General features: G+C 68.2%; 50 protein-coding genes and 4 tRNA genes (2 of these 54 running past the window's edge). 26 read left to right on the top strand and 28 right to left on the bottom strand.

Going from position 1 to position 55,240, the window contains the following annotated elements:
• Window positions 1-101: the 3' portion of a hypothetical protein gene (locus ACN5KJ_RS10595; protein ID WP_206565353.1), read on the top strand. 64 nt of this gene lie to the left of the window's left edge; the window shows 101 of its 165 coding nt (coding positions 65-165); its start codon lies beyond the left edge, outside the window; its stop codon occupies window positions 99-101.
• Between the two features lie 235 nt (window positions 102-336).
• Window positions 337-2,748: an endopeptidase La gene (gene lon, locus ACN5KJ_RS10600; protein WP_418593857.1), complete on the top strand. Its 2,412-nt coding sequence runs from the start codon at window positions 337-339 to the stop codon at window positions 2,746-2,748.
• 93 nt (window positions 2,749-2,841) lie between these two features.
• Here lon and ACN5KJ_RS10605 read toward each other — a convergent pair whose 3' ends face one another.
• The gene (locus tag ACN5KJ_RS10605) at window positions 2,842-3,030 is read right to left on the bottom strand and encodes a hypothetical protein (RefSeq protein WP_418593859.1); all 189 of its coding nucleotides are present in this window, start codon (window positions 3,028-3,030) and stop codon (window positions 2,842-2,844) included.
• A 173-nt stretch (window positions 3,031-3,203) separates the two neighbouring features.
• On the opposite strand from ACN5KJ_RS10605, the gene ACN5KJ_RS10610 reads away from it, so the two are divergent.
• The 3 genes from ACN5KJ_RS10610 to ACN5KJ_RS10620 all read left to right on the top strand — a co-directional run bounded on the left by ACN5KJ_RS10610 (window position 3,204) and on the right by ACN5KJ_RS10620 (window position 4,301).
• On the top strand, window positions 3,204-3,800 hold the full coding sequence (locus ACN5KJ_RS10610; protein ID WP_347165005.1) for an HU family DNA-binding protein: 597 nt from the start codon (window positions 3,204-3,206) through the stop codon (window positions 3,798-3,800).
• A 19-nt stretch (window positions 3,801-3,819) separates the two neighbouring features.
• A tRNA-Val gene (locus tag ACN5KJ_RS10615) sits at window positions 3,820-3,894 on the top strand.
• A 331-nt stretch (window positions 3,895-4,225) separates the two neighbouring features.
• Window positions 4,226-4,301 (top strand) — tRNA-Val (locus tag ACN5KJ_RS10620).
• 204 nt (window positions 4,302-4,505) lie between these two features.
• Here the strand turns inward: ACN5KJ_RS10620 and ACN5KJ_RS10625 are convergent.
• The 3 genes from ACN5KJ_RS10625 to ACN5KJ_RS10635 form a co-directional block, all read right to left on the bottom strand.
• Window positions 4,506-5,693, bottom strand: a complete 1,188-nt coding sequence (locus ACN5KJ_RS10625) for a tetratricopeptide repeat protein (RefSeq protein WP_418593861.1) — start codon at window positions 5,691-5,693, stop codon at window positions 4,506-4,508.
• A 363-nt stretch (window positions 5,694-6,056) separates the two neighbouring features.
• Window positions 6,057-9,155, bottom strand: a complete 3,099-nt coding sequence (locus ACN5KJ_RS10630) for an efflux RND transporter permease subunit (RefSeq protein ID WP_418593862.1) — start codon at window positions 9,153-9,155, stop codon at window positions 6,057-6,059.
• A 16-nt stretch (window positions 9,156-9,171) separates the two neighbouring features.
• A complete protein-coding gene (locus ACN5KJ_RS10635; RefSeq protein WP_418593864.1) occupies window positions 9,172-10,341 on the bottom strand; it encodes an efflux RND transporter periplasmic adaptor subunit in 1,170 nt (389 codons plus the stop codon).
• Between the two features lie 571 nt (window positions 10,342-10,912).
• Here ACN5KJ_RS10635 and ACN5KJ_RS10640 point away from each other — a divergent pair.
• The gene (locus ACN5KJ_RS10640; protein ID WP_418593865.1) at window positions 10,913-12,199 is read left to right on the top strand and encodes a PQQ-dependent sugar dehydrogenase; all 1,287 of its coding nucleotides are present in this window, start codon (window positions 10,913-10,915) and stop codon (window positions 12,197-12,199) included.
• A gap of 148 nt (window positions 12,200-12,347) precedes the next feature.
• On the opposite strand, the gene ACN5KJ_RS10645 is transcribed toward ACN5KJ_RS10640, so the two are convergent.
• Window positions 12,348-13,283, bottom strand: a complete 936-nt coding sequence (locus ACN5KJ_RS10645) for an AEC family transporter (protein WP_418593867.1) — start codon at window positions 13,281-13,283, stop codon at window positions 12,348-12,350.
• Window positions 13,284-13,806: 523 nt separating this feature from the next.
• On the opposite strand from ACN5KJ_RS10645, the gene ACN5KJ_RS10650 reads away from it, so the two are divergent.
• The gene (locus tag ACN5KJ_RS10650) at window positions 13,807-15,216 is read left to right on the top strand and encodes an L-serine ammonia-lyase (protein WP_418593868.1); all 1,410 of its coding nucleotides are present in this window, start codon (window positions 13,807-13,809) and stop codon (window positions 15,214-15,216) included.
• Between the two features lie 484 nt (window positions 15,217-15,700).
• Here ACN5KJ_RS10650 and ACN5KJ_RS10655 read toward each other — a convergent pair whose 3' ends face one another.
• The 5 genes from ACN5KJ_RS10655 to ACN5KJ_RS10675 all read right to left on the bottom strand — a co-directional run bounded on the left by ACN5KJ_RS10655 (window position 15,701) and on the right by ACN5KJ_RS10675 (window position 20,190).
• Window positions 15,701-16,882: a vWA domain-containing protein gene (locus tag ACN5KJ_RS10655; protein ID WP_418593869.1), complete on the bottom strand. Its 1,182-nt coding sequence runs from the start codon at window positions 16,880-16,882 to the stop codon at window positions 15,701-15,703.
• Between the two features lie 97 nt (window positions 16,883-16,979).
• Window positions 16,980-17,147, bottom strand: coding sequence for a hypothetical protein (locus ACN5KJ_RS10660; RefSeq protein WP_023850075.1), 168 nt, complete (start codon window positions 17,145-17,147; stop codon window positions 16,980-16,982).
• Complete coding sequence (locus ACN5KJ_RS10665; RefSeq protein ID WP_418593871.1) at window positions 17,144-18,535, bottom strand: DUF2927 domain-containing protein; 1,392 nt, start codon at window positions 18,533-18,535, stop codon at window positions 17,144-17,146. Before ACN5KJ_RS10665 ends, ACN5KJ_RS10660 begins: the two co-directional genes overlap by 4 nt.
• Entirely contained in the window at window positions 18,535-18,924 is a 390-nt protein-coding gene (locus tag ACN5KJ_RS10670; RefSeq protein ID WP_418593932.1) for an N-acetyltransferase family protein, read from the bottom strand. Before ACN5KJ_RS10670 ends, ACN5KJ_RS10665 begins: the two co-directional genes overlap by 1 nt.
• Window positions 18,925-19,287: 363 nt before the next feature.
• Entirely contained in the window at window positions 19,288-20,190 is a 903-nt protein-coding gene (locus ACN5KJ_RS10675; RefSeq protein ID WP_418593873.1) for an AEC family transporter, read from the bottom strand.
• 247 nt (window positions 20,191-20,437) lie between these two features.
• Here ACN5KJ_RS10675 and ACN5KJ_RS10680 point away from each other — a divergent pair, with 247 nt between their 5' ends.
• The gene (locus ACN5KJ_RS10680; protein WP_347164995.1) at window positions 20,438-21,031 is read left to right on the top strand and encodes a hypothetical protein; all 594 of its coding nucleotides are present in this window, start codon (window positions 20,438-20,440) and stop codon (window positions 21,029-21,031) included.
• Window positions 21,032-21,159: 128 nt separating this feature from the next.
• Here ACN5KJ_RS10680 and ACN5KJ_RS10685 read toward each other — a convergent pair whose 3' ends face one another.
• A complete protein-coding gene (locus ACN5KJ_RS10685; RefSeq protein WP_023850080.1) occupies window positions 21,160-21,999 on the bottom strand; it encodes an AAA family ATPase in 840 nt (279 codons plus the stop codon).
• A 168-nt stretch (window positions 22,000-22,167) separates the two neighbouring features.
• Here ACN5KJ_RS10685 and dksA point away from each other — a divergent pair, with 168 nt between their 5' ends.
• The 4 genes from dksA (at window position 22,168) to ACN5KJ_RS10705 (ending at window position 25,994) form a co-directional block, all read left to right on the top strand.
• Window positions 22,168-22,590: an RNA polymerase-binding protein DksA gene (gene dksA / locus ACN5KJ_RS10690; protein WP_418593874.1), complete on the top strand. Its 423-nt coding sequence runs from the start codon at window positions 22,168-22,170 to the stop codon at window positions 22,588-22,590.
• A 116-nt stretch (window positions 22,591-22,706) separates the two neighbouring features.
• Window positions 22,707-23,888, top strand: a complete 1,182-nt coding sequence (locus ACN5KJ_RS10695; protein WP_418593875.1) for an FAD-dependent monooxygenase — start codon at window positions 22,707-22,709, stop codon at window positions 23,886-23,888.
• Window positions 23,889-24,033: 145 nt separating this feature from the next.
• Window positions 24,034-25,005, top strand: coding sequence for an XdhC family protein (locus ACN5KJ_RS10700; protein ID WP_418593876.1), 972 nt, complete (start codon window positions 24,034-24,036; stop codon window positions 25,003-25,005).
• A complete protein-coding gene (locus tag ACN5KJ_RS10705) occupies window positions 25,002-25,994 on the top strand; it encodes a molybdopterin-binding protein (protein ID WP_347164991.1) in 993 nt (330 codons plus the stop codon). The genes ACN5KJ_RS10700 and ACN5KJ_RS10705 overlap by 4 nt, the downstream gene beginning before the upstream one ends.
• Window positions 25,995-26,403: 409 nt before the next feature.
• On the opposite strand, the gene infC is transcribed toward ACN5KJ_RS10705, so the two are convergent.
• On the bottom strand, window positions 26,404-26,949 hold the full coding sequence (gene infC / locus ACN5KJ_RS10710) for a translation initiation factor IF-3 (RefSeq protein WP_347167902.1): 546 nt from the start codon (window positions 26,947-26,949) through the stop codon (window positions 26,404-26,406).
• A gap of 197 nt (window positions 26,950-27,146) precedes the next feature.
• On the opposite strand from infC, the gene ACN5KJ_RS10715 reads away from it, so the two are divergent.
• Window positions 27,147-28,115 (top strand): hypothetical protein, encoded by a 969-nt coding sequence (locus ACN5KJ_RS10715; protein WP_418593878.1) that lies wholly within the window; start codon window positions 27,147-27,149, stop codon window positions 28,113-28,115.
• A 100-nt stretch (window positions 28,116-28,215) separates the two neighbouring features.
• Here ACN5KJ_RS10715 and ACN5KJ_RS10720 read toward each other — a convergent pair whose 3' ends face one another.
• The 6 genes from ACN5KJ_RS10720 to cysG form a co-directional block, all read right to left on the bottom strand.
• Window positions 28,216-29,076 (bottom strand): ferredoxin--NADP reductase, encoded by an 861-nt coding sequence (locus ACN5KJ_RS10720; protein WP_347164989.1) that lies wholly within the window; start codon window positions 29,074-29,076, stop codon window positions 28,216-28,218.
• Between the two features lie 152 nt (window positions 29,077-29,228).
• Entirely contained in the window at window positions 29,229-29,594 is a 366-nt protein-coding gene (locus tag ACN5KJ_RS10725) for a DUF934 domain-containing protein (RefSeq protein ID WP_418593880.1), read from the bottom strand.
• A gap of 149 nt (window positions 29,595-29,743) precedes the next feature.
• Window positions 29,744-30,526 (bottom strand): phosphoadenylyl-sulfate reductase, encoded by a 783-nt coding sequence (locus ACN5KJ_RS10730; RefSeq protein WP_418593882.1) that lies wholly within the window; start codon window positions 30,524-30,526, stop codon window positions 29,744-29,746.
• Window positions 30,527-30,533: 7 nt separating this feature from the next.
• A complete protein-coding gene (locus ACN5KJ_RS10735; protein ID WP_418593884.1) occupies window positions 30,534-32,201 on the bottom strand; it encodes a nitrite/sulfite reductase in 1,668 nt (555 codons plus the stop codon).
• 70 nt (window positions 32,202-32,271) lie between these two features.
• A complete protein-coding gene (locus ACN5KJ_RS10740) occupies window positions 32,272-32,571 on the bottom strand; it encodes a DUF2849 domain-containing protein (RefSeq protein ID WP_347164986.1) in 300 nt (99 codons plus the stop codon).
• Complete coding sequence (gene cysG / locus ACN5KJ_RS10745; protein ID WP_418593886.1) at window positions 32,571-33,959, bottom strand: siroheme synthase CysG; 1,389 nt, start codon at window positions 33,957-33,959, stop codon at window positions 32,571-32,573. The genes ACN5KJ_RS10740 and cysG overlap by 1 nt, the downstream gene beginning before the upstream one ends.
• A 145-nt stretch (window positions 33,960-34,104) precedes the next feature.
• Between cysG and ACN5KJ_RS10750 the strand changes: the two genes are divergently transcribed.
• Complete coding sequence (locus ACN5KJ_RS10750) at window positions 34,105-34,560, top strand: Lrp/AsnC family transcriptional regulator (RefSeq protein WP_347164984.1); 456 nt, start codon at window positions 34,105-34,107, stop codon at window positions 34,558-34,560.
• A 97-nt stretch (window positions 34,561-34,657) separates the two neighbouring features.
• Here the strand turns inward: ACN5KJ_RS10750 and ACN5KJ_RS10755 are convergent, their stop codons facing one another.
• On the bottom strand, window positions 34,658-35,833 hold the full coding sequence (locus ACN5KJ_RS10755) for a cytochrome P450 (protein ID WP_418593888.1): 1,176 nt from the start codon (window positions 35,831-35,833) through the stop codon (window positions 34,658-34,660).
• A 56-nt stretch (window positions 35,834-35,889) separates the two neighbouring features.
• Between ACN5KJ_RS10755 and ACN5KJ_RS10760 the strand changes: the two genes are divergently transcribed.
• The 5 genes from ACN5KJ_RS10760 to ACN5KJ_RS10780 all read left to right on the top strand — a co-directional run bounded on the left by ACN5KJ_RS10760 (window position 35,890) and on the right by ACN5KJ_RS10780 (window position 43,059).
• Window positions 35,890-37,620: a sensor histidine kinase gene (locus ACN5KJ_RS10760; protein ID WP_418593890.1), complete on the top strand. Its 1,731-nt coding sequence runs from the start codon at window positions 35,890-35,892 to the stop codon at window positions 37,618-37,620.
• Between the two features lie 115 nt (window positions 37,621-37,735).
• A complete protein-coding gene (locus ACN5KJ_RS10765; RefSeq protein WP_418593892.1) occupies window positions 37,736-38,965 on the top strand; it encodes a sigma-54-dependent transcriptional regulator in 1,230 nt (409 codons plus the stop codon).
• Between the two features lie 598 nt (window positions 38,966-39,563).
• A complete protein-coding gene (locus ACN5KJ_RS10770) occupies window positions 39,564-40,568 on the top strand; it encodes a DctP family TRAP transporter solute-binding subunit (protein WP_418593893.1) in 1,005 nt (334 codons plus the stop codon).
• A gap of 205 nt (window positions 40,569-40,773) precedes the next feature.
• Entirely contained in the window at window positions 40,774-41,463 is a 690-nt protein-coding gene (locus ACN5KJ_RS10775; RefSeq protein ID WP_347164978.1) for a TRAP transporter small permease, read from the top strand.
• 3 nt (window positions 41,464-41,466) lie between these two features.
• Window positions 41,467-43,059, top strand: coding sequence for a TRAP transporter large permease (locus tag ACN5KJ_RS10780; RefSeq protein ID WP_418593895.1), 1,593 nt, complete (start codon window positions 41,467-41,469; stop codon window positions 43,057-43,059).
• Window positions 43,060-43,146: 87 nt separating this feature from the next.
• Here the strand turns inward: ACN5KJ_RS10780 and ACN5KJ_RS10785 are convergent, their stop codons facing one another.
• Both ACN5KJ_RS10785 and tpiA read right to left on the bottom strand, forming a co-directional pair.
• On the bottom strand, window positions 43,147-43,428 hold the full coding sequence (locus ACN5KJ_RS10785; RefSeq protein WP_347164976.1) for a hypothetical protein: 282 nt from the start codon (window positions 43,426-43,428) through the stop codon (window positions 43,147-43,149).
• 270 nt (window positions 43,429-43,698) lie between these two features.
• The gene (gene tpiA, locus ACN5KJ_RS10790) at window positions 43,699-44,442 is read right to left on the bottom strand and encodes a triose-phosphate isomerase (protein WP_418593897.1); all 744 of its coding nucleotides are present in this window, start codon (window positions 44,440-44,442) and stop codon (window positions 43,699-43,701) included.
• Window positions 44,443-44,622: 180 nt separating this feature from the next.
• Between tpiA and ACN5KJ_RS10795 the strand changes: the two genes are divergently transcribed.
• Window positions 44,623-45,243: a glutathione S-transferase family protein gene (locus ACN5KJ_RS10795; protein WP_418593899.1), complete on the top strand. Its 621-nt coding sequence runs from the start codon at window positions 44,623-44,625 to the stop codon at window positions 45,241-45,243.
• 194 nt (window positions 45,244-45,437) lie between these two features.
• Here the strand turns inward: ACN5KJ_RS10795 and ACN5KJ_RS10800 are convergent, their stop codons facing one another.
• The 6 genes from ACN5KJ_RS10800 to ACN5KJ_RS10825 all read right to left on the bottom strand — a co-directional run bounded on the left by ACN5KJ_RS10800 (window position 45,438) and on the right by ACN5KJ_RS10825 (window position 49,893).
• Window positions 45,438-45,764: a TfoX/Sxy family protein gene (locus tag ACN5KJ_RS10800; RefSeq protein WP_418593900.1), complete on the bottom strand. Its 327-nt coding sequence runs from the start codon at window positions 45,762-45,764 to the stop codon at window positions 45,438-45,440.
• Window positions 45,765-45,767: 3 nt separating this feature from the next.
• The gene (locus tag ACN5KJ_RS10805) at window positions 45,768-46,145 is read right to left on the bottom strand and encodes a HesB/IscA family protein (protein WP_418593902.1); all 378 of its coding nucleotides are present in this window, start codon (window positions 46,143-46,145) and stop codon (window positions 45,768-45,770) included.
• Window positions 46,146-46,256: 111 nt separating this feature from the next.
• On the bottom strand, window positions 46,257-46,619 hold the full coding sequence (locus tag ACN5KJ_RS10810) for an SUF system Fe-S cluster assembly protein (protein ID WP_418593903.1): 363 nt from the start codon (window positions 46,617-46,619) through the stop codon (window positions 46,257-46,259).
• 69 nt (window positions 46,620-46,688) lie between these two features.
• Window positions 46,689-48,104, bottom strand: a complete 1,416-nt coding sequence (gene rimK / locus ACN5KJ_RS10815; protein ID WP_418593905.1) for a 30S ribosomal protein S6--L-glutamate ligase — start codon at window positions 48,102-48,104, stop codon at window positions 46,689-46,691.
• A 93-nt stretch (window positions 48,105-48,197) separates the two neighbouring features.
• On the bottom strand, window positions 48,198-49,004 hold the full coding sequence (locus ACN5KJ_RS10820; protein WP_418593906.1) for a LytTR family DNA-binding domain-containing protein: 807 nt from the start codon (window positions 49,002-49,004) through the stop codon (window positions 48,198-48,200).
• Window positions 49,005-49,128: 124 nt separating this feature from the next.
• Complete coding sequence (locus ACN5KJ_RS10825) at window positions 49,129-49,893, bottom strand: polysaccharide deacetylase family protein (protein WP_418593908.1); 765 nt, start codon at window positions 49,891-49,893, stop codon at window positions 49,129-49,131.
• Between the two features lie 244 nt (window positions 49,894-50,137).
• On the opposite strand from ACN5KJ_RS10825, the gene ACN5KJ_RS10830 reads away from it, so the two are divergent.
• Together ACN5KJ_RS10830 and ACN5KJ_RS10835 are read left to right on the top strand one after the other, a co-directional pair.
• Window positions 50,138-50,214, top strand: a tRNA-Asp gene (locus ACN5KJ_RS10830).
• A gap of 32 nt (window positions 50,215-50,246) precedes the next feature.
• Window positions 50,247-50,323 (top strand) — tRNA-Asp (locus ACN5KJ_RS10835).
• Window positions 50,324-50,535: 212 nt separating this feature from the next.
• Here the strand turns inward: ACN5KJ_RS10835 and ACN5KJ_RS10840 are convergent.
• On the bottom strand, window positions 50,536-51,105 hold the full coding sequence (locus ACN5KJ_RS10840) for a YcbK family protein (protein WP_347164969.1): 570 nt from the start codon (window positions 51,103-51,105) through the stop codon (window positions 50,536-50,538).
• Window positions 51,106-51,423: 318 nt separating this feature from the next.
• Here ACN5KJ_RS10840 and ACN5KJ_RS10845 point away from each other — a divergent pair, with 318 nt between their 5' ends.
• The 4 genes in view from ACN5KJ_RS10845 to ACN5KJ_RS10860 are tightly spaced (at most 36 nt apart) and all read left to right on the top strand, a layout consistent with a single transcriptional unit that may run on beyond the window.
• The gene (locus ACN5KJ_RS10845) at window positions 51,424-53,052 is read left to right on the top strand and encodes a L,D-transpeptidase family protein (RefSeq protein WP_418593910.1); all 1,629 of its coding nucleotides are present in this window, start codon (window positions 51,424-51,426) and stop codon (window positions 53,050-53,052) included.
• Between the two features lie 30 nt (window positions 53,053-53,082).
• Entirely contained in the window at window positions 53,083-54,174 is a 1,092-nt protein-coding gene (gene lpxD, locus ACN5KJ_RS10850; RefSeq protein WP_418593911.1) for a UDP-3-O-(3-hydroxymyristoyl)glucosamine N-acyltransferase, read from the top strand.
• Window positions 54,175-54,210: 36 nt separating this feature from the next.
• Window positions 54,211-54,471 (top strand): acyl carrier protein, encoded by a 261-nt coding sequence (locus ACN5KJ_RS10855; RefSeq protein WP_023850116.1) that lies wholly within the window; start codon window positions 54,211-54,213, stop codon window positions 54,469-54,471.
• A protein-coding gene (locus ACN5KJ_RS10860; RefSeq protein WP_039616008.1) for a beta-ketoacyl-[acyl-carrier-protein] synthase family protein crosses the window boundary here: on the top strand, window positions 54,468-55,240 show its 5' portion. Its footprint extends 436 nt past the window's final position; only the first 773 of its 1,209 coding nucleotides appear in the window; it begins with the start codon at window positions 54,468-54,470; the stop codon falls past the right edge of the window. Before ACN5KJ_RS10855 ends, ACN5KJ_RS10860 begins: the two co-directional genes overlap by 4 nt.

Consider the following 55,240-nt stretch of genomic DNA (forward strand, 5'->3'; position numbering starts at 1 on the left):
AGACCCGCCCCGCGGGCAAGGACGCGCGGGGCGGCAAGGCCGACAAGGCCGATCTGCTGGCGCGCATGAAGGCCGCGCAGGCCAAGGACGACAAGGCCTGAGCTGGGTCCGGGGCGCAGGCGTTCCCGCCGCAGGATGCCGCGAAACCTGCTGTGGATTGTTCCCAATCCGCGCTTGCGCCGCCCCCCGGGGCACGCCAAACTGCCCGGAAGGCCAAGGGACTTCGGTTGAAAAACCGTTAAAAACACCCCACCTTCATTCCTCATGACCGGAGACGGTCCACGGCTGCCGCGACGCGGGGTCCGACCGTCTTGCCAATAACCAGGAAACGCGAGCATGAAACAGCCTCTGAACCCCTCGTACCCGGTGCTGCCGCTGCGCGACATCGTCGTCTTCCCGCATATGATCGTGCCGCTCTTCGTGGGGCGCGACAGATCGGTGCGCGCCCTCGAAGAGGTGATGAACGACGACAAGCAGATCCTGCTTGCCAGCCAGATGGACGCCTCCGAGGACGATCCCGATCCCAAGGGCATCTACAAGGCCGGCGTGCTGGCCAACGTGCTGCAACTGCTCAAACTGCCCGACGGCACCGTCAAGGTGCTGGTCGAGGGGCAGGCGCGCGTGCGCATCACCGAATACCTTGAAAACGAGAATTTCTTCGAGGCCCGGGCCGAGTACCTGACCGAGATGCCCGGCGACACCGCCGCCATCGAGGCGCTGGTGCATACCGTGGCCGAAGAGTTCGAGCGTTACGCCAAGGTCAAGAAGAACATCCCCGAAGAGGCGTTGGCCGCCGTCGGTGGCGCGCAGGAGCCTGCGCAACTGGCCGATCTGGTGGCCGGACACCTTGGCATCGAGGTGCAGCAAAAGCAGGACCTGCTTGAAACGCTGGCGATTTCCGAACGGCTGGAGAAGGTCTACGGCCTGATGCAGGGCGAAATGTCGGTCCTGAATGTCGAGAAGAAGATCAAGACCCGCGTCAAGACGCAGATGGAGAAGACCCAGCGCGAATACTACCTGAATGAGCAGATGAAGGCCATTCAGAAAGAGCTGGGCGATGGCGAGGACGGCGAAGGCGAAGTGGCCGAGCTGGAAGAGAAAATCGCCAACACCAAGCTGTCGAAAGAGGCGCGCGAAAAGGCCGACGCCGAGCTTAAGAAGCTCAAGAACATGAGCCCGATGAGCGCCGAGGCGACGGTGGTGCGCAACTACCTCGACTGGATGCTGTCTATTCCGTGGGGCACCAAGAGCCGCGTCAAGAAGGACCTGAACAAGGCGCAGGAGATCCTCGATGCCGATCACTATTCGCTTGAGAAGGTGAAAGAGCGGATCGTCGAGTATCTGGCCGTGCAGGCGCGGTCGCAGAAGCTGAAGGGCCCGATCCTCTGCCTTGTCGGCCCTCCGGGCGTCGGCAAGACCTCGCTTGGCAAGTCTATGGCCAAGGCCACGGGACGCGAGTTCATCCGCATCTCGCTGGGTGGCGTGCGCGATGAATCCGAGATCCGCGGCCACCGCCGGACCTACATCGGCTCGATGCCCGGCAAGATCATCCAGGCGCTGAAGAAGGCCAAGACCACGAACCCGCTCATCCTGCTCGACGAGATCGACAAGATGGGGCAGGACTTCCGTGGCGACCCGGCCTCGGCCATGCTGGAAGTGCTTGATCCCGAACAGAACTCGACCTTCGTGGACCACTATCTCGAAGTGGAATACGACCTGTCGAACGTGATGTTCGTGACCACTTCGAACAGCTACAACATGCCGGGGCCGCTGCTTGACCGGATGGAGATCATCCCGCTTTCGGGCTACACCGAGGACGAGAAGATCGAGATCGCCAAGCGCCACCTGCTGGACAAGCAGACCAAGGCGCACGGGCTGAAGGCCAAGGAGTTCTCGGTTGGCGGCGACGCGCTGACCGACATCGTGCGGTACTACACCCGCGAGGCCGGCGTGCGGAACCTCGAGCGCGAGATCGCCAAGCTGGCGCGCAAGGCCGTGACCAAGATCGTCAAGAAAGAGACCGATGCGGTCTCGGTGTCCTCGGACAATCTCGACGATTTCCTTGGCGTGCGGAAGTATCGCTACGGTCTGGCCGAAGAGGAAAGCCAGGTGGGGGTCGTGACCGGCCTTGCCTATACCTCTGTGGGTGGCGACCTGCTGCAGATCGAGGCGCTGCGCCTGCCGGGCAAGGGACGGATGAAGACCACCGGCAAGCTGGGCGACGTGATGAAAGAGTCCATCGACGCGGCCTCGTCCTACGTGCGGTCCATCGCGCCCTCGATCGGGGTGAAGCCGCCGCGCTTCGACAAGTGGGACATCCACGTCCACGTGCCGGACGGGGCCACGCCCAAGGACGGGCCCTCTGCGGGTCTGGCCATGGTCACGGCCATCGTATCCGTGCTGACCGGCCTGCCGGTGCGCAAGGATATCGCCATGACCGGTGAGGTGACGCTGCGCGGCAATGCCTCCGCCATCGGCGGGCTGAAGGAAAAGCTGCTGGCGGCGCTGCGCGGGGGAATCACCACGGTCTTCATCCCGGAAGAGAACGAGAAGGATCTGGCCGATATCCCGGACAACGTGAAAGAGGGGCTGAAGATCGTCCCCGTCAAGCACGTGTCCGAGGTGCTGGACATGGCCCTGATCGGCAAGCCGGAACCGGTGGAATGGGACGAGGAGGCCGAAGAGGCCGCCGCGGCCGCCGCCAAGGCTAAGGCCGAGGAGACCGGTGCGGGCGCAACCGCGCACTGAATGCCCTGACTGCAAATAAAGAAGGCGCCGCAAGGGATTGCGGCGCCTTTTTCATGTGATGCGTGAGGGGCTGGCCCCAAGTTGTTCGGGCGCTTAGTTGGCCGCGGCGGCGCCAAACAGCAGCAGGGTCATGATGCCCAGAACGATGCCGCCGGAATCGGTGCTGGAATTGGCGGCATCCTCGATGATCACCGGGGGATCGATATGCGGGGGATCGTAGTTGCCGGCGAAGGCGGTCGAAGCTGCGAAAAAAAGACCTGCGCCCAGTACGATGGATTTCATGCTTAATGCTCCAGCCCGGATGGTTGAACCCGAAGCCTGCGGCAGGGCTCCTTTGCGAGTCAACCGGGCGCTTTGATCGATTCGGTTTTTCTGATACACTGATGCAACAAAAAAACGCGCGGACCTGCGGAAGACGGGCCGTCGTCGGGCAGAAAAAGAGCAGAGACAGGCAGATGACAAGCAAGACAGAGACGCCGTTGCCCCGTCGGCGGAAGGCGGGTGCGAACAAGGCCAGCCTGCGGGCCAGACGCCGTGCTCAGGCGGCATCCGAGGCGGAAGAGGCGGCAATTGCCGCCGCGCTGGCTGCGGATCAGGCCTGGCTTCAGGCAGAGGCACAGGCCGATCTGGAGGCCGGGATCCCCGATCCGGACAATCCGACACAGGCCGAGCATCAGCCCCTGCCGGAACCGCCGCAGCCGCAGGGGGCCGCCCAGATCCCTTCGGACGAGACCGATGAGGCCGGGCCGGACGAGGTGCGCGACGTCAGTTTCGTGGCGCCGCCAGAGCTGCGCAAGCGCGAGCTGATCGCGCTGGCCATGCAGCGCAGCGGTATGCGCAAGCGCGATGTGAAGCCTGCCATCGAGGCGGCGCTTGCGGTGATGGGCGAGGCGCTGGCCTCGGGCCGCGAGCTGAACCTCGTGCCGCTGGGCAAGGTCAAGGTCACACGGCTGAAGAAGGGCGGTCGCGGGCTGGTCGTGCACACCCGTGTGCGCCAACCGGAGGATCCGCAAGATTCCCGGACAAACCCCCTTGCGCAGGCGGCGGAGTGAGTCTAATACGCCCGGCACCGGGTGATTAGCTCAGTGGTAGAGCGCTTCGTTCACATCGAAGATGTCAGGAGTTCAAATCTCTTATCACCCACCAGAATTCAGGGGCCTCGCATCGCCGCGAGGCCCTTTTTTCATGTCCGGCGCTCGACCGTAGCAGGCCCGGTCCCCGGTCCAGAGGGGCGGGCGTCTTGCAGGGGCGGGGCCGAAGCCTGCGCGAAGGTCCACGCACAGGCCGCACACAGGCCGCACGCGGGTCCCGGCGCAGGGCGTGCCGCAGCCCGGCCTGACCTGCGTACTGGCGCTTGCTCAAGGGAAAAAGGGACCGGCGGCGCGGCTGTGCCTAGGGCGCGGGCAGGGCCACTCCGGACGGCTGTGGCCCGGGCCTCTTGCGCTGCCGGAGCAGTTTGGCTAAATGCCGTCGGACCGGGTGATTAGCTCAGTTGGTAGAGCGCTTCGTTTACACCGAAGATGTCGGGAGTTCGAGTCTCTCATCACCCACCATATCTCCAAGGCGTACAGGCGGATTCCAAGGCGTTTCGCCGAAGTCACTGACCCCAACCGGTCTCTCAGGCCTGGGAACCCCAGCACCCCCTCCTGCATCTGTGCCGGCTGGTATCGACCATAGATAGGTCCGGCCAGTCCCGCTGATGTCCGACCGGAGCCCGCGCGGATCTGTCCTGCGCCGGTGTCGCCCGGATCTGGGGATCACGCCCCCCGGGGCAGGTTCACGTAGTTGGACCAGTGCGGCATGTTCTTCGTGCCGCCCCCCACATGGATCAGCCCGGGCAGGTCGTATCCAGCCGGGAAGGGGCCGGCCTTGGGGAAGCGGTAGTAGGTGTCGTGGATCCTGGCGTCCCGATAAATCAGCGGCCAAAGCATATCCGCAAGGAAGGCCTGATCGCCGAACTTGTTGTCGAAGTACTTCGGCGAAGACCGCAGCCAGTCCCGCATATTGGGCAGGATACCGGCCATGCCGCCCCACATCCCGGCAAGGATCAACTCGTGGTGGTAGATGTGGTCGCGCATGATGTGGAAGCGACAGCCGGAATTCAGCCAGTCCGTGACCGCCAGCAGCTCTTTTGCATTCACGCGCGAATCGGCGTCGCGGCAGACGAAGACGTTGATATCGGGGTCGTCCGAGGCCAGGAACCGCCACATCGGGCGGATCGCGGCATCGTCTTTGCCGGTCATCAGGACGACCTGCGCGCCATAGGCCTTCAGGGCGTCCCGGGCGTCCTGCGGCACCGAGGTGTCGCAGTAGAAACGCGGCGTCCAGCGGACGTAAAGATGCTGGGCGATCTGCGCGTTCACCAGCGCGCCGGTGATGTATTCCGGGCGATCCCCCCAGAGCGAAAACGCGATGATGTTCCGGTTCCGCCGCTCGGGGTCGAAGCCGCGCCCGCCCGGCTTGACGGTCAGGTCCTTGCTGGGCGAGGCCTCGAAGGCCTGATGCGCCAGCCGGTGCTTCAGGATGAGGTTCCTGTGACCCTCGGTCTGGGCCTCTTCCTTGCGTCCCACGCGCCAGAGCGAGGCGATCAGGGTGTTCCGGGCCGGGGCATCGTCCCGCAGCGCCAGCGCGCGCTGCATGGGGCCGATGGCTTCTTCATAGCGACCGAGGCGTTTCAGCAGCACGCCAAGGCCACACCAGCCGTCGAAATCCCGGGGGTTTCGATCGGCGTAGCTGCGGTAGCTGGAAAGCGCCTCTTCGGTCCGCCCGGCGTCGCGCTGGCACATGGCCATGAACAACCCGGCCTTGGCGTTCGGCAGCATCGCCGCAGCCTCGCCGTAAAGGAGGGCGGCCTGCTCGAAGTCCTGTGCGGCGCGCAGCTTCTTCGCCTGCGCCATCTTGCGGTCGAAGGGGGTGGTGGTGCGCGGCTTCACAGGGGCGTTCATAGGGGCGCCTTTCTTCGGGGCGGGAAACGTATTTGTTTATCGATACAAGGGGGGGCGAGGTTTTTCGAGGTTTTTCGAGGTTTGATTTGGCGGTGGCGCGCTCGGCCTGCGCAGGGGCGTCCCGCCCGGGCGGGGCCTTCTGTCCCGAATGGCCTGGCGCGAGGGGGCGCACAGCGGAGAAGACGAAAGCGGGGGCGTTCCCTTGGCGCGCGGACGCCGACCCGAACCGTTTGCGGGCGGGGCCTGCAGGGCATTTGGGCCTCTGAGGGCCGGGCTGTTGGCGGGGCAGGGCACCCGCAGGGCCGCAGTGCTTTCGGTGGGGGTGCACCCGGCGTGCAGGCGCAGCCCCCGGTGCGGGCCGCGTCAGGCCAGCGCCTCGTCGAGCTCGGATTCCAGCCGCTGCATGGCCATCACGCGCGGCTTGGAGAAGCCCGCAAGCAGCAGGTAGGCCACCGGCGTCAGGTACAGGGTCGAGAGCGTCGCCAGCCCAAGCCCGCCGACGATGACCCAGCCCAGGGCCTCGCGCGCCTCGGCGCCTGCGCCCGCCGACAGGATCAGCGGCACGCCACCCAGCACCGTCGAGGTCATGGTCATCATCACCGGACGCAGGCGGATCGTCGAGGCATCGAGGATCGCGTCCCGGACAGAGGCGCCCTGATCGCGCAACTGGTCCGCGAATTCGACGATCAGGATGCCGTTCTTGGCCATGATCCCGATCAGCATCACCAGCCCGATCTGGCTGTAGACGTTCAGCGACAACCCGGTGAAAACCATGGCGAAGGCGGCGCAGGCCAGCCCGATGGGCACCGTCGCCATGACCACCACCGCCGAAATGAAGCTTTCGAATTGTGCCGACAGCACCAGGAAGACCACGGCGATGGCGAAGCCGAAGACCAGCAGCAGCCCCGAAGAGGTCTGGTCCAGCGTGGCCGCCTCTGCCAGCGGCACGATGCGGTTTTCCTCGGCGAGGATCTCTTGGGCCAGCGCCTGCACTTGCGCCATGGCATCCCCCAGCGCCAGTTCCGGCGTCAGCCCCGCTGAGATTTCGACCGAGCGGTTCTGCCCCTCGCGGTCAAGCTCCGGCGCGATGGCGCGCTCTTCCAGCGTGACGAAGGTCGACATGGGCACGGTCTGGCCGTCGCCGGTCTGCACGAAGATATTGGCCAGGTCGCCGGGGTCGTTCACCGGGTTCGAGGTCGACAGCATCTGGATGTCGAAGCTGCGGTCGTCGATGAAGACAGAGCCCACCGTGCGCCCGTCCAGCACCGCGCGCAGGGCCTCGCCCAGCCCCGAGATATCGATCCCGAGGTCCGAGGCGCGCTCGCGGTCGATTTCGATGAACAGCTGCGGCTGGGTGGTTTCGTACTCCAGCTGGACCTGCCCCATGGCGGGGTTGTCCTGCATCCGCGCGACCAGCCGCTCGGAGACCTCGGCCAGTTGCGCGTAGTTGTCGCCGGTGATGGCGAAGGACAGCCCGCGCCCGGCGCCCCGGATGCCCAGCGAGTTCGGCTGGATCGCAAAGGCGCGCACGCCGATCACGCCGCGCAGCTTGCCGTTGATCTCGCCCACGATCTCGTCCTGGCTGCGGGCGCGATCCTCCCACGGGGCCAGCGAGAAGACCATGAACCCCCGGTTGTCCGACCCGAAGCCGGTGATCGAAAAGACGTTCGTGACCTCTCCGGTCTCGCGCAGCGGGTCGATCAGGGCCTCGATCTCGGCCATCTTCGCGGTGGTGTATTGCAGCGACACCCCCTGCGGCGCCGAGACCGACAGCAGCGCCACGGCGCGGTCCTCGCGCGGGGTCAGCTCCTGCCGGATGCCGCCGCCGACGAAAACCGCCGTGGCCGAGAACAGCACCGCCACCAGCAGCACCACGAAGGGCAGGTCCAGCGCCAGCCCCAGCGTCCAGCGGTACAGCCGGAACAGACGGTTGCCCAGCCAGACCAGCGGGCCGCGCGGATCGGCGTCGGGGGCGCGCGACAGCAGGCGGCTGGCCAGCACCGGACAGAGCGTCAGAGCCACCAGCGAGGACAGCATGACCGCGATGGCCAGCGTAAAGCCGAACTCGCGGAACAGCCCGCCCGCCTGTCCCGGCAGGAAGGACAGCGGCACGAAGACGGCGGCCAGCGTCGCCGTGGTGGTGACCACCGCGAAAAAGACCTGCCGCGTGCCCAGCACGGCGGCGGCACGGGGGCCCATGCCCTCGGACCGGCGGCGGACGATGTTTTCCAGCACCACGATGGCGTCGTCGACGACCATGCCGGTGGCCAGCACCAGCGCCAGCAGCGTCAGGATATTGACCGAGAAGCCCACGAGGTAGATCGCCGCGAGCGTGCCGATCAGCGCCACGGGCAGGGTCAGCGCCGGGATCAGCGTGGCACGGGCGTCGCGCAGGAAGAGGAAGATCACCGCGACCACGATGGCGGTCGCCATGGCCAGCGTCTTCAACACCTCCTCGATCGAGCCGCGGATGAAGATCGCGTCGTCCGAGGTGACGAAGATCGACACGTCCCCGGGCAGGGTCCGGTCCAGTTCGGCGACCACCGCCCGCACGGCGGCCGAGATTTCCAGCGTGTTCGAGGTGGCCTGCCGGATGATGCCAAGGCCGATCCCGGTCTGACCGTTGGCGCGCAGCACCGTCTCGTTCGGGGCGGGGCCCAGCGTCACGGTCGCCACGTCGCGGACGAAGACATCCGGGGCCAGCTCCAGATCCTCGAAGCCGCGCGTGGTGGCGATGGTGGCGGTGGTGCGCACCGCGATGCTCTGGCTGTTGCCGGTCAGGTCGCCGGCGGGGGCGTCGAAGGCCACGTCGGAAAGCGCCGCGCGCATATCCGCCAGCGTCAGCCCGCGCGCCGCCAGCTTCGACTGGTCGATGTCGATGCGGAAGATCGGCAGGCGGTCGCCGTAGATCTGCAGGTCCGCCACACCCGCGACGGACAGCAGGCGGTCCTCGACCCGGTCCTCGACGATCTGCGTCAGCTCCTGCGGCGAGCGCCCGGCAGAGGTCACGGCGACGCGGATCACCGCCTGCGCATTGGCGTCCGCCTTGACGATCTCGGGCTGCTCGGCATCGTCGGGAAGCTGCCCGGCGATGCGGGCCACCGCGTCCCGCGCATCGGTGGCGGCCACGTCCAGATCGACGCTTTCCTCGAATTCCAGCGTCACCCGGGACCGCCCGAACCGCGAGTTCGACGAGATCGAGCGCACGCCCGACACCCGTCCTGCCGCGCCCTCGATGCGGCCCGTCACCTCCTGGTCGACGCTTTCGGGCGAGGCGCCGGGGTATCTTGTGGTGATCGTGACGACCGGGCGGTCGACGTTGGGCAGTTCGCGGATCTCGACGCCCGCAAGGCCTGCCAGCCCCGCCAGAACGATCAGCGCCGACAGCACGAAGGCCAGGATCGGGCGTTTCACGAACAGCGCTGTGCCCGAGGCAAGCGCGGATTGCGAGCGGTCGGTCATCTGGCGCGTCCCCCTGTCAAAGCGCGCTGCGCGAGGGCGGTTCTGCCGCAAGCCCCGCCTCGGGCGGGTTGGCCACCGCCACCTCGGCGCCCGGTCGCAGGGACTGCACGCCCTCGGTCACCACCGCGTCGCCGGGGGCCAGATCGGCCTCGACCAGCACCCGGTCGGCGTCGCGCTGGCGGATCGTCACGCCGACCCGCGCGGCCTTGCCGTCGCGCACCGCCCAGACGTAGGAGCCCTCGCTGGCCCATTGCACCGCCAGCGGATCGACCGCCACCAGCCTGTCGCCGGGAAAGCGCAGGGTGACGGCAAAGGACATGCCGGCGCGCAGGCGGTCGCCCTCGTTCGGCAGCTTGCCCTGGACGCGCAGGGTGCGGCTGCGGGGGTCGACGATATTGTCGACCGCGTGGATTTCCCCGGTCAGGGGCGCGGCAGGGCCACCGCCCAGAAAACGGGCCTCGATCGCCATGCCGGGGGCGATGCGGCTGGCGATGCGTTCCGGCGCGCGGAAATCGATCAGCACCTCGGAGCGGTCGGTCAGGGTGGCGATGGTGTCGCTGGGCGACAGGCGCTCGCCCACCGAGGCATCGAGCAGCCCGAGCCAGCCCGAGAAGGGCGCGCGCACCGTGCGCTGCGACAGGCGGAACTGGGCCTCGGTGACCGCAAGCTCGGCGGTGCGCTGCGCCAGCTGTGCCTCGCGCAGGCGGACCTCGGTCACCGCGCCGGTGCCCTGAAGCTGGCCCAGCCGGGCCACGTCGCCGCGCGCGTCTTCCAGCATCAGCTGCGCGCGTTCCAGCGCGATGCGCTCGGCCTCGTCGTCCAGCCGCAGGATCACCGCGCCCGCCTCGACGAAGCCGCCGGTCTCCAGCGCGACGTCGACCACCTCGCCGCTGACCTCGGTGCGCAGGGTGGCGCCGCGCAGGGCGCGCAGGTCGCCGATGGCGTCGATGCGGTCGTTGGCGGTGGCCTCGGTGACCGCGGCCACGACCACCTGCGCCGGACCGCGCGGCCCGAAGCCGCCGCCCCCGCTTTCCGAGGCCTCGGCGGCGCCCACCCGGATGCCCAGCAGATCGGTCACGCCGGTGCGCTCCAGAAAGGCGGCGGCGCCGGGGACATAGGTCAGCCAGAGGTAGCCGGTCCCGGCCAGGACCGCGATGCAGAGGATGATTTGCTTCAGGACGCGCATGGTCTTCCGTTCAATGGCCCCGGGCCGGGCCGGTTTCGGCGTCCCGGCACGCCCTGTTTCGCTGCACGGGGCCGGGGGCGCCTCAGGGGCCCTTGCCTGTGCCCCCGGCATCCGGGCCGCGCCTCACCGCAAGGCCGCCCGCCCGGGCTTTCGGCGCAGACGATGGCACCAACTGGGGGCCCGCGCAACGCTTTCCGGCCCGGGGCACGACCGGGGGGCCTCCGCTCAGCCTGCACCGGCGCGCGGCATCCGCCAAGACAAGATCTGTTTACCTCCCTTCGGGTCTTCCTGCGGGTCTTCCGCCATGCCTGCTGCCGCCATGCCTGCTGCGCCAGCCACGCGCGGACCGGCCCCGCCGCCGCGCCCGCGTCCCCCACCGTCCCGGACCACAATGCGCCGCGCCCCCCTTCTTCGGTCTGACAATACCTCGGAGAGCGCGAGAGGCAGAGCCTCTCGCCCGTTGCCCGGGCACCGGCCCTGCCGCGACAGCGTCCACGCCCCCTGTCCTGTCCCGCGCCTTTGGCCTAGGATGGCGCAAGCGAGGATAGCGCAAACAGGAACGGGAGGGATCATGGACCTGATCGCCAAGGCGACCGCTCTGGTCGGAGGAGTCATTGCAGCCACGCGCCGGGCGGGATCGCCCGCGATCCAGGCCTTCGGCAGCGAACCGCAGATCCCCGAGGCTCGCGCGCAGGGGATCATGACGCTGAAGATGCCCGCCGCCGAGGGCTTCAAGGACGGGCGTCTGCCGATCTGCGCGCCGGGCCTGTCGGTCAAGGCCTTCGCCGAGGGGCTTGATCATCCGCGCTGGATCGAGGTGCTGCCCAACGGCGACGTGCTGGTGGCGGAATCCAAGGAACAGCCAGCCGCGCCGAAGACCCTGATGGACCATGCCGCGCAGGCGACCATGCGCCGGGTCAAGGCGATCGGCGACAGCGCCAACCGGGTGACGCTCTGGCGCGATGCGGATGGCGACGGCGTCGCCGAACATCGCGAGGTCTTTGTCGAGAACCAGCGCCAGCCCTTCGGCATGGCGCTGGTCGGATCGAGCTTCTACCTCGGCAATACCGACGGTTTGAAGGTCTTCGACTACACGCCCGGGCAGCCGCTGTCGGGCGCCGGACAGCAGATCGTCGACTTCAAGCCGCACGGCCACTGGACCCGCAGCCTGCTGGTTTCGCCCGACCGGACGAAGCTCTACGTCGGCGTGGGCTCGCTGTCGAACATCGGCGATGCGGGCATGGAGGCCGAAGAGGGCCGCGCCGCGATCTGGGAGGTCGACGTGGCCACCGGGGCCGCGCGCATCTTTGCCAGCGGGCTGCGCAATGCCGTCGGCATGGCGTGGGAGCCGGGGACAGGTGCGCTCTGGACCGTGGTGAACGAACGCGACGGGCTGGGGGACGAGACGCCGCCCGACTACCTGACCTCGGTGCAGGATGGCGGCTTCTATGGCTGGCCCTATTGCTACTGGGGCAAGGTGGTGGACGACCGCGTCCCTCAGGATGCCGCCAAGGTGGCCAGCGCGATCACACCCGATTACGCGCTTGGCGGCCACACCGCCTCGCTGGGCCTGTGCTGGCTGCCCGAGGGCGTGCTGCCGGGCTTCGGCCCCGGCATGGTGATCGGCCAGCACGGCTCTTGGAACCGCTCGATCCTCAGCGGCTACCGCGTGATCTTCGTGCCCTTCGAGGGCGGCAGGCCCTCGGGTCCGGCGCGCGACATCCTGACCGGCTTCCTGTCCGAGGACGAAAGGCTGGCCTACGGGCGCCCGGTGGGCGTGGCCGTCGGACCGGACGGCAAATCGCTGCTGGTGGCCGACGATGTCGGCGACGCGATCTGGCGCGTCAGCGCGGCCTGACGGGCGGGGCACATCGGGGGCAGGGGCGCCGTCGCGATCCTTCGGCGCGACCGCCCCCTTTCCGCAGCCCAATGGCTGGTCCCGGGCGGGCGCTGTCGCGCCGGGTCTTTCGGATCAGGGGCCGGGCGGGTCTGCCCCTGCGGCCTGCCTACAGCCCGATCCCCACAAGCAGCGCCATCAGCGACATCACCAGCGGCAGCGTGACCAGCGCCAGAACCGTCTGCGCCGCCGTGATCCCGGCCATCAGCGGCGCATCGCCGCCCAGCTGCCGGGCGAGGATATAGGCCGAAGAGGCGGTCGGCAGCGCCTGAAACAGCAGCACCGTGGTCAGGGCGCGCCCCTCCAGCCCCAGAAGCAGCGCCACGGCCAGCGTGACCGCCGGAAGCATCGCGAATTTCACCGCCGAGGAGACCACGATGGGCCGCAACCAGGCCCGCGCCGCGCCGAAGTCCAGCGCCGCGCCGACACAAAGCAGCCCAAGCGGCAGCGAGGCGGCGCCCAGCGTCCGCAGGGCGGGCTCCACGCCCGCCGGGATCGGCAGCGCGGCCAGCTGAAAGCCGATCCCCGCCAGCGAGGACAGCAACAGCGGGTTCGTCGCCAGTTGCACCGCCACCTGCCGTGGTCCCAGCCGTGCCGTGGCGAAGCGCGAGAAGACCAGCACGCTGAGGATGTTCACCGTGGGCACCAGAGAGGCATTGGACAGCGCCGCCAGCGCCAGCCCCGTCGATCCGAACAGCCCGGTGACCAGCGTCACGCCCACGTAGTTGTTGAAGCGGATGCTGGCCTGAAAGACCGAGGTGAAGGCCGGGCCGTCGATCCTGAGTGTCGGGCGGATCATCAGCACGAACCCGGCCACGGCGAGGGTCGACAGGATCAGCGTCGCTGCCAGCCGTCCGACCGGGATCGCCCCGAGATCCGCCGTGGCGAGGCTGTTGAAGAACAGGCAGGGCAGCAGGATGTAGTAACTCAGCCGCTCCGCCTGCGGCCAGAAGCCCTCGGCAAGGAAGGCGCGGCGCTTCAGCAGGTGGCCAAGTGCGATGATCAGCACGATCGGCGAGAGGGCGAGAAGGATGGCGGAGGTCATGGTCGCGGTCCCGGCGGTGTCAGAGGCGGCCGTCTCTGGCCACCATGCAGCCATAGCAGGCCTGTGGGCAGGGAAAAGGGCGGGCAGGGCCTCGGTCGCGGTCGCGGTCGCGGACCGGAACAGCCGCGCCTCGTTTGCTCCCCGGCGCCGATCCGGCGGGCACCCCGGTCAGAAAAGGGCAGGCGCAGCCCGCTGTAGGTATTTCTCCCCGGCCGTCCAGGGGCCGCGCTTCTCCCGCGCCCCAATGCATCGGGGCAGGGCATGGGCCGGGCGGGCGGCCTCTCCCCTTGTCCCCGGCCAGCCCGATTCCCCGCGCCCGCTTGTCGGACCCCGAACCGGGGCAGGGTGACCGCGGCGCCCCGGCGGAAATCTTCGCCGCGGGATGACGGAATGCGACCCTCTGCGCGGGCGCGGCGACCTTCCGCCAGCCGCCCGCGATCCGACACCTTGTCCGTCCGAAGCGCCTGTCGCAGAGTGCGCCGACCCGAACCAGCCCGCTGCAACACCCAGGGAAAGGCCGCGCATGTTTCTCTCCGTCTTCGACGTCTTCAAGATCGGCATCGGACCCTCGTCCTCGCATACCATGGGGCCGATGGTGGCCGCCGCGCGCTTTCTCGACGACCTGCGCGGCGGGGCCGAGAAGACCCCCGGCGCCGGAGAGCTGGCCCGGCTGGGCGCCTCTCTGCACGGCTCGCTGGCCTTCACCGGCAAGGGCCATGCCACCGACCGTGCGGTGATCCTCGGGCTCTGCGGGCTGGTGCCCGAAACGCTGGACCCGGACCGCGCCGAGGCCCTCGAACAGGCGGTGCGCACAGAGGGGGTTGTGCGCCCCGAGGGCCTGCCGGCCCTGCGCTTCGATCCTGCCACGGACCTCGTCTTCGACTATGGCCCCTCGCTGCCCGGCCACGCCAACGGGTTGATCCTGAAGGCTTTCGACAGCGCGGGCGCGCCCTATATGCAGCAGACCTACTACTCGGTCGGCGGCGGCTTCGTGCTGACCGCGGCAGAGCTGGAGGCGCAGAAGGCGGGCGGCCACGATCTGAAGTCGGAAAAGACCGCCCATGCCTTCCCGTACCCCTTCGGCACCGCCGCCGAGATGCTCGAGATGGGCGCGCGCTCGGGCCTTACCATCGCGCAGATGAAGCGCGCCAACGAAGCCGTCCTGCACGGCGCCGATCTCGACGCAAGGATCGACCGCATCCTCGACACCATGGACGGCTGCGTGGCGCGCGGGCTGGAGCAGGAGGGCATCCTGCCCGGCGGCCTCAAGGTCAAACGGCGGGCCAAGAACATCCACGACCAGTTGCAGGCGGAAAAAGGCATGAACCTCGCCCAGCCGCATCAGGCCAACGACTGGCTCTCGGTCTATGCCATGGCGGTGAACGAGGAAAACGCCGCCGGCGGGCGCGTCGTGACCTCGCCCACCAATGGCGCGGCGGGGGTGGTGCCTGCGGTGCTGCGCTACTACCGCGACCACTGCGTGGGCGCCACGCGCAGGGGCTGCCGCGACCTCTTGCTGGTCGCCGCCGCCATCGGCGGGCTGATCAAGCACAACGCGTCGATCTCGGGCGCCGAGGCGGGCTGCCAGGCCGAGGTGGGCTCTGCCGCCGCCATGGGGGCCGCGGGCCTCTGCGCGGTGCTGGGCGGCAGCAATGCGCAGGTCGAGAATGCCGCCGAGATCGCGCTGGAACACCACCTCGGCATGACCTGCGATCCGGCGGCGGGGCTCGTGCAGGTGCCCTGCATCGAACGCAACGCGCTGGGGGCGATCAAGGCGGTCTCCGCCGCCTCGCTGGCCCTGCGCGGCGACGGCACGCATTTCATGCCGCTCGACAACTGCATCCGGGTGATGCTGGAAACCGGCCGCGACATGGACCTGAAGTACAAGGAAACCTCGACGGGCGGCATTGCGGTCAACCTGCCGGAGTGCTGACCACCCCCTTTCACCGCCATAACCGCCCCCGGACCGCGTCCCGCCCAGCCCGGACGCGCCGGAGGCAGGCGCAGCCCTGACCTGCTGCCGAAGCGGCCAGGCTTGCCCCCGACCCGAGCGCCACCGCCCCCGGTGAGAGCGCCACAGGGGACCATATCCCGGCCCCAGGCACCGCAGCGGCTCGGCACGCCCCGCCCACCGGCCTTCTTCTTGGTCCAAATACCCCCTGCGCCCCGCCCCCGGCACCAGAGCGCCAGCACAGGCGATCCCCGGCCCCAGGCACCGCAGCGGCTCGGCACGCCCCGCCCACCGGTCTTCTTCTTGGTGCAAATACCCCTGCGCCCCGTCCCCGGCACCAGAGCGCCAGCACAGGCGATCCCCGGCCCCAAGCCACCCCACGGCTCGGCAAGGCCCTGCCGCCGGGCTTCTTCTTGGTCCAAACACCTCTGCGCTCGGCTCCCCCGCAGCGCAGCGGCGCGGAGGGTCAGGCCAGCAGCTTCACGCCCCGGTCGATGCCCTCCAGCGTCATCGGCACCATGCGCTCCTCGAAGATCTCGCGGATCATGCCGATCGACTGGGTGTAGGGCCAATGCGTCTCTGGCACCGGGTTGATCCAGAGGTGATCGTGCCACTGGTCCCGCGCGCGTTGCAGCCAGACCTGCCCGGCCTCGGCGTTCCAGTGCTCGTTGGCGCCGCCGGGATAGGCGATCTCGTAGGGCGACATCGAGGCATCGCCGACGAAGATGCACTTGTAGTCCGGCCCGTAGGTGTTCAGCACCTCCCAGGTCGGCACCTGCCGGTCCCAGCGGCGGCGGTTGTCGCGCCAGACGCCCTCGTAGAGGCAGTTGTGGAAGTAGAAATGCTCCATGTGCTTGAACTCGGCCCGCGCCGCCGAGAACAGCTCTTCGACCACCTTCACGAAGGGATCCATCGACCCGCCCGCGTCGAGGAACAGCAGCACCTTCACCGCGTTGCGCCGCTCGGGCCGGGTCTGCACGTCGAGGTAGCCGTGTTCGGCGGTGGCGCGGATCGTGCCGTCGAGGTCCAGCTCGTCCTCGGCGCCCTGCCGCACCCATCGCCGCAGCCGTTTCAGCGCGACCTTGATGTTGCGCGTGCCCAGCTCGACCGTATCGTCGAGGTTGCGGAACTCGCGCTTGTCCCAGACCTTTACCGCGCGCCTGTGGCGGCTCTCGTCCTGGCCGATGCGCACCCCCTCGGGATTGTAGCCATAGGCGCCGAAGGGCGAGGTGCCGCCGGCGCCGATCCACTTCGAACCGCCCTGGTGACGGCCCTTCTGCTCGGCCAGCCGCTCCTTCAGCGTCTCCATCAGCTTGTCGAAGCCGCCAAGGGCCTCGATCTGCGCCTTCTCTTCCTCGGTCAGCAGTTTCTCGGCCTGCCTGCGCAGCCAGTCTGCGGGCAGGTCGACGGCGTTCAGAACGTCGTCGACGCCGATCTGCTCCAGCCCCCTGAAGGCCTCGGCGAAGGCGCGGTCGAAGCGGTCGAGATGGCGCTCGTCCTTCACCATCGACACGCGGGCGAGGTAGTAGAAGGCCTCGACATCATAGGTCGCCAGCCCCGCGGCCATGCCGTCGAGGAAGGACAGGTACTCGCGCAGGGTGACCGGCACACCGGCCTTGCGCAGGGTCTCGAAGAAGGGCACGAACATGGCCACAGGTCTAGGATGCCGGGCGCGCCCTGTCCACCGGCGCGAAGGCCCTTCGAAGGGCCTTTCGAAAGCGGCTTCGAAGCCGCTTTCCCCCGCCTCAGACGATCAGTTTCTCGATGGCGATGGTCAGGACCAGCCCGGCAAGGGCGAGGGCGATGCCGTAGACTACCGCGTATTGCGCGATATCGGCCTTGTTGCCCTTGCGGCGGGCCGCGACGATGCCGCCGAGAATGGCGCCAAGGATGGCTCCTGCAATCACGATCATAAGGCGCCCTGTCTCCGTCTGGCGGGGTTCAGCAGGCCGACCTCGCGCAGCTTGGCGCGCACGGCCCAGTCAGAGCCGAAGCCGTATCGCGCCCATCCAAGGGAGTCCACCCGGACCTTGCGTCCCTCGGTGACATGGCCCGCCAGTTCCAGCGCCTCGGCGCGCAGCATCATCAGCGTCGCCAGAAGCGCCGCGTTCTCGTGCTGCGCCGCCGTGTCCAGATGCGGGGTCAGAAGATACAGCGCATCCTCGGCCCGGCCTGTGCTGATCGCATAGGCGGCCAGCTGCGAGGCGACATAGGCGCGGTGCAGCGCGGTGTCCGGGCCGGGGCCGAAGAACCGCTGCGCCAGCACGAAGTTGTCCTGCGCCCCGGCCGGGTCGGTGGCCTGCAAGAGCCGCCCCATGGCGTAATGCGAAAAGGCGCGGCGATGGTCGGTCCAGCCCATGGCGGTGGCGACCTGAAGCGCCTTTGTGGCCGCCGCGCGCCGTTCGGCGGCATTGGCGCCGGGGCCAAGCGCGGTCTGCACCGCCTCGATCCAGGCCCGGGGCGTTGTGGACAGCCGCCGGGGCGCGATCCCCTGACCCGCCGGGTTGAGCCGGGCGAGGATCGCGGGCAGGCGCTCGGCCACCTCGGCGCGGGTCATGCCCGTGCGCAGCGCCGGATCGTAATAGGCGCGCAGCACCAGCATGTCGAAGCCGGTCAGCACCGTGTGCACATTGTCGTCGTTGAAGACGCTGTCGGGCAGGCGGTAGAGGTCGTTCAGCGGACCGATCGCCTGCGCCAGTTCCTCGTGCAGGCAGTCGCGCACCTCTTGCGGGCTGGCGTCGTTGGGCAGGAAAATCGCCAGCGTCTCGCGGTTGCGCAGCTGCGACCAGCTGACCTGCCTGGTGCGGCGCAGGCTGCGGTACTCGGCCAGGGAGGTGACGTTGGGCACCACGAAACAGGCGGCGCTCGGCAGGGTGCGGCGGATCTCTTCGCGGGTCACGGCCTGAAGGGTGATATTGGCCTGCGCCGCACCGGTCAGGGCGATGTCAAGGCCCGCCTCGGTGCGCAGGCGGTGCAGAAGCCGCGTCAGGTCGGGCCCCAGCGAGGCCGGCGGCGCGCCGGTCACCCGCACCGAGATCGGCCCCTCGAAGCGGGTGAAGACCGGCAGGGCGCGCCCGGATTCCAGCATGAAGGAGAGGTCGAGGAAATCCCGCGCGATATCGGCGTTCGAGGCCACCGTCGGTGCGGGGCGCGGCACCGAGAAGCTCTTCATCGGGGGCAGCGTGCTGGCCGCCTGCACCGGCACGGCGGCGGCCCGGGTCGCGGTTTCCGTGTTCTGGACCGGCATGCAGGCGCCCAGCATCATGTAGAACGGCAGAAGCAGTCGTCTGGCGGTGCGCATCAGGCCCTCTGGTACTTGATGAAGGGCGTCAGCGCGCCGATACGGTCGTAAAGCCTGCGCGCGGTCCGGTTGCCGTCCTGCGTCAGCCAGTAGACCGATCCCGCGCCATGGGCATCGGCGGCGGCATAGACGCCCTCGATCAGGGCGCGCCCGACGCCGGTGCCCCGGGTCTCGGGCGTGGCGTAGAGGTCCTGCAGGTAGCAGACCTCCTCGATCTTCCAGGCGTGACGGTGGAACAGGTAATGCGCCAGTCCGACGAGGGCGCCGTCCTTCTCGGCGACCAGGGCGTTAAAGTCGCGGGGGTCGTCGCCCAGAAGGCGTGCGAAGGTGGAGGCATAGACCGCCTCTGGCACGGTGCTTTCGTAAAAGGCCAGATACGCCCTCCACATTTCACGCCATGCCGGTTCATCCTCGGCGCGCAGGGCGCGCAGGCTCAGAGCCGTATCCTGGGACAATTCGAAACCTGCCTGCTTTTGGTTCACTCGGATGTTCTTTGTATCCGATGATTTTCTGTCCACTGTGCGGAAACTATAGGGCAAAAAGGCGGATACTGGACAAGGCATCTGTTCCCGGGCTGCAATTTCATCCCGAATGCGGAAGGTCGCGGGTTAACCCCTTGATAACCATTGGTCCGTGCGGTGCAGGCTTGCAACAATCCCGGCCGGCACAGCCTTATTGCTGTGCCGCGGACCGTGGCGTGAATGCGGCGCAGGGCCCCGGGCGGCGGTCCGGCCTGCACGCGCGCCTCTTCGTCAGGCCAGCCAGGACAACGAGATCAGCGACAGGACAGAGGTCCAGACGATCACCGGCGCGATGGCATCCGTGCGGACGCCGTAGAGCATGGCCAGCGCGAAGGCCATGGCGCCCGACGGCCCGGCGGCGGTCAGGGTGAAGAGCGTCTGCCATGTCCCGGGCGCGGCGGTTAGCGACAGCGCCAGCCAGACCAGCGCCGGAAAGACCGCCAGCTTGATCGCGGTGACGGTCGAGACCACCGGACCCGGCAACAGCGCATGGCCCGACAGGATGACGCCGAGCGCAAAGAGCGTCAGCGGTGCGGCGGCGGCCCCGGAAAAGGCGAAGGCGGTCAGGAAGGGGGCGGGGATCGCCAGCCCGGCGATGTTCACCGCCAGCCCCAGCGCGATGGCGATCAGCACCGGGTTCCGTGCCAGCCGTCGCATCGCCGCGCCTGGGCCCGCGCCGCGCCCCGACATCAGGTCCGTCGAGATGATGAAGAAGGCGAAGGCGACGGCGGAATCCCAGGCCACGAGGGCGGTGACGGGCAGGGCGGCGGCCTCTCCGTAGATAAGGAAGGAGATCGGCCAGATGTAGAGCAGCGTGTTGACGAAGACCGTGGCCATGGACAGAAGCCAGGCCTCCATCGCCGCGCGCCGGAAGACCCGGCGCAGCAGCTGGTAGGTCAGGGTGAAGACCAGCACCTCCATCGCGGCATAGACCGCCAGCGCGTCGACGCGAAAGCTGGACCAGTCCAGCCGGGCGATCAGCGGAAAGATCAGCGCCGGCTGCAGGATCAGGAAGGCGACCCGGTTCAGCGTCGCGGCTTCGGCTGCGCTGACCACCTTGGCGCGCCCCAGTGCAAGGCCGAGCGCCAGCATGAAGAAGACGGGCAGGATGTCGTGGGTCAGGACGTGCAGCATTGGGGGGCTTTCGCGGTCACGGGCCTGACAAAGCATGCGCGGGCAGGGGGTGCAAGCAGCGGCGAAGGGCCGGGCCTGCATGCGGCGGCGCGGCCCGGGGGGGCATGGGCGACCGCTTTGGGGGCCGATTTCCGACCGGATGCCGCGGGCCGGAGCCGAAACCGGGGGGGCGAGGTCCGGCGCCGTCCCGGAACCCCCGGGCCATGTCCGTGTTGGGCCAGCGCATCGAACCCCAGGGGAGGCGCGAATGATCGACTGGCTGCAAGACCACAGCGGCGGGCTGAACGTGGTGCTGAACGGGGCCATGTTGCTGGTCTGGCTGGCCTATCTGCACCTGTTCCTGACCAGTTTCCGGCGCGCCAACCGTGCCGTCGTCCATATCGCCCGGGCCGTCGACACTGATGGCGAGGCGCGCTGCCTGGTGACCAACATGGGGTCGGACATGGTCTACATCCTTGGCATCAAGGTGGACGTGCGTGCGGGGGAAGAGCGCTTTGCGACACTGGTCACAGACCGGGTTCATGAAGACGATCCGCTGGGCGGCGAGATGCGCGACCGTACCAACCAGGGGCCGCTGTGCGGGGGTGAGGTGCTGGACATCGGCGCGTTTCGCCGGATCTGCGAGCGGGCGATGGAGGACGCCGCCGGGCCTGTGCCGGACAGTGTCGAGATCACGGTGATCGTGGCCGCGCAGCAGGCCAAGCGGCTGATGGGCGGCTACAAGCGGTTCGAGGTCCGGGACGAGGGCGGGACGATCGGCTACCGGTCGGAGGACGTGCTGACTCGGCAGATCACCTCGGCGCGCCGGCGCCGCCATCTGGAACAGGAACTGACCGCCTAGCGGGCCGGACCTGCCGGGCGCTCTGAGCGCGCCCCTGACGGGGCCCGGCGCCCCACCTGCCAGTCCAGGCCCGGCATGGCCCGAGGGCGCCACCGCGCCTGCGGGTCAGGCGGGCCGTGCGCCCGGGATCAGCGCTCGCGCCGCGCCATGAAGGCCAGCCGTTCGAAGAGATGCACGTCCTGCTCGTTCTTCAGCAGCGCGCCGTGCAGTTTCGGCAGCGCGCTGCCGGTGTCGCGCTTCAGGTCCTCGGCGGTCAGGTCCTCGGCCAGCAGCAGCTTCAGCCAGTCCAGCACCTCGGAGGTCGAGGGTTTCTTCTTCAGTCCCGGCTGCTCGCGCAGCTCGTAGAACTGCGTCAGCGCGACGGTCAGAAGCTGCTCCTTGATGCCGGGGTGGTGGACCTCGACGATGCGGCGCAGCGTGTCGGGATCGGGAAAGCGGATGTAGTGGAAGAAGCAGCGGCGCAGGAAGGCGTCGGGCAGTTCCTTCTCGTTGTTCGAGGTGATGATGACGATCGGGCGGTTGGCGGCGCGCACGGTCTTGCCGGTCTCGTAGACGTGGAACTCCATCCGGTCGAGTTCCTGCAGCAGGTCGTTGGGAAACTCGATGTCGGCCTTGTCGATCTCGTCGATCAGCAGGACCACCTTGCCCTCGGACTCGAAGGCCTGCCAGAGCTTGCCCTTGCGGATGTAATTGGCCACGTCGTTCACCCGCGCGTCGCCCAGCTGGCTGTCGCGCAACCGGCTGACCGCGTCGTATTCGTAAAGCCCCTGCTGGGCCTTGGTGGTGGATTTGATCGACCATTCGATCATGGGCAGGCCAAGGGCCTCTGCGACCTGCCGGGCCAGTTCGGTCTTGCCGGTTCCGGGCTCGCCCTTCACCAGCAGCGGGCGCTCCAGCGTCACCGCTGCATTCACGGCCATGGTCAGGTCGTCGGTCGCGATATAGCGGTCGGTTCCGTCAAAGCGCATTCGTCAGGCATCCTTCACAAAAGGTTACATCGGCGGGGCTAAACCGGCCCGGGGCCGCGCTATTGTGTAGTGACAAGACAGCGACCTTCGGTTAAGTCCACCCCGTAGGGGTGCCAGATATCTAGGGAATTTTCCATGGGTCAAATTGGCGTAGATGAGGGAGCAACCATGAAACCAGAAAGCTTTCTACCAGACGATTACCAGCCGGCCGAAGACGAACCTTTCATGAACGAAATGCAGACGGAGTATTTTCGACGCAAGCTTATCGCATGGAAAAACGACCTGCTGGCGGACAGCCGCGACACCATTGAAACCCTGCAGGCCGGAACCCGCAATATTCCCGACGTGAACGACCGTGCCAGCGAGGAAACCGACCGCGCGCTGGAACTGCGGACCCGCGACCGCCAGCGCAAGCTGGTCAACAAGATCGACGCCGCGCTGCGCCGCCTGGAAGAGGGCGAATACGGCTACTGCGAAGTCACCGGAGAGCCGATCTCGCTGAAGCGGCTGGACGCGCGCCCCATCGCCACAATGAGCCTTGAGGCGCAGGAGCGCCACGAGCGCCGCGAGAAGGTGCACCGGGACGACTGAGCCCCGCGCGGAAACAAGGCCGTGCAGCCAGAGCCGGGAGGAGCGCGGTTCGGGCGGCAAGACGGAACACAGGGACGCCGGGGCTCGCCTCGGCGTTCTTTGCATTCGGGGGTGACATGCTGAAGGGAATGGAGGTCACGGTCGTCGGCGGCGGCATCGGCGGGCTGGCGGCGGCACTGGCGCTGCGCCAGCGCGGCGCCGAGGTCTGCGTGCTGGAACAGGCCGAGGCGATCCGCGAGGTCGGCGCGGGCATTCAGGTCAGCCCCAACGGCCTGCGCGTCCTCGAGGCGCTGGGACTGGGCGCGGCCTTTCGCGCGGCCACGGTCCGCGGGCAAGCGGTCTCGATGCGCGACTTCCGGCGGGGGCGCGAGGTGGTCTCGCTGGACCTCTCGGGCCTGCCCGAGGCGCAAAGCTACCGTTTCGTGCATCGCGCCGACCTGATCGACCTCTTGGCCGCGGCTTCGCGCGAGGCGGGGGTGCGGGTGCGCCTGCTTCAGGCTGTGCGCGCGATCGTGCCGGGCGATCCGCCCCGCGTGGTCTGCCGGACCGGCGACGAGGGCCGCGCCGATCTGGTGATCGGGGCCGAGGGGCTGCATTCCGTCTTGCGCCCGGCCCTGAACGGGGCGGCGGCGCCGTTCTTCACCGGGCAGGTGGCATGGCGCGCCGTGGTGCCGAACACGGTCGGGCACCCGGCAGAGGCGCGGGTCCACATGGGGCCGGGCCGCCATCTTGTCAGCTACCCGCTGCAGGGGGGCAGATCCGTCAATATCGTCGCGGCGGAAGAGCGGCGGGACTGGGTGGCCGAGGGCTGGTCGCACAGCGACGATCCCGCCAACCTGCGCCGCGCCTTTGCGGGTTTCGGCGGCGACGTGCCCGCGCTTCTGGAACAGGTCGAGGCGCCGGGCCTCTGGGGGCTGTTCCGGCACCCGGTGGCGCGGGTCTGGCACGGTGCGGGCGTGGCGCTTCTGGGGGATGCGGCGCATCCGACGCTGCCCTTCATGGCGCAGGGCGCCAATATGGCGCTGGAAGACGCCTGGGTGCTGGGCGACGCCCTGGAGCGGGCGCCGGACATCCAGACCGGGCTTGCCGCCTACCAGCAGCGGCGCGAGGCGCGGGTGCGCCGCGTGGTGCAGGCGGCCGAGGGCAATGCGTGGAAATACCACCTGCGCAATCCGCTGGTCCGGGGCGTCGCGCATCTTGGGCTGGGCGCGGTCGGGCGGCTGGCGCCGGGGCGGCTGGTCGGGCAGTTCGACTGGATCTACCGCCACGACGTGACCGCGCCGGGGCAGGGGGCCTGACCGCCCCGGTCGCGCCTTGCCCCGTTGCCCCGACCCCATCGCCCCGCCCCTGCGGTGCCTTGCAACCGGCGCGGGGGCGGCCTTTAGTCGGGGGCGACAGCGGCGCGCGGCGTGATAGACCGTGGCAAGGCAGAGGACGAACGGCATGGACAGCTTCGACGACATCCCGGAACAGGCGCTGGCCTGGCATCGCGAGGGCACCGGCGCGGTGCTGGCCACCGTGACCCAGACTTGGGGCTCGGCGCCTCGGCGCGTCGGCTCGATGCTGGCGATTTCCGGCGGCGGAGAGATCGCCGGGTCGGTCTCGGGCGGCTGCGTCGAGGGCGCGGTGATCGTCGAGGCGCTGGAGGCGCTGGAGGACGGCAAGACCCGCGAACTGGAGTTCGGCGTCTCCGACGACGACGCCTTTGCCGTGGGCCTCGCCTGTGGCGGCACCATCCGGGTGATGGTCGACCCGGTGGGCGGCGCCCTGACAGAGGCGCTGCTGGCAGAGCTTGTCGCGGCCCGGGCGGCCCGGCAGCCGGTTGCCCTTGTGGCCGATCTCGACACTGGCGCGCGGCGGCTGGACCGGGCGGGGCACGCGGTGCGCTTTCGCATGGACCGCTCCGGCTTCGAAGAGGAGGCACCGCGCCGCTTCGTCGCCATCCACAACCCGCCGCTTCGGCTGATCGTCGTGGGGGCGGTGCATATCGCGCAGGCCCTGGTGCCGATGGCGCGCCTGGCGGGCTACGATCCGGTGGTGATCGACCCGCGCGAGACCTTCGCCTCGCCCGCGCGCTTTCCCGACACCCGCCTCCTGCACGACTGGCCCGACGAGGCGGTCGGGCAGGTGGGGCCGGACAGCCGCACGGCGCTGGTGCTGCTGACCCACGACCCCAAGCTGGACGATCCGGCGCTGCAGGCGGCCCTGCGCAGGGGGTGCTTCTACATCGGCGCCCTGGGCTCCACGCGGACCCATGCCAAGCGGGTCGAACGTCTGGCGCAGGCCGGGTTCACAGAGGCCGAGATCGCGCAGGTCCACGGGCCTGTCGGGCTGGACATCGGCGCCGCCTCGCCGGCAGAGATCGCGGTTTCCATCATGGCGGAAATGACCCGGGTGCTGAGGCGGGGCGCATGAAATTCGGCCCGGTCCCCCTTGCAGAGGCCGAAGGCGCGGTGCTGGCCCATTCCCTGCGTCTGCCGGACGGCAGGCTGAAGAAGGGCACCGTGCTGGCGGCTGCCGATATCGGACGCCTGCGCAGCGCCGGAGAGACCGCCGTCATCGCGGCCCGGCTGGAGCCCGGCGATCTGGGCGAGGATGCGGCGGCGCAGCGCCTTGCGCAGGCCATCGTGCCGGACCCGGAGCGGGCCGGGCTGCGGCTGGGCCGGGCGGCAACGGGCCGGGTGAACATCCATGCCACCGCGCCGGGGGTGATCGAGGTGCTGGCCGATCGCATCCACGCCCTGAACGCCCTGCATCCGATGATCACGGTCGCCACCGTGCCGCCGTGGCAGCGCGTGGCCGACCGGACCATGGTGGCGACGGTCAAGATCATCTCTTACGCCGTGCCCGGGGCCGCGCTGGAAGCCGCCTGCCTTGCCGGTCAGTCGGCCCTGCGGCTCTGTCGCGTGCAGGCCGGGCGCGCCGACCTGATCCAGACCGATACGGACGGTACGGAGACCGGCGAGAAGGGGCAGGCGGTGACCGCAGAGCGGCTGGACCGGCTGGGCGTGGGGCTTGGCCCGGTCCGGGTGGTGCCGCACCGGCTGGAGCCTCTTTCCGAGGCCATCCGCGCCAGCACCGCCGATGCCATCCTGATCCTGACCGGCTCTGCCACCTCGGACCTGCACGACGTTGCGCCCGCCGCGCTGCGCGCCGCCGGGGGGACGATCGCCCATTTCGGCATGCCGGTCGACCCGGGCAACCTGCTGTTCTACGGCACGCTGGACGCGCGCCCGGTGATCGGCCTGCCGGGCTGTGCCCGCTCTCCGGCGCTCAACGGCGCCGACTGGGTGCTGGAACGGCTGCTGTGCGGGGTGACGGTGACATCCGCCGATATCGCCGCCATGGGGGTGGGCGGCCTGCTGAAAGAGATCCCGGTCCGGGGCCGCCTGCGCGAGGCGTGACGCGGGTTCTGGCCGCGCGCCACGCGATCCGGGCAGGCCGCGCACGGGGCGGATGATCGCCGCACCGCAGGCAGGCCGAGGGGCGCGTCGCGGCGGCAGGGCCGGGAAGAAAGGGGCCGGGACGAAAGGGGCCGATCGGGGGGCGCGGCGCGGTCTTGTCTGCGGCGGTGCCCTGGCCCCGGGGCTCGCCTTTCGCGTGCAACAGGGCAGGCGCGGCAAATGGGGCAGGCAGGCCGGGCGCCTTCAGGCGGTCCCGTGCCGCAGGGGGCTGTCCATCCGGGCAGCCCGCCGGGGCCAAGGCGCGCCTGCGTCGCCGGGGCCAGAGACCCTTTCGGCGGGCGGCCAGGCGCACCGGGCCAGGGCAAAGAAAAAGCCCGCCGGAAGGCGGGCCGTATGGGTCACAGAGCGGTCATTTGGCCATCGGGCCGATCATCATGACCATCTGGCGCCCCTCCATCTTCGGCATGTTTTCCACCTTGCCGAGTTCCTTGACGTCCTCGGCGATGCGCTGCAGCAGGCTGCGGCCCAGATCCTGGTGCGCCATCTCGCGGCCCCGGAAACGCAGGGTGACCTTCACCTTGTCGCCGTGCTCGAGGAACTTGAAGACATTGCGCATCTTGACGTCGTAGTCGTGGCTGTCCGTGCCGGGACGGAACTTCACTTCCTTGACCTCGATGATCTTCTGCTTCTTGCGCGCTTCGGCTTCACGCTTCTGGGTCTCGTATTTGAACTTGCCGAAATCCATGATCTTGCAGACCGGCGGGTTCGCGTTCGGCGAAATCTCGACCAGGTCGAGTCCGGCCTGCTCGGCCATCTCCATGGCGCGCGAGGGGCTCACGACCCCGACGTTCTCGCCATCGGCGCCGATGAGACGGATTTCGGGTGCCCGGATGCGATCATTGACGCGGGGTCCAGTGTCGCGCGTGGGCGGCGCATTGTGCGGTCGGCGGGCTATCGGAAATCTCCTTGTCGCGGTTGCTCGTCAGGGCGCCAAGGTAGACTTGCACAGGGGGTGTTTCAAGCGGCAATTCCGTGCCCAGGCGGGGCAAAGGGGCGCTTTCGGCTTGCGGTCGGCGATGGGGGGGCACATTCTTGGCGCGAGCGCGCGGGCAGCCGCGTATCCTTTTGGAAAATCAGGCAGGGGAGTCCGGTATGCGGAACCTGGTCATGGCGGCGGTGGCCGCGGTCGTCGCGGTTGGCGGATATCTTTGGTACACGGGCAATGTGCCCGAAGAGCCGGCGCCGGGCGCCAGCGGGGTGGCAGAGGATGTCGCCCGTGAGGCGGACGAGGCTGCCGCTGCCGCCGAGGATCCCGCCAAGGAGATCGCCGAAGAGGCCGCCGAGGCGGTCGAGGCGGTAGACGAGGCCGCAGAGTCCGCCGCAGCCGAGGTGGAGCGCGAGCTGCAGGAGGCCGCCGAGGCCGTCGAGGACGCGGTCGAGTCGCTGGAGGCCACCGCAGCCGAGGCCGCCGACGCCGCTGCCGAAGCGGCGGATGCGGCTGTGGCGGAAGGCGCCGAAGCGGTCGAGCAGGCGGCCCGTGCCGCTGGTGAAGAGGCCGAAGCGGCGCTGGATGCCGCCGCGGACGCACTGGCCGGTGCCATGGCAGACGCGCAGCCGGAGGACGCGGCGGACGCAGCCGAGGCGCCCGAGGAGGCAGCCGAGACGGCAGAGGCTCCCGCCGCTGCCCCCGCCGCCGCGCCGGAAGACACCGCTGAAGCAGCAGAGGCCGCTGACGCTGCCGCCGCTGCACCTGAAGCCAGCGCCGAGGCCGCAGAGGCCGCTGACGCCGCCGCCGCTGCACCTGAAGCCAGCGCCGAGGCCGCAGAGGCTGCTGACGAAGCCGCCGATGCGCCCGAGACCGCAGAGGCAACTGATGCGCCCGAAGCCCCTGCTGCCGCGGCGGATGAGGCCGAGACCGACGTGGCCTCTCTCGATATCGAAACCCTGTTGACCGAAGCGGGTTTCGACGCCGAGAAGCTGACCGCATGGATCGAGGCGTCGGACCTGGGCACGATCGAACAGACCGCCGCACGGACGCTCTTGGTTCAGGCCGAGGAGAACCCGGACAGCCTTGGTGCGGTGCTGGAACAGCTTTCCGGGATGCTGATGCCCGAAGAGTAAGGCCCGGATCGCGGCCCCGAATGCAGGAACGCCCCCGCCGGACGGTCGGGGGCGTTTTCTTTTGCGGGGCCGTCGCGGCGCCGGGCCGTCGCGGCCCGGTTCAGTCGAGGAAGGCCTTCTCGACCACGTAGTGCTTGGGGTCGGAATTGGCGCCTTCTTCGAGCCCGTAACCCTCCAGCATCTCTTTCAGTTCGAGGTTGAAGGCCAGGTTGCCGCAGATCATCGCCCGGTCGGTTTCCGGGTTCAGCGGCTCGACACCCAGTTCCGCGAAGGCCTCGCCCGAGCGCATCAGGTCGGTGATCCGGCCCATGCGGGCGCTTTCTTCGCGGGTCGTGGTCGGGTAATACTTGATCTTCTTCCAGAAGCCCTCGCCGATCACCTCGTTCAGCAGTTCGTCGGTCTTCAGCCCCTCGATCAGCTCGCGGCCATAGGTCAGCTCGCCGGCCTCGCGGCAGGTGTGGGTGATGATGATCTCGTCGTAATCCTCGTAGGTCTGCGGCTCGCGCAGCAGCGAGGCGAAGGGCGCAAAGCCGGTGCCGGTGGCGAAGAACCACAGCCGCTTGCCGGGCAGAAGGGCGTCATGCACCAGCGTGCCCACGGGCTTGGGGCGCAGGATGATCTGGTCGCCGACCTTGATGTGCTGAAGCTTCGAGGTCAGCGGCCCGTCCGGCACCTTGATCGAGTAGAATTCCAGCTCTTCGTCCCAGGAGGGCGAGGCGATGGAATAGGCCCGCAGCAGGGGCTTTTCCTTGCCGGTCTTCTCGTTCATCGCCATCAGGCCGATCATCACGAACTCGCCCGAGCGGAAACGCATCGAGGCGGGGCGCGTGCAGCGGAAAGAGAACAGCCGGTCGGTGTAGTGCCTGACCTCGGTCACGGTCTGGGCATCGGGAACGGCAAGCTTCTTCGCAGCCGGGGCGGCGGAGGCGGTGGTGTCGGTCACGGGCGTCATCTCTGTCATGGTCTCACGGTCCGGTTTGGGTAAACCGGCCTCTCATCTGTAGCTTTGATCTGGGTCAGGGGAAAGGGAGCGGGCCAGCTGCGACCGGGCGGGGGCAATTCCATGGATGGAATTGGCAAAAATCTTCGAAGATTTTTGCCGCCGCCCGGAAATCAGGCGCCGCGCAGGCGGGACTGGTAGTCATGCGCCTGCCAGTCGGCGCGGGCGAGCCACTGGTCCTCGGGCTGGCGCGCGGCCAGCGCCTCGTCGATCTCGACTTCGTCGAAGCCGGCGCGGCGCGCCATGGCGTATTGGTCGGCGATCACATGGCCCCTGGCGCGCAGGCGGCCCCGGAAGCCGCGCAGCCGCAGGAGGCGCGCCAGCGTGAAACCGCGTCCGTCGGCGAAGCTGGGGAAGTCGATGCGGATCATGTCCTCGCTGCTGGCGTCGAGCGTCTCGGGCGCCGTGTCGGACGGCAGGTCGCGGATCGGGCCGTTGTGGGTGTCCTGGGCAAAGCCGGTGTCGGTGACGATGGGCATGGTCGGTGTCCTTTCTCGGGTCGCCCGGGCGCCGGGCCCTTTCTGGCGGGTCTTGCGGGGCCGGGCGTGCCGGTCGGATGGGGCGGTCGGAGGCCTTCGGGCATCGTGATGCGCGGGGCCCTCGGGCGGGGCGCGGCAGGGCGCGCCGGTCAGGCGGATTGCCGCACGGCGCGGCCGTTGACGAAGTGGATGCCGCATTCCTCCTTCTGCTGGCCGCGCCAGCGTCCGGCGCGGGGGTCCTCTCCGGGCGCCACCTTGGAAGTGCAGGGCGCGCAGCCGATCGAGGGGTAGCCCTGCGCCACCAGCGGGTGCCGAGGCAGGCGGTTCTCGTCCATGTAGGCGCGCACGTCCTCGGGCCCCCAGTGGGCCAGGGGGTTGACCTTGATCCGGCCCGTGGAGTCCTCGAGCTCGAAGAATTCGAGCGCCGCGCGGGTGCCGGACTGGTAGCGCTTGCGCCCTGTGATCCAGCCGTCGTAGCCCGCCAGCGCCTGTTCCAGCGGCAGCGTCTTGCGCAGCGCGCAGCAGGCATCGGTGTCGCCCATGCGCAGGGCGCCGTAGGGGTCGCGCTTTTGCAGGGTCGCCTCGTCGGTGCGCAGCACCTGCACGTTCTCCAGCCGCAGCCGTTCCGCCACCTCCTGCTGGTAGGCCAGCGTTTCGGCAAAGAGCAGCCGCGTGTCGATGAAGAGCACCGGCACTTTTCGGTCGACCATGGCCACGAGGTGCAAGAGCGCCACCGATTCCGCCCCGAAGGACGAGACCATGGCGATGCGTCCGGCCTCGGGGTCGTTCAGCGCGCCTTCGAGCACCGCGGTCGCGCCGTGGTGGCGGTAGCGCGCGTTGAGCGTGGCCACCCGGGCGCGCAGGGCCGCGAGATCCGTGCCCGGGGCGGTGTCGGAGCCTCCGGCGGAGGTATTTTCGCCAAGAAGAAACATGAGGGGTTCACTCCGCGGCGACGCGGGCCTCCTGATCGTAGAGGGCGGTCTTGAAGGGCGCCATGCCGAGCCGGTTGAAGGTCTGCAGGAAGGTTTCCTCCCGGCCTGCGCGGTTCTCGAGATAGGCCTCGACGATGCGCTCGATGGCGGGCACGATCTCTTCGGCGGAAAAGCCCGGCCCGGTGCGCTGCCCCAGCGCGGCGGTCTCGCGGTGGTCGCCGCCCAGCGTGATCTGGTAGTTCTCCACACCCGCGCGGTCGAGCCCGAGGATGCCGATATGGCCGACGTGGTGGTGGCCGCAGGCATTGATGCAGCCCGAGATCTTGATCTTCAGCTCGCCGATTTCATGTTCGAGCTTGAGTTCGTCGAAGCGGGTGGCGATCTGCTGGGCGATCGGGATCGAGCGGGCCGTGGCCAGCGCGCAGTAGTCCATTCCGGGGCAGGCGATGATGTCGGACACGAGGTCGATATTGGCGGTGGCGAGGCCATGCGCCTTCAGCTTGGCGTGCACGGCGGGCAGGTCCGACTTGTGCACATGCGGCAGGATCACGTTCTGCTCGTGGCTGATGCGCAGCTCGTCGTGGCCATAGGCATAGGCGAGGTCGGCCATGACGCGCATCTGTTCGGCGCTTGCGTCGCCCGGGGTTTCGCCGTGCTTCTTGAGGCTAATCTGCACGATGGCATAGCCCGGCGCGCGGTGGGCGGCGAGGTTGGTGTCGGCCCAGGACCGGAAGACCGGGTCGGCCCTGTAGGCGGCGTCATAGGCCCCTTCGGGCGCCGTGCGGAAATTCGGGTGCCGGAAGTGGGCCTTGATCTCGTCGAAAAGGGCGAGGTCGGCGCCGTTGAAGGCGGCCCTTGTCTCGGCAAAGCGCTGTTCGACCAGCGCGCGGATCTCGTCGATGCCATGCTCGTGCACGGTGATCTTGATGCGCGCCTTGTACTTGTTGTCGCGGCGGCCCAGCAGGTTCCAGACCGAGACGACGGCCTCGACATAGGGCAGCAGATCTTCCTGCGGCACGAAGTCGTTGATCACCTTGCCGATCATCGGCGTGCGGCCCAGCCCGCCGCCCACGAGGACGGTGTAGCCGATCCGGCCGTCGCGCTGGGTGATGCGCAGGGCGAGGTCATGGGCGGCGGTCACCGCGCGGTCGTTGGGCGAACCGGTGACGGCGATCTTGAACTTGCGCGGCAGGAACTGGAATTCCGGGTGGTCCGTGGACCATTGTCGCAGCAGTTCCGCCACCGGGCGCGGGTCGGCGATCTCGTCCGCGGCGGCCCCGGCGAAGTGATCGGCGGTCACGTTGCGGATGGTGTTGCCCGATGTCTGGATCGCATGCATCTGCACCTCGGCCAGCGCGTCGAGCATGTCAGGGATATCGCGCAGGGCGGGCCAGTTGTACTGGATGTTCTGGCGCGTGGTGAAATGGCCGTAGCCCTTGTCCCACTTCTCGGCCAGCAGGGCCAGTTGCCGCATCTGCGCCGAGTTCAGCGTGCCATAGGGGATCGCGACCCGCAGCATGTAGGCGTGCAGCTGCAGGTAGAGGCCGTTCATCAGGCGCAGCGGCTTGAACTCGTCCTCGGTCAGCGCGCCGTCGATGCGGCGCTCGACCTGGGCACGGAACTGGCGGTTGCGTTCTGCTACGAAGGCGGCGTCGAAGTCGTTGTAGTGGTACATCTGGTCTTACTCCCGGCAAAGTCCTTCGAAGGACTTTGCAAATCCCGTCGACGGGATTGTCTGGTGGCTTTCAGAGGTCGGCTTGCTTGCCGTGACGATGGTTCGAGGGGCCGGTGCGGCGGAATTCCTCGCGGAAATGCGTGGGTTCCGGCCCCTTGTCGCCCGGCACCATGTCAGCGAGGTAAACCCCCACGACCTCGGCGTGGCGCGTGCTGGCCTCGACCAGACGCAGCTGGGCATGGGCCTCGTCGGTCAAGAGTTCGGCCTGGCGCAGATCCGGCGACCAGGCGTCGTCGGCGGTCAGGTAGACCACGTCGCCTGCCAGAAGCGCATTGGCGGTGACGACCTTGGGGGTGAATGCCTTGGGCATCAGGAGACCTCCTGTTGCAGGGAGTTGAGGGCAGCCGCGGCGCGGGGCGCGAGACCGTAGAGCATGAGGGCGGGGCCCGAGAGGCGGGCGTTGGACAGGTCGGGTTCCAGTTGTCCCAGGGTGGTGCCGATGGTGCGCTGGTCGGGGCGCGAGATGTTCTCGACGATGGTCACCGGCGTTTCCGGCGCGGCGCCATGCATCAGCAGGCGGCCCTGGATGAAGCGCGCGGCCTTCTTGCCCATGTAGATCGCGGCGACCTCGCCGGGGCGCGAGAGCGTCTTCCACTCGTGATCGGCGAAGCCCTTCATGTCGTGGCCGGTCAGGATCCGGGCGGCGGTGTTGCGGCCCCTGCGGGTGAAGCTTTGGCCGATGCCCGCCAGCGCGGCGGAGGCGGCGGTGATGCCCGGCACGATGGCGAAGGAAAGGCCCGCGGCCTCGACCGCGTCCATCTCTTCGTCGAGGCGCCCGAAGACGGTGGGGTCGCCGCCCTTCAGCCGCACGACGTGGGCGCCGCCCCGCGCGTGTGCGACGATCAGGCGGTTGATCTCTTCCTGCGTCATCGAGGCGCCGAAGCCCTCCTTGCCGGCGTCGATCAGCAGAGCCTCGCGGCGGGCGAGTTCGAGGATCTCGCCGGTCACCAGTCGGTCGTGGATCACCACGTCGGCGCGGTCCAGCGCGCGGCGCGCCCGCAGCGTCAGAAGCTCGGGATCGCCGGGGCCGCTGCCGACGAAATCGACGTGGCCGGGGGCGTCCTCGCGGGCGAGGTGGCGGGCCAGCAGCCGGTCGAGCGCGTCGTTCGTGGCCTCTTCGTCCCCGGCAAAGGCGCGGGGTCCGGCGTCGAAGTAGTAGTCGGACCAGAAGTCGCGGCGCGGGCGGCCATGGGGCAGGGCCTCCGCCATGCGGCGGAAGGCCTTGCCGATCCGCGCCAGCGGGCCAAGCGTCACGGGCAGGCGGGCTTCGAGATCGGCCTTGATGGCGCGCGCCAGCACCGGCGCCGCGCCCTCGGTGCCGATGGCGACGGTGACCGGGTCGCGGTCGACGATGGCGGGGGTGATGAAGGCGCTGTCGGCGAGGTTGTCGACCACATTGACCATGGCGCCCTCGACGGCGGCGATCCCGGCGGTGCGGGCGTCCTCTGTCGCGTCCTCGTCGGCGGCGTAGAACAGCACGGCGCCCGTCACGTCGCCCGCGCGCAGCGCGCGGCGGTGCAGGGTCAGGCGCCCCTCGGCGGCCCATGTCACGATCTCGGCGGAGGGGGCGGGCGCGTAGACATCCAGCGCGGCCTCGGTCTTCATCAGCAGGCGCAGCTTGGCCAGCGCCGCCTCGCCGCCGCCCGACAGCACCACGCGGGCGCCTGCCGTGTTCACGAAAATCGGGAAATGCTGCATCGCGTCGTCTCCGCCGTTCCTTGCTGTCTATATAGGAAATTTTCCCGCTTCGGCGCCATGCTCTTGCGGGAATAAGGAAGATCGTTCTACGATGAGAGGAGAGGGAGGCGGATGTTCCGTTTTCGCGGTCAAACCGGAACGGCGTATGAAAATCGACGACACCGACAGAAAAATCCTCGGGGAACTGCAACGCGATGCGGGGCAATCGCTGGACGAGATCGCCTCTGCCGTGGGGTCGTCGAAGACGCCGGTGTGGAATCGCATCCGCAAGATGCGCGAGGCCGGGATCATAGGCGCGCAGACCGTCCGGCTGGATGCCGAGGCGCTGGGGTTCGAGGCGACCTTCTTCGTGCTGATCCGCACCTCGGAGCATGAGGCCGACTGGCAGGCGCGCTTCCTCAGGGCCCTGCGCGAGCGCCCCGAGGTGCAGGAGGCGCACCGCCTCGCGGGCGACATCGATTACATCCTCAAGGTCCGCGTGAAGAACGCCCGCGCCTATGACGCCTTCTATCAGGCGCTGATTTCAGAGGTGAAGGTGCACAATGTGACCGCGCTTCTGTCGATGGAAGAGATCAAGGCCACGACGGCGCTGCCGCTGTGAGCCCGCGGCTTGCCTGGGCCGCGACATCGCGCGGGCTGTGCGCGGGCCTGCGCCGCGACGCCGCCCGCGCATCTGTTGCTGACCGAAGGCGCCGGTTCTAGCGCAGGGTGACCTGCAGGGCCTCCAGCCCGTGGAAATGGTAGAGGTTGCCGTAGCGCGGCGCCCCGTCCAGCCGCATGGCGGGAAAGCGCGCCATCAGGATCGGTAGGGCGATTTGCAGCTCCAGCCGGGCCAGCGGCGCGCCGACGCAGAAATGCAGCCCCGCGCCGAAGCTGGTGTTGGGCGCCGCCGCGCGGGCCGGGTCGAAGCGATGCGGGGCCGGCCAGACCGCCGGGTCGCGGTTCGCCGCCCCCAGCAGCAGCGCCACCCGATCGCCGGGGGCGAAGCGGTGGCCGTGCAGCTCGACCGTGTCATAGGCCCAGCGGGTGAACATGTGCAGCGGCGGGTCGAAGCGCAGGATCTCTTCGCTGAGTGCCGCGGCATTGCCGGTGTCGATGCGCTGGCCGGTTTCGAGCAGGGTCTTGATGCCGTTGCCCATGGTGTGCACCGTCGCCTCGTGCCCGGCGTTCAGCAGCAGGATGCAGGTGGCGACCAGTTCGTCCGGCGACAGGCGGTCGCCGGCATCCTCGGTGGCAATCAGGTGGCTGATCAGGTCGTCCGAGGGGGCGCGGCGGCGGTCCTCGACATAGCCGCGCAGGAAGCTGGCGAAGTCGGCGGCGGCGCGGGCGGCGGCGTCTTCCACGGCGCGATCCCGGCGCGCCTGATACATGGAGACCATGGCGTTGGACCACGCCAGAAGCTGCGGGGCCATGGCCTCGGGCACGCCGAGCAGGCGGCAGATCACCACCACCGGCAGCGGCTGGCAGAAGGCGGGCAGAAGATCCGCCCCGGCACCCGTCATGCGGTCGCAGAGGGTCTGCGACAGGGCGGCGATCTCGGGCCCCAGCGCGGCGATGCGGCGCGAGGTGAAGGCCCGCAGCACATGGCCGCGCAGGCGGGTGTGGCGGGGCGGTTCCAGTTCCAGCATGGAATGCGACTCGACCGCGTAGAAGGGCGCAAGATGCGGCGGATGCGGCTCCGCCCTGTCGGCGGGGATCTCGCGGCCGAAGCGGCGGTCGCGCAGCAGCGCCTGCACCGCGCGATGCGACACCGCGCAGGGCATGGCGTAATCCTCCCAGAAGCACAGGTCGCCGCCCGCGCGCATGCGGTCGTAGAAGGGGTAGGGGTCCTGCACGAAGGCGGGCTCTGTCGGGTCTTGGGAGAGATGCAACATGCGTCCCGGTTTGCCCGGCCTTGCCGGTTCTGGCAAGGGCAGGGTATCACCGCGACATGACGCATTCCCGCTTTCCCCGCAGCAAGGCGCTGGCGCTCTTCCTTGGCGCCGTGCTGGGGCTGGGCTGGATCGTCTGGCAGCATGGCTACGGGCAGGCGCTGGGACAGGTCGCGGCCCGCGGGCAATCGGACCTTGCGCTGGCCTCGGACCGGCTGGTGACCGGGTTGCAGCGGTTCCGCTCTGCCGCCGTTCTTCTGGTGGATCACCCGGACCTGCGCGCGCTGCACGCGGGCGGCGACCGCGCGCGGGCCGAGGCGCGCCTGCTGGAAAGCGCCGACCTGATCAGCGCGCACCGGGCCTTTTACGCCGACAGCGATGGGCGTGTGCTGGCCAGCGCCTTCGGGGGGGCGCCGCAGGATCTGGCGGCGCGGCCCTGGTACCGGCGGGCCATGACCGGCGCGCTTGGCTTCGGCCACGAGGTGACGGCGGCGGGCGCCCGGAGCTATGTCCACGCGGCGCCGTCCTTTGCGGCAGACGGCGGGGTGCAGGGGGCGCTGGTGCTGATGGTCGACCTCGACATCCTCGAACGGGAATGGCGTGGCACAAGGCCCTCGGTCTTCTTCACCGATGACAGCGGGCAGATCCTTGTCACCAACCGCTCCGAGATCCTGTTCTGGCGCCGCGACGGCGCGCGGATGGTCGGCCCCGGGGGCGAGGCGAAGCCCCTGCAGGTCTCTCGCGCGGGCGGGCATGCGATCTGGCGCCAGAACCTCAGCCCCTATGTCCCACCGGCCAGCCTGCATCTGACGCGGGCGCTGCCGGTCATCGACCTGACGGCAGAGGCGCTTGTCGATATCGCCCCGGCGCGGCGGCTGGCGGCGCTTCAGGTGGCGGCGGTGGTCACGCTCTGCCTGTTCTTCGGCTCGCTGCTGTTCATCGCCACCGAGCGGCGCCGCGCGCTGGCCGAGGCCAATGTCCTGCTGGAGGGCCGGGTGCGCGCGCGCACACGCGCCTGGGAAGAGGCCAACAGCAGGCTGCGCGCCGAGGTGCGCGAGCGCGAGGATGCCGAGGCGGCGCTGCGCCGGGCGCAGGCCGACCTTGTGCAGGCGGGCAAGCTGAGCGCGCTGGGGCAGATGTCGGCGGGCATCAGCCACGAGCTGAACCAGCCGCTGACGGCGATCCGGCAGTATGCCGAGAACGGCACCGCCTTCCTGGATAAGGGGCGGCCCGAGCGCGCCGCCGACAACCTTGCGCGCATCGCCGCCATGGCGGCGCGCGCCGCGCGGATCATCCGCAACCTGCGCGCCTTCGCCCGCAACGAAAGCGAGCCGATGGGCAAGGTCGATCTGGTCGCCGTTATCGACACCGCCGTCGAACTGACCGAGGCGCGGCTGAAGGCGGATGGGGTCACTCTGGTCTGGGAGGGCGGGCCGCCGGCCTATGCCCTGGGCGGCGAGGTCCGGCTGGGGCAGGTCTTCGTCAACCTGATCAACAACGCCGCCGACGCCATGGCCGGGGAGGCCGACAAGCGCATCGCCATCACGCTGGAGCGCGGGCCGCGCCTGCGCATCGGGGTTTCGGATACCGGCCCCGGCATCGCCGATCCCGACCGCATGTTCGAACCCTTCTATTCCACCAAGGAGGTCGGCGGGGGCATGGGGCTGGGGCTGTCGATCTCTTACGGGCTGGTGCAAAGCTTCGGCGGGGAAATCCGGGGCAGCAATACCGCGTCCGGTGCGGTGTTCACGGTCGAGCTGGAACCCTGGCTTGACGAGGCGGTGGCCTGATGCGCCGCCGGGACGCCGCTCCCGTGCTGCGCACGGATCGCCCCGCCCGCCGTCCCGGGATCGCGGGCTGCGCCCAGGGCGGGTATCTGGACAGGAAAGAAGCAGGAGAGGGTGCATGAACGCGACGGTGCTGCTGGTCGATGACGATGCCGCGGTGCGCGAGGCGCTGGGACAGACGCTGGAGCTGGCGGATCACGCGGTGATCACCGCCGGGTCCTTTGTCGAGGCCAAGGACCGCATCACCGAGGGCTTCGAGGGGGTGATCCTGTCGGACGTGCGGATGCCTGGCCGGGACGGCTTTCACCTGCTGGCCTATGCGCAGCAGCAGGACAGGGATCTGCCGGTGATCCTGCTGACCGGCGAGGGCGACATTCCCATGGCGGTCCGGGCCATGGGCGCGGGCGCCTTCGGCTTCCTTGAAAAGCCCTGTTCGGTGGCAGAGCTGACGGCGATCGTGGCGCGGGCGCTGGCGGCCCGCAGGCTGGTGATGGAGCATCGGGCGCTGCGGGCGGTGCGCGAGACAGGCGACCCGGCCTCGCGGATGATCTTCGGCGCCTCGAAGGCGGCGGAAGAGATGCGCGGGCGGGTGCGTGTCGCCGCCCGCGCCGGCGCCGACGTGCTGATCTCGGGCGGGCCGGGATCGGGCATGCCCAAGGTCGCCGAGGTCATCCACCTGAGCGGCGCCCGCGCCAAGGCGCCCTTCGAGAAACGCGCGGCCTCTGGCCTGAGCCGCGAGGGGCTGGCGCGGGTCTGGGAGGCGAGCCGGGACGGCACGCTGTTCCTTGACGAGATCGGCGCGGCCTCGGGCGATGTGCAGCTGGCGCTGCTGGACCTGATGGAGCAGGGCGGGCCGGTGCTGATCGGCGGCTCGACCGAGGATCTGGCGGGCCGGGTCGCCGAGGGCGGCTTCAGCGCCGATCTCTTCTACCGGCTGGAGGTCTGCCGGGTGCGCATCCCCACGGTCGACGAGCGGCCCGAGGACATCCCGGTGCTGTTCTCGCATTACGTGGCGCAGGCGGCAGAGCAGGCCGGGGTGCCCGCGCCGGTGGTCAGCCCGGACCACATGGCCGGGCTGATGGCGCAGCGCTGGCCGGGCAACGCCCGGTCGCTGATGTCGGCGGCCATGCGTTTCGTGCTGGGAATGCCCGAGGATCTGGCCAAGACGCAGGATCTTGGCCTTGCCGAACAGATGGCGCAGGTGGAAAAGATGCTGCTGGCCGCGGCGCTGGGGCGCCACAACGGCAAGGCGGTCGATGCGGCGAAGGCGCTGAAGCTGCCGCGCAAGACCTTCTACGACAAGCTGGCCAAATACGGGCTGAAGCCCGAGGCCTTCAAGCGCGGGTAGGGGCGGGCGATGAGGATCCGCTGCGCCTGAGGGGGGCGATCCGCGATGCGACCGACGCCGGGTCGCCCAAGGCGGCCGTGGTCGCGGAGAGGGCGCTTTTTCCCTGCCTCGCACGGGTCGGCACGGCGGCCGGGGCGAAGGGCGCGCCAAAGCGCAGGGTCAAAGCGACCCGCCGGGCATGGCCCGGGCGCGGGGCATGGGAACGCGGTGCCTGCGGGCGGTCTTCCCGGAGCGGCGCGAAGGCGGGGCTTGCAGAGAGGCCGACCGCCGGGGGTGGCGCACAGGGGCCCTTTCCGGTTGGGACGGCTGCGCTCGCGGAGGGCGCAAGGGTCGGGGAATCGGTTTCCGGCACTGTGCGGATTTTCGCACATGGGGCGCAAACAGATGTGCGGGATTTCGCACATCCCGCCGTCCAGGGCGTGACCGGCCTCTTGGGGATCCTGGTCAAGCTTTTGATATCAAGTGTCTTTAGTCGAATTTTCCCCCGATTCTCGAATCACCCTCTTGATCGGGTGCCCGGCAGGGCGTTTCCTCACGATATCGGGCACCCGAGGAGGGGCGCCCCGAGATGGTAACATTCGTATCTGGGAGGATACCCATGAAGAAGTTCCTGATGTCCGCCGCCGCGGCAGCCCTTGCCGTGTCCGGTGCAACCGCGGCGCAGGCCGCCTGCGACGATGGCGAAATGGTTATCAAGTTCAGCCACGTCACCAATACCGACCGCCATCCCAAGGGCATCGCCGCCAGCCTCCTGCAAGAGCGCGTCAACGAGGAAATGAACGGCACCGCCTGCATGGAGGTCTTCCCGAACTCCACGCTATACAACGACGACCAGGTGCTCGAGGCGATGCTGAACGGCGACGTCCAGATGGCCGCGCCCTCGCTGTCGAAGTTCGAGCAGTTCACCAAGGTCTTCCGCATCTACGACCTGCCCTTCATGTTCAAGAACATCGACGCGGTCGACGCCTTCCAGGCCTCGGAAACCGGTCAGGCGATGAAGGAATCCATGGTCCGCCGCGGCCTGCTGGGCCTGCAGTTCTGGCACAACGGCCTGACCCAGATCTCGGCCAACAAGCCGCTGATCTCGCCCGAGGATGCCAAGGGCCTGAAGTTCCGCGTGCAGCCCTCTGAGGTGCTGAAGGCCAATATGGAAGCGCTGGGTGCCAGCCCGCAGCCGATGGCCTTCTCGGAAGTCTACGGCGCGCTGCAGTCCGGCGTTGTCGACGGGCAGGAAAACACCTGGTCCAACATCTACGGCCAGAAGTTCTTCGAGGTGCAGGAAGGCATCACCGAAACCAACCACGGTGTGCTCGACTATCTCGTGGTGACCAATGTCGACTGGTGGGAAGGTCTGGAACCGGAGGTCCGCGACCAGCTGGCCACCATCCTCGAAGAGGTCACCAACGAGCGCAACGCCGCCGTGGGCGAGGTCGATGCCGAGGCCCGTCAGGCCGTTCTGGACGCCGGTGGCGAGATCCGCGAACTGACGGCAGAGCAGCGTCAGGTCTGGGTCGATACCATGAAGCCGGTCTGGGAGCAGTTCGCCGACGACGTGGGCCAGGAAAACATCGACGCCGCTCAGGCGATCAACAGCTCGATGTAAGACCAGGGGCCCCGCGCTGGCAACGACCGGCGCGGGGCCAAATGCCGGGGGCAGTCTGACGATGCGCGGGAAGGGGGCCGAGCGGCCCGTCCCCGTGCATCCGCAGGCCCCCGGACCGCCGCCGCACCGGCGCCGCTTTCGGGACAGTCCTGTCATCCTCCCGGCCCGCAGCGCCTTGCCCGTCCTGCCATCCCCGGAGGGAGCCATGTCCCACAACACCCCGCCCGACACCGTCCTCGGGCGCATCGTCGACGAGATCGAAGAGACCTTCATCGCGATCATCCTCGGCGCCATGACGCTGATCACCTTCGTCAACGTCGTCATGCGCTACGGCTTCAACAGCGGGCTCATCTGGGGCCTGGAAATGACGCTGATCCTGTTTGCCTGGCTCGTCCTGTTCGGCGTCAGCTACGCCGTCAAGAAGACCGCCAACCTTGGCGTCGACGCGGTGCTGAACATCGTGCCCGCCGGGCCGCGCCGGATCATGACCCTGATCGCCGCCGCCGTCTGCGTGCTTTATGCGCTGCTGCTGATGAAGGGCGCCTGGGACTACTGGGCCAACTTCGCCAACCTGCCGCAGACCACCGGACGCTGGTTCCCCACCGGGTTCGAAGAGATGTCCCGCACCTCCTACCGGTCCTGGTACGAGATGGTCGACACGCCCATGCCCGACTGGCTGCGCTGGATCGAGCCGCTGATCAACGAGGGCGAAAGCTACGAGAAGATCCCGCGCTTCCTGCCCTATTTCATCCTGCCCTTCGGCGTGGCGCTGCTGCTGTTCCGCTTTATCCAGGCGGCCCTGCGGATCGTCCGGGGCGAGGCCGACAGCCTGATCGTCAGCCACGAAGCCGAAGACGACGTCCGCGACGTCGCCCACATGAACAAGGTAGACTAACCCATGGACGTCGCTCTTCTTTTCGCCATGATCGTCGGGCTGATGCTGATCGGCGTGCCGATCGCCGTCTCGCTTGGCTTCTCGTCGATCATCTTCCTGCTGGTCCTGTCGGACACCTCGCTGGCCTCGATCGCGCAAAGCTTCTACCAGGCCATGGCGGGGCATTACACGCTGCTGGCGATCCCCTTCTTCATCCTCGCTTCGTCCTTCATGTCCACGGGTGGCGTGGCCAAGCGGATCATCCGCTTCTCCATCGCCTGCGTGGGGCACCTGCGCGGCGGTCTGGCCATCGCGGGCGTCTTCGCCTGCATGATCTTCGCCGCCCTGTCGGGATCGTCGCCCGCGACCGTGGTCGCCATCGGCTCGATTGTCATCGCGGCGATGCGGCAGGCGGGCTACACCCGGGACTTCGCGGCGGGCGTCATCGCCAATGCGGGCACGCTGGGCATCCTGATCCCGCCCTCCATCGTCATGGTCGTCTATGCCTCGGCCACCGATGTCTCGGTGGGCCGGATGTTCCTTGCGGGGATCATTCCGGGCCTCATGGCCGGGTCGATGCTGATGATCACGATCTACGTCATGGCGCGCATCCGCAACATGCCCAAGGGCGAGTGGCTGGGCTGGGGCGAGGTCTGGGACAGCTTCCGCGAGGCCTTCTGGGGCCTGATGCTGATCGCGATCATCATGATCGGGATCTACGGCTGGCCCGCACCCATCGTCTCTGTCGTGAATTTCATCGGCGGATCAATGGATTCCGGGGCGATCTTCACCCCGACCGAAGCGGCGGCGGCGGCCTCTGTCTATGCCTTCATCGTGGCGGTCTTCGTCTATCGCGACATGGGGCCTCTGGCGGGCAAGAACGGGGCGCCCAATATCTCGTTCTGGCGCAAGCCCATCGCTCTGGTCACCGCCTTCGTGCACCCGGACACCAAGAAGACCCTGTTCGAGGCGGGCAAGCTGACGGTCACGCTGATGTTCATCATCGCCAACGCGCTGATCCTCAAGCACGTGCTGACCGAAGAGCAGATCCCCCAGCAGGTCGCCAATGCCATGCTCGGCGCGGGTTTCGGGCCGGTGATGTTCCTGGTGATCGTGAACATCATCCTGTTGATCGGCGGCCAGTTCATGGAGCCCTCGGGCCTTCTGGTGATCGTCGCGCCGCTGGTCTTCCCCATCGCGCTGGAGCTGGGCATCGACCCGATCCACCTGGGCATCATCATGGTGGTGAACATGGAAATCGGGATGATCACCCCGCCGGTGGGCCTGAACCTCTTCGTGACCTCGGGCGTCGCGGGCATGCCGATGATGCGGGTGGTGAAGGCGGCTCTGCCCTTCCTCGCGGTGCTCTTCGCCTTCCTGATCATGGTGACCTACATCCCGCAGATCTCGACCACGATCCCGGACCGGGTGATGGGGCCGCAGATCCGGTGCAACGGGCAGACCCTGCCATCGGAACCCTTGGAGCGCGCCTTCTGCGAGGCCCGGATCGAGCAGGGCAGGGTTTTGCCGCCGATGGAGCTGGCGCCCGAGGCCGCGCCTGCCGAGGGCGCCGAGGATGCGGCCCCGGCAGAGGGGGCAGAGCCCGCGCAGAACTGATCCCGCAGAGGGATCACCCGGACCACGAAAAAGGGCGCCCTCGCGGCGCCCTTTGCCTTGTGCGGTGGCTTGTCCGGTGGCTGCGCCTCAGCGGCAGACGGTGACCAGCTTGCCGTGGCGCCAGACCTTCACCGGGTTGTAGCAGACATTCTGGTGCTGGGGCTGCTGGTAGCGCGGCTGCTGCCGGTAGCTGCGCTGCTGGTAGGTGCGCTTGCCGTGCTGGAAGGCCAGCGTGCCCAGCACGCCAAGGGCGATGCCGCCGACGATGTTGCGCTGATCCTGGTTCAGGGCATCCGCCGGGGTGGCGACAGTGAGCGAGGCCGCCATGGCAGCAGCGGCGACGAGGGAGGTGATGGTCTTGGCAGACATAGGGGTGTCCTTCCTGGAATGAGGGGCCTTCCGCAGGTCCGCGCGATGCGGCAGGCGGCTGGCCCAGACCTCTTTCCCTTCCACCCGGGGCGTTGGTTAAGGCAATATCAGGCATTGGCTATCGGATAACACCGGCGGGCAGGGGCGGGATGGACCGGAAAACCGCCGCTGCGGGCGCCTCCGGGGGACCGGGGCGCGAAAGCGGGTTCGAACCGGCTTGAGAAAGGGCCTTCGAAGGCCCTTTCCCGCCTTGAACGGGACCCCTGTGCCCTAGGGTGCGGCGTTCAGCGCCTCGATGATCGGCACGAAGTCGGCCGCCTTCAGGCTTGCGCCGCCGACCAGCGCGCCGTCCACGTTGGACACCGCAAAGATCTCTGCCGCATTGGAGGCCTTGACCGATCCGCCGTAGAGCAGCCGCACCGACCGGCCCACCCCCGCGCCAAAGCGGCGTTCCAGCCGCGCGCGCATGAAGTCGTGCACATCGCCGATCTGATCCGTCGTCGGCACCTTGCCGGTCCCGATGGCCCAGACCGGTTCGTAGGCCACCACCAGGTTCAGCCCCGTTGCGCCGTCCGGGATCGAGCCCGCCAGCTGCCCGCCGATGATGTCGAGCGTGTTCTGCGCCTCGCGCTGCTCCAGCGTCTCGCCGACGCAGACGACCGCCACCAGACCCGCCTCCCAGGCGGCCCTGCATTTGGCCCGCACGTGTTCGTCGTGCTCGTCATGATCGGCGCGGCGCTCGGAATGGCCGAGAATCACGTGACTGGCGCCGGCGTCGGCCAGCATCGCCGCCGACAGGTCGCCGGTGTGAGCGCCCGAGGCCTCGGCGTGGCAGTCCTGTCCGCCGATCGACACGCCCTTGGCCGCCGAGGCGGCCTCGTGGATCAGCGTGGCGGGCGGGCAGATCAGCACGTCCGTCGCGTCGCCGGCGATGCCCTCCATCGCGGCCATTTCGGACAGGGAGGCCCGCGTTCCGTTCATCTTCCAGTTCCCGGCTGCCAGTTTCCTGCGCATCCATTTCTCCTCTCGTGGGTTTGGCCTCATCATTGCGGGGGCAGGGGCGGCGTCAAGGCCGGTCGGCATTGGCGCGGCACTCTGACCGCGAAAGACGGCGAAGGCTCCAGCCGTTTTCCGTCAGGGGCCTCTGCGACTGTGCGGGCAGGTCAACCATTTGCCGCGAAAGGACACAAGACCATGCTGACCCTTTACCACGCCCCCTTTTCCCGCTCGACCCGGATCGTGCAGCTGATCGAGCTGATGGGGATTTCCGACCGGATAGACCTGCGGATCGTGCAGATCCGTCGTGGCGACGGCAGCGGTGCCCGCGACGCGGCCAACCCGCACCCCGAGGGCAAGGTGCCGCTGCTGGTGCATGACGGTGTCGCCATCCGCGAGACCTCGGCGATCATGGAGCACCTGATGGCCGTGTTCCCGGAAGAGGCAGCCCGCATGGCGCCGCGCCCCGGTACGCCCGAGCATGGCGCCATGCTGGCCTGGATGGCCTGGAGCGGGGCGGTGCTGGAGCCGCTGGTGCTGCTGAAGATCGCGGGATTCCAGCATCCCCTGTTGCGCGACAGCTATCGCGACATGGATGGGGCGCTGGCGCTACTGGAAGAGGCGCTGACAGGGCGTCCTTTCCTGATGGGGGAACAGTTGACCCCCGCAGACATCCTTGCGTCGTCCTCCTTCCCGTTCCTGCCGGGCGGGACGGCGGAGCATCCCGCGATCACCGACTGGCTGGCGCGCTGTCAGGCCGCGCCGAGCACGCGCGCCGCCGCGGAACTCGACGCGGAAAAGGCGAAGGCCGCAGCCTAAGCGATTGATAAAAAGGGGAGAGATGGTGGGGTTCGGACACGGGATCTTCCGCCCCTCAGGGCGAAAGGGGCGGATCGGCGCCGCCCCTTTCGCCGCGATCTTTCGGCGACACGGTGCCCCGGTGGCTGGCCAGCGCCGCCGATGATGTTCTGAGTGAGGTACGTCTTGCAGATGGCTGTTTAAAAAGGAAAAATCTATTCCAGATTCCGAAGAGCCTCTTTGGCGAGGGCAACCGCCTCTTCGGGATCGTCCCGGGCCGAATCCGGCAGCGACCAATAGGGCATGAAGACCTCTTTGCCGCTCGCGCGCCGATGGCGCCACTGGTCGCAACCCATCATTTCCAGATACTGGATGAAGGCGCCCTGTCCCTTGATCAGAAGCGCGCCGTCCGAGAGCATCAGGGCGAAGATCTGGCCCCGATGGTAGATCCCGAGGCCGCCGAACATGCGGCGGGTGGACAGCTCTCCAAGCCCGGAGAAGAGGTCCTGAACATAGGCCCGATCCTCCTCCGACAGGGCCATGGGTCAGCCTTCGCGTTCGGCCTGAAGCTCTGCCACATCCTTGAACTTGATCGACTCGCCGCAGCCGCAGGCATCGGTCACGTTCGGGTTCTGGAAGGTGAAACCGGATTCCAGAAGCGAGGTCTTGTAGTCGATTTCCGTGCCGAAAAGGAACATCTGCGCCATCGGCGCGATAGCCACGCGGGCGCCATCCTGTTCGACGATTTCGTCATTGTCGTCAGGGGTTTCCACGAAGTCCATCGTGTACTCCATACCCGCGCAGCCGCCCTTCTTCAGGCCGATGCGCAGGGCGCTTACGCCGTCCCGCTCCATCAGCTTGCGGATCTGCTGCGACGCCTTGGGCGTCATGGTCACGGCCTGCTTGCCGGGAATGCCGAACATGGGAAACCTCTGTTTGCGCTCACCCTCAAGGTAGGTCCAAGCAGGCACGACCTCAAGGGGGCGCCAGTTGTGGCGGCCTGCGGGTCCGGCGCGCGCCCGCGCCGGGACCGTTTACATGAAGCCAAGCTCCAGCCGGGCCTCGTCGGACATCATGTCCATGCCCCAGGGCGGATCCCAGACCAGCTCGACGTCCACGCTTTTGACACCGCCGATGGGGTCGATCGCGTCGACGATCCATCCCGGCATCTCTCCGGCCACCGGGCAGCCCGGGGCGGTGAGGGTCATGATGATCTTCACGTCGGATTCGGGGTTGATGTCGACGGTATAGATCAGCCCGAGGTCGTAGATATTGACCGGGATCTCGGGGTCGTAGACCGACCTGCAGGCCTCCACCACCTGCTCGTACAGGGGATGGTCGGTGCTGGAGGGCGCAATCAGCGGCGCGCCTTCCATCTGCGGGCTCTGTTCGGTCATGGCCGTCCTCTCGGGCTGAAATCCTGACCAATCATATAGGAAAAGAGGCGGGTCGGGTAAAGGGGGGCGCTATTCGCTGTCCATGGTCTTGCGCGCCCGCACAGGGGTGGGGCGGACCTTGGCCTCGATGTGCTCGTAGAGCAGGCCGGCGATGTTCTTGTGCGTGGCGGTTTCGATGCCTTCGAGCCCGGGGCTGGAGTTCACTTCCAGCACCTTCGGCCCGGTTTCCGAGCGCAGCAGGTCCACCCCGGCCAGGTTCAGGCGGAAGGCGCGGGCGGCGCGCACGGCGGTCTCGCGTTCTTCCTTGGTGATCCGCGCCACCTGGGCAGAGCCGCCCCGGTGCAGGTTGGACCGGAAATCGCCATCGGCCCCGGTGCGCTTCATGGCGGCCACGACCCTGCCGCCGACCACGAGACAGCGGATGTCCTCTCCGGCGGCTTCCTTGACGAAGTCCTGCACGAGGAAGTTGGCCTTCAGGCCGCGAAAGGCGTCGATGACGGATTCGGCGGCCTTCTTGGTCTCGGCCAGCACGACGCCCTTGCCCTGGGTCGATTCCAGCAGCTTCACGATCAGCGGCGCGGTGCCGACAAGGCGCATCAGCGACTGGGTGTCCTTGGGCGAGGCGGCAAAGGCGGTGTTGGGCATGCCGATCTTGTGGCGTGCCATCATCTGGTGCGCGGCCAGCTTGTCGCGGCTGGAGGTGATGCCGTCAGAGCCATTGACGCAGAAGGTGCCGATGGTCTCGAACTGGCGGATCACGGCGGTGCCGTAAGAGGTGATCGAGGCGCCGATGCGCGGAATCACCACGTCGTAGCGGGGCAGGCGCTTGCCGTCGTAATGCACCTCTGGGGACAGCGCGTTGATCGCCATGTAGCAGCGCGTGGTGTCGATGACCTCGACCGTATGGCCGCGCTCTTCGCCCTCTTCGACCAGGCGGCGGGTGGAATAATTGTCCTCGCGCGACAGCACCGCCACCCGCAGGGCGCGGTTCGGCGCGGCATGGCGGACGCGGGCGGTGGAGTAGACGTCGTAGGACAGCTTTGGCTGCTGGAAGCGGTCGGTGGCGACGATGGTGATGTGATCCTTCAGCGCCTCGCGCCCCAGCAGCATCCGCGAGTTCATGCCGGACCGGTCGGTCAGCGTCAGTTCGATCCGCCAGCTTTCCTCGCCGACCCGCAGGGTCGAGGCGATGACGTAGCGGCTTTCGGATTCGCCGTTCGACGAGGTGACGGTGCGCCGGTCGACGATCCGGGCCGAGCAGGGAATCACCAGGTCGTCGCGGCCCGGGACCGGATGCACCGTAAAGCGCACCTTGGGGGCCGAGGCGGGGCCGAAGGTTTCGATGTCGAAGGCATGCAGCGCCGAGGTGCGGGCGCCGGTGTCGACCTTGGCGCGCAGCGCGGGCAGGCCGAGGTCGGGCAGGGCGACCCATTCCTCCCAGCCAAAGCGGATCATACCGGCGGTGGGTTCAGAGGTCTCGGACATGCACAAGCTCCTGTCTGTCGGGGCCGAGGGGTAGCAAGAGAGGCCCTCCGCGACAAGGGTGGAACAAGGGCGGCGGCAGCGCGTGGCGGCGGATCAGGCGTGGCGTTCCAGCCAGTCTCGCACCTCGTCGACGCGGGTGCGCGCGACGGGTATCCGGGTGCCGTCCTGCAGCTGCAGGACATGCTTCAACCCGTCCTTTTCCAGGCGGCCCCCGGCCTGTGCCGCAACCCACCACGAGCGATGCGGCTGAAAGCCGTCCTCGGGCGCGGTCTGGGCGACGATATCGCCCAGCCGGGCGCGCTGGGTCAGGCTTTCGCCGTCGAGCGTCACGTGGACGTGGTGTTCGCGCGCCTCGATGTGCCGCAGACGCGACAGCGGCACCGGCGCCGCGCCGATGACGATGTGGCGGTCGGCCTCGCGGGCCTTGGCCTCGATCACCGGGCGGACGAATTTCAGGAACAGGATGCCAAAGACCTCGGCCGTGATGAAATAGAAGATCACCTGCGGGAAAAACTGCGGATGGTCCGTGCCCCCGATCAGGGCGGCCATGATGTGCTCTCCGGCAAAGGTGCCCGGCAGAATCGCCACGGCCGTGATCAGCGGGGCAGGGGTTTCCCAGAGGCCAAGGCGGCTTTGGGCGGCGGCGATGGCGAACAGGATGCACCAGAATGTCCCGAGGAACAGCGCCAGCATGAGAAGCCAGAGCGCCAGAAGAACGGGTATGGCCACCTGTCCGAGCAGCCCCGGCGCATCGGTCACGACCAGCAGCGCATAGACGCAGAGCAGATAAAGGCGAGAGGCATTGTGCCGGAGCAGGAACAGCAGTTCTCCGGGGCCGAGCGCATATTCCAAGCCACCGATGTCGATGAGTTGAATGGTCCGATCACGAATGCTGCTCAAGGGTGCCTGGACCTCGTGCTACGGGTTCCTGAAAGAACCCAGTCCTGCCAAACATAGCAGACCCTGTTAATAATGACAGGTAATTTGCCCGAAGCGGCCCCTGCGTCATCCTGGGGCCGGGGCGTCACCCCTGCGTACTGACCCTGCGGAAGCGGCGGTCTTGCCAGAGCGGCCAGCCCATCATCTGGCTGACGGTGCCAAACCTCAGCCCGCGTTCTGTCAGCCCGTCCAGCGTGGCGGGCATGGCCTTGACCGTGCCGCTCTGGATGTCGTGGCTGAGGATGATGGCGCCCGGACGCGAGCCCTTGAGGATGCGGCTGGAGACGACGCTGGCCCCGGGGCGGCGCCAGTCCTGCGGATCGACGGACCACAGGATCGTCGGCAGGTTGCGGGCCTGGTACAGCATCAGGCGCTGGCGGCGGGTAAAGGCGCCGTAGGGCGGGCGGAAGGTCACCGGCGGGCGCCCGGTGATCTTGAAGATCGTATCCGTCGTGCGGTCGATCTCATCCATGGCGGCTTCGTCGGAGTGGCGCGACAGGTCCGGGTGCGACCACGAATGGTTGCCGATCTCGTGGCCCTCCGCCGCGATGCGGCGGACGATATCGGGCCATGTCACGCAGCGGTTGCCGATCAGGTAGAAGGTGGCGCGCAGCCCGCGCGCCTTGAGGATGTCCAGCAGGACGGGGGTCAGCCGCGGGTGCGGGCCGTCATCGAAGGTCATCGCCACAACCGGCGCGCTGGTGCGCACCGCCATCACGGTGGCGGCGTCGCGCTGCGCCACGTCCGGCGGCAATGTGACGACCGGACGGGCAAGGGCAAGGGTGGGCGTGCACAGCGCGCCCGCCGCCAGGCCGCCGGTCAGCAGCGTCCGTCGTGCAAGTTCAGTCATGGCAGGTCGTCCCGGGGGATTGTTGGCAGTCGCAGACAGTCCGAGAAAACTTCCCGAATGGTGAAAACTCAAGCTTTGCGGGCCGTCAGGGTTCAGCCGCGAGAATGAGCGTTGCAGACGGGACACGGGCCAATTTGCGTGCCGCGAAACTTTCGCTGAATTTCGGTCGGGAAAGCGCTTGACGGGGCCGGGGGCTGCGCATAGAAGGCCTCTCACGCCACGACCGAGGTCGGGCGGCAGCGATGCGGTTGTAGCTCAGTTGGTTAGAGTACCGGCCTGTCACGCCGGGGGTCGCGGGTTCGAGCCCCGTCAACCGCGCCATCGCTGTCCCCTCTTGGTCCCGTGGTTAAAGCGCGGTTGTAGCTCAGTTGGTTAGAGTACCGGCCTGTCACGCCGGGGGTCGCGGGTTCGAGCCCCGTCAACCGCGCCACTTTCCCTCCTCCAGAAGTAAATTTTTTCTGCGTCGCCGGGAACGGTGGCGCATTGCGCGCGTTTACCCATCAGTCAGGTATTCACGACTGCCGCCGATGCTGCTGCCATGGCATAAAGGCGGTGCGGAACGGAAGGAGGCAATGAAAAAGGCGCCACGTGGGCGCCTTGGGACATGTTCGGTAAGGGGATTCGGAAGGGGAGGTGCCTGCTTCAGGAGCCCCAGGTGCGGACGGGACCGCAATCCATATGGACGAAATTGGAGCCGGAGTAGCGGCCAACGCCGCCGGCCTGACAGGCTGCGGCTGCGCGTGCCATCTGGCTGACAGAGCGCGAGGACAGGCGAAGATCGGCGGCCTCGCCACGCAGGTGGCGCGAATTCTTCGCCACACCGGAAGACTTCGACCGAAGCATCGCGTTGGTCCGGGGGCTGCGATAGCCCGAGATCAGCATGTAGGGTTCCGAGCAGTCGAGAAGGTTGTGCGACGCACACATCAGGTCGATTGTCCGCGCGTCGATGTTCTTGACGTCATTGGTCCGCCAGTCGCGCATGAAGAAATTGACCTCTTTGATCGCGTCGGCAAGGTAATGCCCTTCGATCCAGTAGATCATGTCGATCCGCTCGCCCGTGCGACCCGAATACATCCGGATCCGTCGGATATCGCCGGCGCCGCGCAGGAAGCCTGCGGCATTGGCGAAGGTCGGTGCTGCGGTGACGGTGGTCGCGGCGAATGCGCCAAGAAGTGCGCGCCGCGAAATGCTGCCTGAGTTCATGTCTGCCATGTGAGCGCCTGTCCCGTGGTCGCTGGTTACCTGTTCGATTGCGCGCATCGTTGTGCGCCGTCTGCCATCTATCCCCAGATGCCGTGACTCTGTATGGCACGAATCGCCGGACCTAAAAAGGACGTTTTGTAACGCATTCTAGAGATCAAGGGGCAACTGGCGGGTTCCTGCGCATGGGTGCGACACCTGTGACACCTTTGCCGCCCCCCGCGGTTTCGCGAGTCCGGCTTTGAACCTGTCTGATTTGTGAGTAGACAGCGGGAATTGGCGCTCTAATCATTGCCTTAAGGGGCGGAACAGAAAAGACGGGACGGTTTTATGACAGTTATCAGGATCAGGACGGCGCTGCGCACAACGGTCGCGGCCCTGGCTTTCGGCCTCGCCGGGGCCACGGCGGGATTGGCGCAGGACGACGGAATCTCGGTCAAGATCACCGCCTATGCCCAGGCCGTGGCAGAGACCATCGGCGAGGACGAGGGCGTTGCAGCCTTCTACCGCGCGCGCGGATTCGAGCCGATCTGGACCGGGTCCTCGGAGGCGGACCGCGCCCGCAGGCTGGCCCTGATCGAGGCCTTTGCGCTGGCCGACGATCACGGCCTGCCGCGCGGGCGCTACGATCCGGACCGTCTGATGGAGCGCCTTGCCGGGGTTTCGGGCGGGCGGGATCGCGGCCTGCTGGAAATCGAACTGACCCGCACCTTCCTGCAATTCGCCCACGACCTGCAATCCGGTGTCCTGGAGCCGGGCAAGGCCTCGTCGCTGATCAAGCGCAAGGCGCCCCGGCGCTCCTCGGAAGAGCTTCTGACCCTGCTGTCGACCCAGCCGCCGGAATCCGTCTTCCGGATGCTCGTGCCCTCCAGCCCCGAATACACGCGCCTGATGCAGGCCAAGCTGCGGCTGGAGCACCGGCTTCAGCATGGCGGCTGGGGGTCTGTCGTCCCGACATCCAGCCTGCGTCCGGGCGAGTCCGGCAATACGGTTGTGGCGCTGCGCAACCGGCTTGTGGCGATGGGCTATCTCCGGCCCTCGCTGAGCGCGACCTACGACGACCGGATCGAAGCCGCGGTCCGCGACTTCCAGGCCGATCACGGGCTGGAGCCGGACGGCGTTGCCGGCACCAGCACCATGCGCGAGATCAACACCGCCCCCGAAGAGCGGCTGCGGTCGATCATGGTGGCGATGGAGCGCGAGCGCTGGCTGAACCTGCCCGAGGGCAAGGGCCAGCGGCACATCCTGGTGAACCTCGTCGACTATCACGCGCAGATCATCGATGATGACAAGCTGACCTTCGAGACCAGGTCGGTGATCGGCCACCAGGCCGCCGACCGGCAGACGCCAGAGTTCTCGGACGTCATGGATCACATGGTCATCAACCCGTCGTGGTACGTGCCGCGCTCGATCGTCGTCGGGGAATACCTGCCTCTGCTGCGCTCGAACCCCTATTCGGTCGGGCATATCGATGTGGTCACCGCCTCGGGGCAGGTGGTGAACCGTGCGCATGGCTTCTCGCAGTATTCCGCGCGCAGCTTCCCGTTCAACATGCGCCAGCGACCGGGTCCGAAGAACGCGCTGGGGTCGGTCAAGTTCATGTTCCCGAATCGCTACAACATCTACCTGCACGACACGCCGACACAGCACCTGTTCTCGCAGCCGGTGCGGACCTACAGCCATGGCTGCATCCGCCTCGACGATCCGCATGACTTCGCCTACGCGCTGCTGGCCAAGCAGGTCGACAACCCCGAGAGCTATTTCCACGGCATCCTGAACACCCGTCGCGAAACCCGGGTCAACCTGGAGCAGCCCGTGCCCGTGCACCTGATCTACCGCACCGCCTTCACGCAGGCGAAGGGGCAGGTGAACTACCGTCCCGACGTCTACAACCGGGACGCGGCGATCTGGCGCGCGCTGGCCAACGAGGGGGTGGTCCTGCGGGCCGGTCAAAGCTAAGCCTCCGCCGGTAAAGCCGACGGAGGTGCCATGACCTACACAATCCAGCAGATCGCCGAGGCGCTTGGCCTGACCGCCGAGGGCAATGGCGCGTTGACCGTGACCGGGGTGGCAGAGCCGCAGTCGGCCCGCGCCGACGAGCTTGCCATGGCGTCCACGCCGAAATACGCCGAGGCGTTGAAGGACGGCGCCGCGCGGGCCGGGTTCCTCTGGGCCGGTGCCGACTGGCGCGCGCTGGGGCTGGAGGCGGCGATCCTGCCGCCGCGCCCGCGGTTTTCCATGTCGGCCCTGACGGCGATGATGGATCGAGGGCCGGGCTATGCCGCGGGCGTGCATCCCTCTGCGGTGATCGACCCGGGCGCGGAACTGGGCGCTGACGTCAGCGTCGGGCCGCTTGCGGTGATCGGGCGCGGCGCCCGTATCGGTGCGGGCTCGGTGATCGGGCCGCAGGTCTTCGTCGGAGAGGATGCAACGCTTGGCGAAGGCGCGCTGCTGCATGCGGGCGTGCGGATCATGGCCCGCGTCCGCATCGGCGCGCGGTTCATCGCGCAGCCCGGCGCGGTGATCGGCGGCGACGGCTTTTCCTTCGTCACGCCGGAACTGTCGGGGGTCGAGAAGGCGCGCCAAAGCCTTGGCGAGGAAGGCACCGACAGCGCCCAGTCCTGGGCGCGGATCGCCAGCCTTGGCGCCGTGACGATCGGCGACGACGTCGAGATCGGCGCCAACAGCACCGTCGACCGGGGCACCGTGCGCGATACGATGATCGGCAGCGGCACCAAGCTCGACAACCTCGTGACCGTTGGCCACAACGTGGTGATCGGGCGCGACTGCCTGCTTTGCGGTCAGGTCGGGGTGGCCGGGTCCTCGGTGATCGGGGACAACGTGGTGATGGCCGGTCAGGTCGGCATCAGCGACAATCTGCGCGTCGGGGACCGGGCCATACTGGGCGGCGCGACGGTGGTGCTGTCGAACGTGCCCGCGGGGCGTGTCATGCTGGGCTATCCGGCCATGAAAATGGAAAGCCATGTCGAGGCCTACAAGGGCCTGCGTCGCCTGCCTCGGCTGTTCCGCGAGGTGGCCGACCTCAAGAAAGCGGTTTCAAAAGCCTCGGGGAATGACTAAATCAGCCTCAAATTCCTTAACAGGCGAGGCGCGCGCATGGATGTCAAAGGCAAGGTGATCGAGATCATCGCCGAACAGGCGATGCTGGAGCCGTCAGACGTCACGATGGAAAGCACGCCCGAGGATCTCGGGATCGATTCGCTGGGCCTCGTGGAGTCGATCTTCGCCATCGAGGAGAGCTTTGACATCTCGGTGCCCTTCAACGCCAACGATCCCACCGAGTCGGATTTCGACATCTCTTCGGTCGGGCATATCGTGGCCGGGATCGAGAAGCTGATCGCCGAGCAACGCGCGTGAAGCGAGTCGTCATCACCGGCGCGGGCACGATCAATGCCCTCGGGCAGGACGTGCCCGCGACCTATGAGGCCATGAAGGAAGGCCGGTGCGGCATCTCGGAACTGGAATTCCGCGACGTCGAGCGCCTGGCCATCCGCATCGGCGGGCAGGTGAAGGGATTCGAGCCGGATTCCGTCTTCAACCGCCAGCAGCTTGCGCTTTACGACCGCTTCACCCAGTTCACGCTGATCGCGGCGCGGCAGGCGGTGGCGCAGTCGGGGCTGGAGTTCAAGGGCGACCTCTCGACCGGCGCCGGTGTGGTGCTGGGCACCTCGGGCGGCGGGCTGACCACGCAGGACGAGAATTACCGGGCGGTCTACGAAGAGGGCAAGAACCGGGTTCACCCCTTTGTCGTGCCGAAGCTGATGAACAATGCCGCGACCAGCCATGTCAGCATGGAGTTCAACCTGCGCGGCCCGTCCTTCACCGTGGCCACCGCCTGTGCCTCGTCCAATCACGCGATGGGGCAGGCCTTCCAGATGGTGCGGTCGGGCATGTGCACGGCGATGATCACCGGCGGCTCGGAATCGATGCTGTGTTTTGGCGGGATCAAGGCATGGGAAGGCCTGCGGGTCATGTCCAAGGATGCCTGCCGCCCGTTCTCCGCCACCCGCAACGGCATGGTGCAGGGCGAGGGCGCCGGGATCTTCGTCTTCGAGGAATACGAGCACGCCCGCGCCCGGGGCGCCACGATCCTCGGCGAGGTGCTGGGCTTTGCCATGACCTCGGA

This window comes from Ponticoccus sp. (in: a-proteobacteria), assembly GCF_048381735.1.

Bases quoted from the DNA above. Each gene is read 5' to 3' on its own strand.
- ACN5KJ_RS10605 (WP_418593859.1), bottom strand. From the start codon at position 3,030: ATGAAATCCATCGTACTGGGCGCAGGTCTTTTTTTCGCAGCTTCGACC.
- ACN5KJ_RS10630 (WP_418593862.1), bottom strand. From the start codon at position 9,155: ATGACCGACCGCTCGCAATCCGCGCTTGCCTCGGGCACAGCGCTGTTC.
- ACN5KJ_RS10800 (WP_418593900.1), bottom strand. From the start codon at position 45,764: ATGGCCCTGTCGGAGGAGGATCGGGCCTATGTTCAGGACCTCTTCTCC.
- ACN5KJ_RS10660 (WP_023850075.1), bottom strand. From the start codon at position 17,147: ATGATCGTGATTGCAGGAGCCATCCTTGGCGCCATTCTCGGCGGCATC.
- ACN5KJ_RS10700 (WP_418593876.1), top strand. From the start codon at position 24,034: ATGGACAGCTTCGACGACATCCCGGAACAGGCGCTGGCCTGGCATCGC.
- ACN5KJ_RS10785 (WP_347164976.1), bottom strand. From the start codon at position 43,428: ATGTCTGCCAAGACCATCACCTCCCTCGTCGCCGCTGCTGCCATGGCG.
- ACN5KJ_RS10735 (WP_418593884.1), bottom strand. From the start codon at position 32,201: ATGTACCACTACAACGACTTCGACGCCGCCTTCGTAGCAGAACGCAAC.
- ACN5KJ_RS10760 (WP_418593890.1), top strand. From the start codon at position 35,890: ATGACGCATTCCCGCTTTCCCCGCAGCAAGGCGCTGGCGCTCTTCCTT.
- ACN5KJ_RS10805 (WP_418593902.1), bottom strand. From the start codon at position 46,145: ATGTTCGGCATTCCCGGCAAGCAGGCCGTGACCATGACGCCCAAGGCG.
- ACN5KJ_RS10730 (WP_418593882.1), bottom strand. From the start codon at position 30,526: ATGTTTCTTCTTGGCGAAAATACCTCCGCCGGAGGCTCCGACACCGCC.
- ACN5KJ_RS10770 (WP_418593893.1), top strand. From the start codon at position 39,564: ATGAAGAAGTTCCTGATGTCCGCCGCCGCGGCAGCCCTTGCCGTGTCC.
- ACN5KJ_RS10725 (WP_418593880.1), bottom strand. From the start codon at position 29,594: ATGCCCATCGTCACCGACACCGGCTTTGCCCAGGACACCCACAACGGC.
- ACN5KJ_RS10670 (WP_418593932.1), bottom strand. From the start codon at position 18,924: ATGTGGAGGGCGTATCTGGCCTTTTACGAAAGCACCGTGCCAGAGGCG.
- rimK (WP_418593905.1), bottom strand. From the start codon at position 48,104: ATGTCCGAGACCTCTGAACCCACCGCCGGTATGATCCGCTTTGGCTGG.
- ACN5KJ_RS10825 (WP_418593908.1), bottom strand. From the start codon at position 49,893: ATGACTGAACTTGCACGACGGACGCTGCTGACCGGCGGCCTGGCGGCG.
- ACN5KJ_RS10775 (WP_347164978.1), top strand. From the start codon at position 40,774: ATGTCCCACAACACCCCGCCCGACACCGTCCTCGGGCGCATCGTCGAC.
- ACN5KJ_RS10665 (WP_418593871.1), bottom strand. From the start codon at position 18,535: ATGCGCACCGCCAGACGACTGCTTCTGCCGTTCTACATGATGCTGGGC.
- ACN5KJ_RS10810 (WP_418593903.1), bottom strand. From the start codon at position 46,619: ATGACCGAACAGAGCCCGCAGATGGAAGGCGCGCCGCTGATTGCGCCC.
- ACN5KJ_RS10705 (WP_347164991.1), top strand. From the start codon at position 25,002: ATGAAATTCGGCCCGGTCCCCCTTGCAGAGGCCGAAGGCGCGGTGCTG.
- cysG (WP_418593886.1), bottom strand. From the start codon at position 33,959: ATGCAGCATTTCCCGATTTTCGTGAACACGGCAGGCGCCCGCGTGGTG.
- lpxD (WP_418593911.1), top strand. From the start codon at position 53,083: ATGACCTACACAATCCAGCAGATCGCCGAGGCGCTTGGCCTGACCGCC.
- ACN5KJ_RS10845 (WP_418593910.1), top strand. From the start codon at position 51,424: ATGACAGTTATCAGGATCAGGACGGCGCTGCGCACAACGGTCGCGGCC.
- ACN5KJ_RS10640 (WP_418593865.1), top strand. From the start codon at position 10,913: ATGGACCTGATCGCCAAGGCGACCGCTCTGGTCGGAGGAGTCATTGCA.
- ACN5KJ_RS10855 (WP_023850116.1), top strand. From the start codon at position 54,211: ATGGATGTCAAAGGCAAGGTGATCGAGATCATCGCCGAACAGGCGATG.
- ACN5KJ_RS10675 (WP_418593873.1), bottom strand. From the start codon at position 20,190: ATGCTGCACGTCCTGACCCACGACATCCTGCCCGTCTTCTTCATGCTG.
- lon (WP_418593857.1), top strand. From the start codon at position 337: ATGAAACAGCCTCTGAACCCCTCGTACCCGGTGCTGCCGCTGCGCGAC.
- ACN5KJ_RS10655 (WP_418593869.1), bottom strand. From the start codon at position 16,882: ATGTTCGTGCCCTTCTTCGAGACCCTGCGCAAGGCCGGTGTGCCGGTC.
- ACN5KJ_RS10650 (WP_418593868.1), top strand. From the start codon at position 13,807: ATGTTTCTCTCCGTCTTCGACGTCTTCAAGATCGGCATCGGACCCTCG.
- ACN5KJ_RS10645 (WP_418593867.1), bottom strand. From the start codon at position 13,283: ATGACCTCCGCCATCCTTCTCGCCCTCTCGCCGATCGTGCTGATCATC.
- ACN5KJ_RS10780 (WP_418593895.1), top strand. From the start codon at position 41,467: ATGGACGTCGCTCTTCTTTTCGCCATGATCGTCGGGCTGATGCTGATC.
- ACN5KJ_RS10610 (WP_347165005.1), top strand. From the start codon at position 3,204: ATGACAAGCAAGACAGAGACGCCGTTGCCCCGTCGGCGGAAGGCGGGT.
- ACN5KJ_RS10840 (WP_347164969.1), bottom strand. From the start codon at position 51,105: ATGGCAGACATGAACTCAGGCAGCATTTCGCGGCGCGCACTTCTTGGC.
- dksA (WP_418593874.1), top strand. From the start codon at position 22,168: ATGAAACCAGAAAGCTTTCTACCAGACGATTACCAGCCGGCCGAAGAC.
- ACN5KJ_RS10795 (WP_418593899.1), top strand. From the start codon at position 44,623: ATGCTGACCCTTTACCACGCCCCCTTTTCCCGCTCGACCCGGATCGTG.
- ACN5KJ_RS10635 (WP_418593864.1), bottom strand. From the start codon at position 10,341: ATGCGCGTCCTGAAGCAAATCATCCTCTGCATCGCGGTCCTGGCCGGG.
- ACN5KJ_RS10680 (WP_347164995.1), top strand. From the start codon at position 20,438: ATGATCGACTGGCTGCAAGACCACAGCGGCGGGCTGAACGTGGTGCTG.
- ACN5KJ_RS10625 (WP_418593861.1), bottom strand. From the start codon at position 5,693: ATGAACGCCCCTGTGAAGCCGCGCACCACCACCCCCTTCGACCGCAAG.
- ACN5KJ_RS10750 (WP_347164984.1), top strand. From the start codon at position 34,105: ATGAAAATCGACGACACCGACAGAAAAATCCTCGGGGAACTGCAACGC.
- ACN5KJ_RS10765 (WP_418593892.1), top strand. From the start codon at position 37,736: ATGAACGCGACGGTGCTGCTGGTCGATGACGATGCCGCGGTGCGCGAG.
- tpiA (WP_418593897.1), bottom strand. From the start codon at position 44,442: ATGCGCAGGAAACTGGCAGCCGGGAACTGGAAGATGAACGGAACGCGG.
- ACN5KJ_RS10695 (WP_418593875.1), top strand. From the start codon at position 22,707: ATGCTGAAGGGAATGGAGGTCACGGTCGTCGGCGGCGGCATCGGCGGG.
- ACN5KJ_RS10715 (WP_418593878.1), top strand. From the start codon at position 27,147: ATGCGGAACCTGGTCATGGCGGCGGTGGCCGCGGTCGTCGCGGTTGGC.
- ACN5KJ_RS10685 (WP_023850080.1), bottom strand. From the start codon at position 21,999: ATGCGCTTTGACGGAACCGACCGCTATATCGCGACCGACGACCTGACC.
- ACN5KJ_RS10740 (WP_347164986.1), bottom strand. From the start codon at position 32,571: ATGCCCAAGGCATTCACCCCCAAGGTCGTCACCGCCAATGCGCTTCTG.
- ACN5KJ_RS10755 (WP_418593888.1), bottom strand. From the start codon at position 35,833: ATGTTGCATCTCTCCCAAGACCCGACAGAGCCCGCCTTCGTGCAGGAC.
- ACN5KJ_RS10720 (WP_347164989.1), bottom strand. From the start codon at position 29,076: ATGACAGAGATGACGCCCGTGACCGACACCACCGCCTCCGCCGCCCCG.